The 57,671-nt window shown below is 53.0% G+C and carries 44 protein-coding genes and 2 tRNA genes (2 of these 46 running past the window's edge); 18 read left to right on the plus strand and 28 right to left on the minus strand.

Going from position 1 to position 57,671, the window contains the following annotated elements:
• Both cysI and cysJ read right to left on the minus strand, forming a co-directional pair.
• On the minus strand, positions 1–926 hold the 5' portion of the coding sequence (gene cysI / locus AC3G3F_RS06820) for an assimilatory sulfite reductase (NADPH) hemoprotein subunit (RefSeq protein ID WP_079813661.1). 787 nt of this gene lie to the left of the window's left edge; only the first 926 of its 1,713 coding nucleotides appear in the window; the start codon lies at positions 924–926; its stop codon lies beyond the left edge, outside the window.
• Positions 926–2,725 (minus strand): NADPH-dependent assimilatory sulfite reductase flavoprotein subunit, encoded by a 1,800-nt coding sequence (cysJ, locus tag AC3G3F_RS06825; protein WP_023249288.1) that lies wholly within the window; start codon positions 2,723–2,725, stop codon positions 926–928. The genes cysI and cysJ overlap by 1 nt, the downstream gene beginning before the upstream one ends.
• Before the next feature lie 426 nt (positions 2,726–3,151).
• Between cysJ and queD the strand changes: the two genes are divergently transcribed.
• The gene (queD, locus tag AC3G3F_RS06830; RefSeq protein WP_121768175.1) at positions 3,152–3,514 is read left to right on the plus strand and encodes a 6-carboxytetrahydropterin synthase QueD; all 363 of its coding nucleotides are present in this window, start codon (positions 3,152–3,154) and stop codon (positions 3,512–3,514) included.
• Between the two features lie 89 nt (positions 3,515–3,603).
• Here queD and AC3G3F_RS06835 read toward each other — a convergent pair whose 3' ends face one another.
• The 7 genes from AC3G3F_RS06835 to rlmD form a co-directional block, all read right to left on the minus strand.
• Positions 3,604–4,401 (minus strand): MBL fold metallo-hydrolase, encoded by a 798-nt coding sequence (locus AC3G3F_RS06835; protein WP_023249287.1) that lies wholly within the window; start codon positions 4,399–4,401, stop codon positions 3,604–3,606.
• A gap of 480 nt (positions 4,402–4,881) precedes the next feature.
• Entirely contained in the window at positions 4,882–5,553 is a 672-nt protein-coding gene (gene queE, locus AC3G3F_RS06840; protein ID WP_023249286.1) for a 7-carboxy-7-deazaguanine synthase QueE, read from the minus strand.
• Between the two features lie 135 nt (positions 5,554–5,688).
• A complete protein-coding gene (gene eno, locus AC3G3F_RS06845; RefSeq protein ID WP_000036734.1) occupies positions 5,689–6,987 on the minus strand; it encodes a phosphopyruvate hydratase in 1,299 nt (432 codons plus the stop codon).
• Positions 6,988–7,069: 82 nt separating this feature from the next.
• The gene (gene pyrG / locus AC3G3F_RS06850; protein WP_000210861.1) at positions 7,070–8,707 is read right to left on the minus strand and encodes a glutamine hydrolyzing CTP synthase; all 1,638 of its coding nucleotides are present in this window, start codon (positions 8,705–8,707) and stop codon (positions 7,070–7,072) included.
• Between the two features lie 227 nt (positions 8,708–8,934).
• Positions 8,935–9,726, minus strand: coding sequence for a nucleoside triphosphate pyrophosphohydrolase (gene mazG / locus AC3G3F_RS06855; protein ID WP_079796111.1), 792 nt, complete (start codon positions 9,724–9,726; stop codon positions 8,935–8,937).
• 74 nt (positions 9,727–9,800) lie between these two features.
• Entirely contained in the window at positions 9,801–12,035 is a 2,235-nt protein-coding gene (gene relA, locus AC3G3F_RS06860) for a GTP diphosphokinase (protein WP_488394704.1), read from the minus strand.
• Positions 12,036–12,086: 51 nt separating this feature from the next.
• Positions 12,087–13,382, minus strand: coding sequence for a 23S rRNA (uracil(1939)-C(5))-methyltransferase RlmD (gene rlmD / locus AC3G3F_RS06865; RefSeq protein ID WP_053509156.1), 1,296 nt, complete (start codon positions 13,380–13,382; stop codon positions 12,087–12,089).
• Positions 13,383–13,439: 57 nt separating this feature from the next.
• Between rlmD and barA the strand changes: the two genes are divergently transcribed.
• Complete coding sequence (gene barA, locus AC3G3F_RS06870; protein WP_023249282.1) at positions 13,440–16,196, plus strand: two-component sensor histidine kinase BarA; 2,757 nt, start codon at positions 13,440–13,442, stop codon at positions 16,194–16,196.
• Between the two features lie 72 nt (positions 16,197–16,268).
• On the opposite strand, the gene AC3G3F_RS06875 is transcribed toward barA, so the two are convergent.
• From AC3G3F_RS06875 to syd, 7 genes are all read right to left on the minus strand, one after another.
• Complete coding sequence (locus AC3G3F_RS06875) at positions 16,269–17,411, minus strand: glycerate kinase (protein WP_053509161.1); 1,143 nt, start codon at positions 17,409–17,411, stop codon at positions 16,269–16,271.
• 77 nt (positions 17,412–17,488) lie between these two features.
• Complete coding sequence (gene gudD, locus AC3G3F_RS06880; protein ID WP_001275833.1) at positions 17,489–18,829, minus strand: glucarate dehydratase; 1,341 nt, start codon at positions 18,827–18,829, stop codon at positions 17,489–17,491.
• 171 nt (positions 18,830–19,000) lie between these two features.
• The gene (gene gudP / locus AC3G3F_RS06885; RefSeq protein WP_121768173.1) at positions 19,001–20,359 is read right to left on the minus strand and encodes a galactarate/glucarate/glycerate transporter GudP; all 1,359 of its coding nucleotides are present in this window, start codon (positions 20,357–20,359) and stop codon (positions 19,001–19,003) included.
• A gap of 480 nt (positions 20,360–20,839) precedes the next feature.
• Positions 20,840–21,289, minus strand: a complete 450-nt coding sequence (locus AC3G3F_RS06890; protein ID WP_023249277.1) for a flavodoxin — start codon at positions 21,287–21,289, stop codon at positions 20,840–20,842.
• A gap of 18 nt (positions 21,290–21,307) precedes the next feature.
• On the minus strand, positions 21,308–22,090 hold the full coding sequence (gene truC / locus AC3G3F_RS06895; RefSeq protein ID WP_053509165.1) for a tRNA pseudouridine(65) synthase TruC: 783 nt from the start codon (positions 22,088–22,090) through the stop codon (positions 21,308–21,310).
• Positions 22,090–22,419 carry a YqcC family protein gene (locus AC3G3F_RS06900; RefSeq protein ID WP_088734643.1) on the minus strand — a complete coding sequence of 110 codons (330 nt, stop codon included), beginning with the start codon at positions 22,417–22,419 and terminating at the stop codon, positions 22,090–22,092. Before AC3G3F_RS06900 ends, truC begins: the two co-directional genes overlap by 1 nt.
• 613 nt (positions 22,420–23,032) lie before the next feature.
• The gene (gene syd / locus AC3G3F_RS06905) at positions 23,033–23,578 is read right to left on the minus strand and encodes a SecY-interacting protein (protein ID WP_023249273.1); all 546 of its coding nucleotides are present in this window, start codon (positions 23,576–23,578) and stop codon (positions 23,033–23,035) included.
• 68 nt (positions 23,579–23,646) lie between these two features.
• Here syd and queF point away from each other — a divergent pair, with 68 nt between their 5' ends.
• The 5 genes from queF (at position 23,647) to xni (ending at position 30,180) form a co-directional block, all read left to right on the plus strand.
• On the plus strand, positions 23,647–24,495 hold the full coding sequence (gene queF, locus AC3G3F_RS06910; RefSeq protein ID WP_023249272.1) for an NADPH-dependent 7-cyano-7-deazaguanine reductase QueF: 849 nt from the start codon (positions 23,647–23,649) through the stop codon (positions 24,493–24,495).
• A 113-nt stretch (positions 24,496–24,608) separates the two neighbouring features.
• Positions 24,609–25,973, plus strand: coding sequence for a nucleotide 5'-monophosphate nucleosidase PpnN (gene ppnN / locus AC3G3F_RS06915; RefSeq protein ID WP_023249271.1), 1,365 nt, complete (start codon positions 24,609–24,611; stop codon positions 25,971–25,973).
• Between the two features lie 564 nt (positions 25,974–26,537).
• Positions 26,538–27,827, plus strand: a complete 1,290-nt coding sequence (gene sdaC, locus AC3G3F_RS06920; RefSeq protein WP_023178908.1) for an HAAAP family serine/threonine permease SdaC — start codon at positions 26,538–26,540, stop codon at positions 27,825–27,827.
• A gap of 58 nt (positions 27,828–27,885) precedes the next feature.
• Positions 27,886–29,253, plus strand: a complete 1,368-nt coding sequence (gene sdaB, locus AC3G3F_RS06925) for an L-serine ammonia-lyase II (RefSeq protein ID WP_023249270.1) — start codon at positions 27,886–27,888, stop codon at positions 29,251–29,253.
• A gap of 171 nt (positions 29,254–29,424) precedes the next feature.
• Positions 29,425–30,180: a flap endonuclease Xni gene (gene xni, locus AC3G3F_RS06930; protein ID WP_023249269.1), complete on the plus strand. Its 756-nt coding sequence runs from the start codon at positions 29,425–29,427 to the stop codon at positions 30,178–30,180.
• A gap of 90 nt (positions 30,181–30,270) precedes the next feature.
• On the opposite strand, the gene fucO is transcribed toward xni, so the two are convergent.
• Complete coding sequence (gene fucO / locus AC3G3F_RS06935) at positions 30,271–31,419, minus strand: lactaldehyde reductase (RefSeq protein ID WP_070804275.1); 1,149 nt, start codon at positions 31,417–31,419, stop codon at positions 30,271–30,273.
• A gap of 16 nt (positions 31,420–31,435) precedes the next feature.
• Complete coding sequence (gene fucA / locus AC3G3F_RS06940; RefSeq protein WP_023249267.1) at positions 31,436–32,083, minus strand: L-fuculose-phosphate aldolase; 648 nt, start codon at positions 32,081–32,083, stop codon at positions 31,436–31,438.
• Positions 32,084–32,638: 555 nt separating this feature from the next.
• On the opposite strand from fucA, the gene fucP reads away from it, so the two are divergent.
• The 5 genes from fucP to fucR all read left to right on the plus strand — a co-directional run bounded on the left by fucP (position 32,639) and on the right by fucR (position 38,479).
• Positions 32,639–33,955: an L-fucose:H+ symporter permease gene (fucP, locus tag AC3G3F_RS06945; RefSeq protein ID WP_053529404.1), complete on the plus strand. Its 1,317-nt coding sequence runs from the start codon at positions 32,639–32,641 to the stop codon at positions 33,953–33,955.
• 31 nt (positions 33,956–33,986) lie between these two features.
• Positions 33,987–35,762 (plus strand): L-fucose isomerase, encoded by a 1,776-nt coding sequence (gene fucI, locus AC3G3F_RS06950; RefSeq protein ID WP_053509175.1) that lies wholly within the window; start codon positions 33,987–33,989, stop codon positions 35,760–35,762.
• A gap of 97 nt (positions 35,763–35,859) precedes the next feature.
• Positions 35,860–37,278: an L-fuculokinase gene (gene fucK / locus AC3G3F_RS06955; protein WP_023249265.1), complete on the plus strand. Its 1,419-nt coding sequence runs from the start codon at positions 35,860–35,862 to the stop codon at positions 37,276–37,278.
• Between the two features lies 1 nt (position 37,279).
• Entirely contained in the window at positions 37,280–37,702 is a 423-nt protein-coding gene (gene fucU / locus AC3G3F_RS06960; protein ID WP_023249264.1) for an L-fucose mutarotase, read from the plus strand.
• Between the two features lie 57 nt (positions 37,703–37,759).
• A complete protein-coding gene (fucR, locus tag AC3G3F_RS06965; protein ID WP_488394707.1) occupies positions 37,760–38,479 on the plus strand; it encodes an L-fucose operon activator in 720 nt (239 codons plus the stop codon).
• A gap of 49 nt (positions 38,480–38,528) precedes the next feature.
• Here fucR and rlmM read toward each other — a convergent pair whose 3' ends face one another.
• The 4 genes from rlmM to AC3G3F_RS06985 all read right to left on the minus strand — a co-directional run bounded on the left by rlmM (position 38,529) and on the right by AC3G3F_RS06985 (position 41,527).
• On the minus strand, positions 38,529–39,629 hold the full coding sequence (gene rlmM / locus AC3G3F_RS06970) for a 23S rRNA (cytidine(2498)-2'-O)-methyltransferase RlmM (protein ID WP_053529407.1): 1,101 nt from the start codon (positions 39,627–39,629) through the stop codon (positions 38,529–38,531).
• The gene (locus AC3G3F_RS06975) at positions 39,622–40,017 is read right to left on the minus strand and encodes a DUF423 domain-containing protein (RefSeq protein ID WP_000203913.1); all 396 of its coding nucleotides are present in this window, start codon (positions 40,015–40,017) and stop codon (positions 39,622–39,624) included. The genes rlmM and AC3G3F_RS06975 overlap by 8 nt, the downstream gene beginning before the upstream one ends.
• Before the next feature lie 18 nt (positions 40,018–40,035).
• Positions 40,036–40,953, minus strand: coding sequence for a glycine cleavage system transcriptional regulator GcvA (gene gcvA / locus AC3G3F_RS06980; RefSeq protein ID WP_000044409.1), 918 nt, complete (start codon positions 40,951–40,953; stop codon positions 40,036–40,038).
• A 346-nt stretch (positions 40,954–41,299) separates the two neighbouring features.
• Complete coding sequence (locus tag AC3G3F_RS06985; protein WP_000750392.1) at positions 41,300–41,527, minus strand: YgdI/YgdR family lipoprotein; 228 nt, start codon at positions 41,525–41,527, stop codon at positions 41,300–41,302.
• 192 nt (positions 41,528–41,719) lie between these two features.
• On the opposite strand from AC3G3F_RS06985, the gene csdA reads away from it, so the two are divergent.
• The 3 genes from csdA (at position 41,720) to rarD (ending at position 44,555) form a co-directional block, all read left to right on the plus strand.
• The gene (csdA, locus tag AC3G3F_RS06990; RefSeq protein ID WP_070804272.1) at positions 41,720–42,925 is read left to right on the plus strand and encodes a cysteine desulfurase CsdA; all 1,206 of its coding nucleotides are present in this window, start codon (positions 41,720–41,722) and stop codon (positions 42,923–42,925) included.
• Positions 42,925–43,368 carry a cysteine desulfurase sulfur acceptor subunit CsdE gene (csdE, locus tag AC3G3F_RS06995; RefSeq protein ID WP_070804271.1) on the plus strand — a complete coding sequence of 148 codons (444 nt, stop codon included), beginning with the start codon at positions 42,925–42,927 and terminating at the stop codon, positions 43,366–43,368. Before csdA ends, csdE begins: the two co-directional genes overlap by 1 nt.
• A 299-nt stretch (positions 43,369–43,667) precedes the next feature.
• A complete protein-coding gene (gene rarD, locus AC3G3F_RS07000) occupies positions 43,668–44,555 on the plus strand; it encodes an EamA family transporter RarD (protein ID WP_077944428.1) in 888 nt (295 codons plus the stop codon).
• A gap of 54 nt (positions 44,556–44,609) precedes the next feature.
• Here rarD and tcdA read toward each other — a convergent pair whose 3' ends face one another.
• Together tcdA and mltA are read right to left on the minus strand one after the other, a co-directional pair.
• Positions 44,610–45,416 carry a tRNA cyclic N6-threonylcarbamoyladenosine(37) synthase TcdA gene (gene tcdA, locus AC3G3F_RS07005; protein WP_063390779.1) on the minus strand — a complete coding sequence of 269 codons (807 nt, stop codon included), beginning with the start codon at positions 45,414–45,416 and terminating at the stop codon, positions 44,610–44,612.
• A 125-nt stretch (positions 45,417–45,541) separates the two neighbouring features.
• The gene (gene mltA / locus AC3G3F_RS07010; RefSeq protein WP_063390780.1) at positions 45,542–46,630 is read right to left on the minus strand and encodes a murein transglycosylase A; all 1,089 of its coding nucleotides are present in this window, start codon (positions 46,628–46,630) and stop codon (positions 45,542–45,544) included.
• 207 nt (positions 46,631–46,837) lie between these two features.
• On the opposite strand from mltA, the gene AC3G3F_RS07015 reads away from it, so the two are divergent.
• Both AC3G3F_RS07015 and AC3G3F_RS07020 read left to right on the plus strand, forming a co-directional pair.
• Positions 46,838–46,914: transfer RNA gene (locus AC3G3F_RS07015), tRNA-Met, on the plus strand.
• Positions 46,915–46,943: 29 nt separating this feature from the next.
• A tRNA-Met gene (locus AC3G3F_RS07020) sits at positions 46,944–47,020 on the plus strand.
• 109 nt (positions 47,021–47,129) lie between these two features.
• On the opposite strand, the gene amiC is transcribed toward AC3G3F_RS07020, so the two are convergent.
• Entirely contained in the window at positions 47,130–48,383 is a 1,254-nt protein-coding gene (gene amiC / locus AC3G3F_RS07025; protein ID WP_000011921.1) for an N-acetylmuramoyl-L-alanine amidase AmiC, read from the minus strand.
• Positions 48,384–48,615: 232 nt separating this feature from the next.
• On the opposite strand from amiC, the gene argA reads away from it, so the two are divergent.
• On the plus strand, positions 48,616–49,947 hold the full coding sequence (gene argA, locus AC3G3F_RS07030) for an amino-acid N-acetyltransferase (protein WP_023249256.1): 1,332 nt from the start codon (positions 48,616–48,618) through the stop codon (positions 49,945–49,947).
• Between the two features lie 102 nt (positions 49,948–50,049).
• Here argA and recD read toward each other — a convergent pair whose 3' ends face one another.
• The 3 genes in view from recD to ptrA are tightly spaced (each overlapping or abutting the next) and all read right to left on the minus strand, a layout consistent with a single transcriptional unit that may run on beyond the window.
• Positions 50,050–51,885 (minus strand): exodeoxyribonuclease V subunit alpha, encoded by a 1,836-nt coding sequence (gene recD / locus AC3G3F_RS07035; RefSeq protein ID WP_053510878.1) that lies wholly within the window; start codon positions 51,883–51,885, stop codon positions 50,050–50,052.
• Positions 51,882–55,427, minus strand: coding sequence for an exodeoxyribonuclease V subunit beta (gene recB, locus AC3G3F_RS07040; RefSeq protein ID WP_088733724.1), 3,546 nt, complete (start codon positions 55,425–55,427; stop codon positions 51,882–51,884). The genes recD and recB overlap by 4 nt, the downstream gene beginning before the upstream one ends.
• Positions 55,420–57,671, minus strand: the 3' portion of a protein-coding gene (gene ptrA / locus AC3G3F_RS07045; protein WP_088733723.1) for a pitrilysin. Its footprint extends 637 nt past the window's final position; only the last 2,252 of its 2,889 coding nucleotides appear in the window; the start codon falls outside the window, past its right edge; the stop codon is at positions 55,420–55,422. The genes recB and ptrA overlap by 8 nt, the downstream gene beginning before the upstream one ends.

A 57,671-nucleotide genomic window follows, 5' to 3' on the forward strand; every position in this document is an offset into this window, starting at 1 on the left:
TATTTGGTTTTGGCGTTTTTCCTGTCGGTACGGTTGCCCCAGTCGCGCTGCGTGGTCACCACAGCTTCCGCCACCGCCAGGGTGTGCTCCAGCGGCAGATAGCCAAATTCGCTCGCGGTATGGGCATACGTTTTCTTATTGCCATGCTCAATCGATAGTCCGCCGCCGACCAGCAGGTTAAAGCCGACCAGCTTGCCATTCTCGGCAATTGCCACAAAGTTCATGTCGTTGGCATGCAGATCGATATCGTTTTGCGGCGGGATCACCACCGTGGTCTTGAATTTACGCGGCAGATAGGTCTGACCGAGGATCGGCTCTTCGTCGGTGGTCGCCACTTTTTCCTGATCGAGCCAGATCTCCGCATAGGCGCGAGTACGCGGCAGCAGATGTTCAGAGATCTTCTTCGCCCATTCGTAGGCTTCGGCGTGCAACTGCGACTCGTAGGGATTGGAAGTGCACAGCACGTTACGATTCATGTCATTGGCGGTGGCCAGCGCGTCCAGCCCGACGGCGTGCAGCATCTGATGTACCGGCTTTACGTTCTTCTTCAGAATACCGTGAAACTGGAAGGTCTGGCGGTTGGTCAGACGGATACTGCCATAAATCGTGTTATCCGCCGCAAATTTGTCGATCGCTTGCCATTGCGCCGTAGTAATCACCCCGCCCGGCAGGCGGCAGCGCAGTAGCATGGCGTGGCGCGGTTCCAGTTTCTGTTCCGCACGCTCGGCGCGGATATCGCGGTCGTCCTGCTGATACATACCGTGAAAGCGGATCAGCAGAAAGTTGTCGCCTTTAAAACCGCCGGTGAGGCCGTCATTTAAATCTTCCGCAATGGTACCGCGCAAATAGTTGCTTTCCAGCTTCATGCGCTCGGCATCGGACAGTTTACCTTCGACCACCAGTGGGCCTGGATGTTTTTCGCTCATTAGTAGACATCTCGCTGATAACGGCGCTCTACGCGCAGCTCACTTAAATATTCGTCTGCCGATTCGAGGTCCATACCGCCGAATTCAGCTATCACTTCCAGCAAAGCCTGCTCAACGTCTTTCGCCATGCGATTGGCGTCGCCGCAGACATAAATATGCGCACCATCATTGATCCAGCTCCACAGCTCGGCGCCCTGCTCACGCAGCTTGTCTTGTACGTAAATTTTTTCTTTTTGATCGCGTGACCAGGCGAGATCGAGACGGCTTAACAGCCCCTCTTTCACGTAGCGCTGCCACTCCACCTGGTAGAGAAAATCTTCGGTAAAGTGCGGATTACCGAAGAACAGCCAGTTTTTGCCCGGCGCATCCTCCGCGGCACGCTGTTGCATAAAGGCGCGAAACGGCGCGATACCGGTGCCGGGGCCAATCATAATGACCGGCGTCTCCGGACTCGTCGGCAGACGGAAATTGTCGTTATGCTCGATGAACACGCGTACTTCGCCATCTTCTTCAATACGGTCGGCAAGGAAGCTGGAAGCACCGCCTGCTCGAGCACGTCCTTCGATATCGTAACGGACAACGCCGACGGTGAGATGGACTTCGTTCTCGACTTCCGCCTGTGACGATGCAATAGAGTACAGACGCGGCGTTAGCGGACGCAGCAGGCCAACTAACGCGTCGGCATCCAGTTGCGCCGGTGAGAAGCGCACCATATCAACAATGGGCGTGACGGCGGCGTAATGCTGTAACTGCGCTTTGTCGCCTACTAACGGCAACAGAGACTCACTGCGCGTCAGGGTCGCGTAGTTCTCGACAATATTGGCGGTATTCACCGTCAGTTCGAAATGCCACTGGAGCGCCTCCGCCAACGGCAGCAGTTTGCCATCAACGGTTACCGATTCGTCGCCTTTCAACCACAGCAGTTCCACGATCTCTTTAACCAGCACGGGATCGTTCTGATACCAGACGCCCAGTGCATCACCCGGCTGATAACGCAGACCGGAGTCGCCTAAATCAATCTCAATATGACGAACGTCTTTTTCCGAGTTGCGGCCAGTGATTTTCTGATTCAGCGAGAGCGAGGCGCACAGAGGCGCTTCTTTGGTATAGGGGCTGGTGTGGATTTCATTTACCGCGCCGCTGGCAACAGGCTGTGCAAACGTCGCCGTCGGCGTGCGGGATTTTAAGACATCAACCACCCGCGCGCGCCATTGTGCGGCGGCAGACTGATATTCCACATCGGCGTCCACGCGATCCAGCAGGCGTTCGCCACCGAGTTCCGCCAGCTTATTGTCAAAATCTTTACCGACCTGACAGAAAAATTCGTATGACGTATCACCCAGGCTAAAAACAGCGAAAGCGGTGTCGTTGAGCGTTGGCGCTTTTTTGGAGAACAGGAATTTATGCAGCGCGACGGCCTCTTCCGGCGGCTCGCCTTCTCCCTGAGTGGACGTCACCATCACCAGCAGTTTTTCACTGGCAATCTGTTTGAATTTGTAGTCGCCAGCGTTCACCAGAGTCACGTTAAGGTTGGCCGCCAGCAGATCATCACGCAGAGCTTCCGCCACACGACGCGCATTGCCGGTTTGCGAAGCGGAAATAAGCGTAATTCCCGGCATCTTCCCCTCAGGAGCAGGCGTTACGGCAACAGCGCCTGAGCGCGGGTTCAGTACACCCCAAAAATAGCCGGAGACCCAGGCAAGCTGTTCGGGAGTAAGGTCGGTTGTCGCGGCCTGGAGGCGCGCCAGTTGCTCCGGATTAAGCGGAAGCAACCCAGTCAGTGGAGCCGGTGTCGTCATGCGTCGTTATGTTCCAGTAAGCAAAGCGGATCTATACACAAAATCGCCTTAGCCCAGGCTGTAGGCTGAGCGCGCACCCCAGGAGCGTACATAAGTACGTGACTGGGGTGAGTAAACGCAGTCAACACAGATGCGGCTTGAAGGGTGAAGTGTATAAGCGATAAAACCCAAACTGAGGATAAGGGTAACGGTGAGAGTAATAACAATTAAAGAAGGGTTGGAAATAACAAATAACCAAATGAACTAACCTGTTTTAGTTATCGTTATTAACGCCAAAATCGATTTTATAATTTATTGATAATTATTAAATTTTCTGGACATTCTTAAATTAATTGCCCATCACAGGGCGGAGAATGGTTTTAGTTAATGATAAAAAATGCGCTTTCCGGTACCCTACGGCGGTTTTTTATTGCCTGAGAGTTCATCATGTCCACCACGTTGTATAAAGATTTCACCTTTGAAGCCGCTCACCGACTGCCTCACGTGCCTGAAGGGCATAAGTGCGGCCGCCTGCACGGACACTCGTTTACGGTGCGTCTCGAAATTACCGGTGAAGTCGATCCGCATACCGGTTGGATTATGGATTTCGCGGATCTCAAAGCGGCGTTTAAACCTACTTATGATCGTCTTGATCACTACTATCTGAATGATATTCCAGGGCTGTCCAATCCCACCAGTGAAGTGCTGGCAAAATGGATTTGGGATCAGGTTAAACCCGTCGTGCCGCTACTGAGCGCCGTGATGGTGAAAGAGACCTGTACAGCCGGCTGCGTCTATCGCGGCGAATAAGGTTTATTAACGCGTGGGCTGGATGCCGGATTGATTCCAGCCCATCCACCCGGCGCTTCATCAGAGAAAATATTGCCCAGCGCGCGGTATTAAAAGCGCAGCACATCACCGGTTGCAGGTGCGGTTATTTCCGGTAGCCACAGCCGACCCCAAGCCCCGGTACAGTGACAACCGCATAGTTTTTCCGTTTTTTGTTCTTGCAGAAAGCGTCTGACCCGCCACAGCGTGAGTGGTGATGCGCAGCGGAGATGAAATCCGCCGACAAGCGCGTAAATCCGTTTTATACCGGTAATGTTCTGACAGTGCCGAACAATATTTGCGATCCCCCGATGCCCGCATCCCGTAATGATGACTAATCCTTTTACCGATTGGTAAATCAGTACGCCCTCGTCCAAAATAGAGTCCGGCTCCGCATCGTGGCCGCCAACAATGCCGTAGGTTTCAGGCGCGACCACCGGTATTTCCCCTGACCAGATAAAGTTTTCGCCAATCGGCAGAGGGTCACGCGTGTACACCATTCGGTAGCGTGAATAGTCCACCTCACGCGACAATTTTTTTATTCTTCGGGTAATACCGAGAAAAGTCATTGCCGCATAGCGTTCGCGCGCAATATCTGGATGGCAGATGATTCGGCTGTTATCAGGAAGCCACGGCACGCCGCCGCAATGATCGTAGTGACCATGCGAAAGCACCACAGCAGACACATCGGATAGATCGATCCCCATTGCCAACACATTTTGCATAAAACTGCCATCAGGGCCGGTATCGAACAATATCGACGTAGATTCATCCTGGACCAACAGGCTTAATCCCGGTCTGGCCTTCAACGATTGATTCGCTCCCGCTCCCTTATGATTTTCGAGCAATACTCTGATCGTTAACGCCATGCCCCTCTCCTGTATAAAACCCAACCGGGAAGATGTTTTTTTTACTTTACAGGTTTGTATAAGCCATTACTGGTATACAGATTATGATTATGCAACGGCTATCCCCGCTGACGCGGGGAACACTCCAGGTCTTTTGGCGTTAAGCCCTGCTGTTCCGGTTTATCCCCGCGGGCGTGGGGAACACAGTAAATGTATCTCATTATTTATGAAGTGCTTTTTATAAGCACTACATTCTATCGACCTAATCACAACAAATTTAAATTATTAAAGAAAAGTTAATTTACTGATTTTGATGCAAAAAACTCATAGAATGTTTTTTTCTTTAAATTTACTAAAATAGCGTGATCCATGCATCGCTAAGGAAAAATTTATCAGTGCTTCTATACACTCATCAAAATTCACATAGAGAAAATAAAGAATGCAAGGTAATGGATGAGTCACAGACGGCAACGACAGGCCGTCCGTAAAATTGATAGCGCATCAGGCGATATTTAAATATTTATGCGTTTGCATAGACAGCCGCCAGTTACGCGCAATACAAGTTTCAATACACAGACGCGTCGCGTCTTCTTTCTGGCTAATGGGCTGCAAAGCAATCACACGCGGTTTATCATCGCTCAACGTGGCTAACAGTTCATCCAGCGCCTCAATATCACGAACTCGCCCAACGGGATGCTTGATTTCATTGGCGCGCTCCAGTGCCTGGGAAAGCACGTCATATCCCCCACGCATATTCACTTTTGGTGAAACCGTTACCCAGGTATTGGGCGTACAGCGCACTTCGTGCGTCCCGCTGGTCTCAATCTGACAACTAAAACCATTCTTTTCAAGCAGATCGGTGAGCGGCATGAGATCGTGAATACAGGGTTCGCCACCGGTGATGACAACGTGACGCGCGGTATAGCCCTGACGATTAATCACCGCCAGCAGATCTTCACTGCTCGCAGCACCCCATTTGTCGCTCTCTTTGGTTTTTGCAAGGATACTGTACAGGGAAACTTCCCGATCGCTAAGTTTATCCCAGGTGTGTTTGGTATCGCACCAGGCACAGCCAACCGGACATCCCTGTAAACGAATAAAAATAGCGGGGACGCCGGTAAAGTAACCCTCGCCTTGTAGGGTCTGGAACATCTCGTTAATCGGGTACTGCATAGCGTTCTCTGTTAAGGGGATAATCGTTAATTATTGCAGATTTCGTCTGCCCGGTCATGCGCAGCGGCTGCGCTATTGAACAGATACAAAAAAACCCGCCGAAGCGGGTTTATACGTTAAGAGGTAAAAGCAGGATTACGCCTGACCTTTGATCTCTTTACGACCGTTGTACGGTGCTTTTTCGCCCAGAGCTTCTTCGATACGAATCAGCTGGTTGTATTTAGCAACGCGGTCAGAACGGCTCATAGAACCGGTTTTGATCTGGCCTGCAGCGGTACCAACAGCCAGGTCAGCGATGGTAGCGTCTTCAGTTTCACCAGAACGGTGAGAGATGACAGCAGTGTAGCCAGCGTCTTTCGCCATCTTGATTGCAGCCAGAGTTTCGGTCAGAGAACCGATCTGGTTGAATTTGATCAGGATGGAGTTAGCGATGCCTTTCTCGATGCCTTCTTTCAGGATTTTGGTGTTGGTTACGAACAGGTCGTCACCAACCAGCTGGATTTTGTCGCCCAGTACTTTGGTCTGGTAGGCAAAACCGTCCCAGTCAGACTCGTCCAGACCATCTTCGATGGAAACGATCGGGTACTGTTTGGTCAGCTCTTCCAGGAAGTGGGTGAATTCTTCGGAGGTGAACGCTTTGTTGCCTTCGCCAGCCAGCACGTATTTACCGTCTTTGTAGAATTCAGATGCTGCGCAGTCCATCGCCAGGGTGATGTCTTTACCCAGCTCGTAACCAGCCGCTTTAACCGCTTCAGCGATAACAGCCAGTGCTTCAGCGTTGGAGCCCAGGTTCGGCGCGTAGCCGCCTTCGTCACCCACAGCGGTGTTCATGCCTTTGCCTTTCAGCACTTTTGCCAGATGATGGAAAACTTCAGAACCCATACGGATGGCTTCTTTAACCGTTTTCGCGCCAACCGGCTGGATCATGAATTCCTGGATGTCGACGTTGTTGTCAGCGTGCTCGCCGCCGTTGATGATGTTCATCATCGGAACCGGCATGGAGTATTTGCCCGGAGTGCCGTTCAGTTCAGCAATGTGCTCGTACAGCGGCATACCTTTAGCGGCAGCAGCAGCTTTGGCGTTAGCCAGAGAGACAGCCAGAATAGCGTTTGCACCGAAGTTAGATTTGTTTTCAGTACCGTCCAGGTCGATCATGATTTTGTCGATGCCAGCCTGGTCTTTAGCGTCTTTGCCAAGAATAGCCTGAGCGATCGGGCCGTTAACCGCGCCAACAGCTTTGGTTACGCCTTTACCCAGGAAACGGGATTTGTCGCCATCGCGCAGTTCCAGCGCTTCGCGGGAACCAGTAGAAGCACCTGACGGAGCCGCCGCCATACCTACGAAACCACCTTCCAGGTGTACTTCAGCTTCAACAGTCGGGTTACCACGGGAGTCGATGATTTCACGACCGATGACTTTAACGATTTTGGACATTAGGTTTTCCTCAAGTCACTAGTTAAACTAAAACTTCAGACAAACGGTGCACCGCTGAGGGTGCACCGCCGTTCTAACTTTTTTACTTCGCCTGACGTTTCTGATGCTCGTTGGCGGCTTTAACAAAGCCGGCGAACAACGGATGTCCATCACGCGGCGTGGAAGTAAATTCCGGATGGAACTGACAGGCCACGAACCACGGATGATTCGGTACCTCAATGATCTCGACTAACTGATCATCACCGGAACGGCCTGCGACACGCAGACCCGCTGCTTCAATTTGTTTCAACAACATATTGTTGACTTCGTAGCGATGGCGATGACGTTCAACAATCGTCGGCGCGCCATACAACTGACGTACCAGGCTGTCATCGCTAAGCTGGCACTGCTGCGCGCCCAGGCGCATAGTGCCGCCCAGATCGCTTTTCTCGCTACGGACTTCAACGTTGCCGTCTTCATCACGCCACTCGGTAATTAACGCCACAACCGGGTACTTACAGTCTGGCACAAATTCCGTTGAGTTGGCGTTGTCCATACCGGCCACGTTACGAGCGAACTCAATCAACGCAACCTGCATCCCCAGGCAAATGCCCAGATAAGGAATATTATTTTCACGCGCATAGCGCGCAGTGGCGATTTTACCTTCAACGCCACGATAGCCGAAACCGCCAGGGATCAGGATAGCGTCCAAATCTTTCAGAATTTCGACGCCGCGCGTTTCAACATCTTGCGAATCGATCAATTTGATGTTGACGGTAACACGGTTTTTCAGACCACCGTGCTTCAGCGCTTCGATCACCGACTTATAGGCATCCGGCAATTCAATGTACTTGCCTACCATGCCGATAGTCACTTCGCCTGCCGGGTTTGCTTCTTCGTAAATGACCTGTTCCCATTCAGACAGGTTTGCTTCCGGACAGTTCAAGCTGAATCGTTTACAAATATAATCATCAAGCCCCTGAGATTTCAACAGGCCTGGAATTTTATAAATGGAATCGACATCTTTCATTGAAATAACGGCTTTTTCCGGCACATTACAGAACAATGCAATTTTTGCACGCTCGTTGGCAGGAACCGCGCGATCGGAACGACAAATCAGAATATCGGGCTGAATACCGATAGACAGCAGCTCTTTCACGGAGTGCTGAGTCGGTTTAGTTTTCACTTCGCCCGCTGCCGCCAGGTAAGGCACCAGCGTCAGGTGCATAAACAGCGCGTGTTCACGACCGATATCCACCGCCAATTGACGAATCGCTTCAAGGAACGGCAGCGATTCGATATCGCCGACGGTACCGCCGATTTCCACCAGTACCACATCATGGCCTTCGCCGCCTTCCAGCACGCGCTCTTTAATCGCATTAGTGATGTGAGGGATCACCTGTACGGTTGCGCCCAGATAGTCGCCACGGCGTTCTTTACGCAGAACGTCGGAGTAGATACGGCCAGTCGTGAAGTTATTGCGGCGAGACATCTTGGTGCGGATGAAACGCTCGTAGTGCCCCAGGTCCAGGTCGGTTTCAGCGCCGTCTTCAGTAACGAACACTTCCCCGTGTTGGATTGGGCTCATAGTACCCGGATCGACGTTGATGTACGGATCCAGTTTCATGATGGTCACGTTGAGACCACGGGCTTCCAGAATGGCTGCGAGGGAGGCTGCGGCAATGCCTTTACCCAGAGAGGATACGACCCCGCCGGTCACAAAAATATAGTTCGTTGTCATGCGGAACCTGAGAAGTTAGGTTTAAAAGACGATGGAATAACCAGGACGGGAAAGCAGTATACCCGAACATGACCTACGCCACAAACTTTCATTATTCCTCCTCTTCGTCAGGCTGACATTCACATAGGGAGTGAGAAAATAGCCCCTTTGAGGTAAATGTTTTTGACGTAAATCAAGCGCTTGTTATTTAAAAAATCACACAAATCGCTCTTGACCGCCTAAAACCTTTAGAGATCAATTTCCTGGCGTTTTACCTCCTGCCAAACTTCTTCCATTGTTTCCAGGTCCACCCCGGTCATTTCCAGGCCTCTGGCTGCGACAATGCGTTCAACTTCTCGAAAACGACGTTCAAATTTATCGTTTGCTTTTTGCAATGCGAGCTCCGCTTTCGTACCTAAATGACGCGCCATGTTGACCGTGGCAAAGATCAAATCGCCCATTTCCTCTTCCAGTTTAGCCTGATCAACAACCGCCTGCCGCGCCTCAAACATGACTTCATCGATCTCTTCATAGACCTTATCGACGACCGGTCCCAACGTCGTCCAGTCAAAGCCCACGTTTGAACACCGTTTCTGTATTTTTTGTGCACGCATTAAGGCCGGTAAACTGCGTGGAATATCATCCAGCGCGGAATGCTGCGCTTTTTGCGCGCGTTCTTCCGTTTTGATTTGTTCCCAGCGAGCCAGGACTTCTTCACTATTATCCGCGGAAAGCTCGCCAAAAACATGGGGATGGCGGCGCTCCAGTTTGTCGCTGATGGCAGCGCAGATATCATTAAAATCGAAAAGGCCTTCTTCCTGCGCCATCTGTGCGTAAAACACCACCTGAAACAACAGGTCGCCCAGTTCGCCGCGCAAATCGTCAAAATCCTCACGCGCAATCGCATCCAGTACTTCATAAGTTTCTTCAAGCGTATAGGGCGCAATGCTGGCAAAGGTCTGCTCTTTATCCCACGGGCAGCCGCCTTCCGGGTCGCGCAGGCGCTGCATGATATTAAGCAGACGGTCAATTTGATTCATTAAAATATCCTGAAAACATAGGCCCGATGAGCAAAGCGCCATCGGGCGAAAAACGCCGGATGGCGTACACGTTATTAATTCCCGTGCAAACGACGGGCGTCAATGACATCCGGCACCTGGTTGAGCTTGCCGAGCACGCGGCCCAGCACTTGCAGGTTGTAGATCTCGATCGTCATATCGATGGTGGCGATCTGCTGTTTAATGTCGCTGCGGCTGGCGACGCCCAGCACGTTGACTTTTTCATTGGCCAGAATGGTGGTGATATCGCGCAGTAAGCCGCTGCGATCGTTGGCCGTTACGCGCACCACCAGCGAATATCCTGCCGAGTAGCTCTCGCCCCATACCGCCTCTACGATCCGCTCCGGCGCATGAGAGCGCAGCTCCGCCAGTTGTTCACAATCGGCCCGGTGCACGGAAATTCCCCGCCCCTGAGTGATAAATCCGACAATTTCATCCCCCGGAATCGGCTGGCAGCAGCGGGCGATGTGGTGCATCAAATTACCCACGCCTTCCACCACCACACGTCCGTCGTCTTTACGACGATTTTGCGGCGCGTACGTTTTTTGCTGAAGCTGCTTCAGCGCCGCAGCATCCTGCTCTTCCGCGCTCGGCTTATTGAACTGCGATTGCAGGAAATTCACCATCTGATTAAGACGGATATCGCCGCCGCCTATCGCCGCCAGCAACTCTTCCAGCTCATTAAAGTTGTAGCGCGGCAGCAGATGCTTTTCGGCCTCTCTCAGGCTAATCCCCAAATGCGCCAGCTCATCGTCGAGGATCTGCCGTCCAGCCAGAATATTTTTGTCACGATCCTGCTTGCGGAACCAGGCGTGAATTTTCGAACGCCCGCGGCTGGTCGTCACATAGCCCAGGTTTGGATTCAGCCAGTCGCGGCTGGGATTCGGCTGCTTCTGAGTGATAATTTCAACCTGATCGCCCATCTGCAACTGATAGGTGAATGGAACAATACGGCCGCCGATTTTAGCGCCGATGCAGCGGTGCCCGACATCGCTGTGGATGTGGTAAGCAAAATCGAGCGGCGTAGATCCGGCAGGCAAATCCACCACATCGCCTTTTGGCGTAAAGACGTAGACTCGATCGTCAAACACCTGGCTGCGCACTTCATCCAGCATTTCGCCGGAATCCGCCATCTCTTCCTGCCAGGCGATCAGCTTACGCAGCCACGCAATTCTGTCTTCATGGCCGGAACGCACGCCGCCGGACGCGGCGCCTTCTTTATACTTCCAGTGCGCCGCCACGCCCAGTTCGGCGTCTTCATGCATCTGTTTGGTACGGATCTGGATCTCAACGGTTTTACCGCCCGGCCCCAGTACCACGGTATGGATAGACTGGTAGCCGTTCGGCTTCGGGTTGGCGACATAGTCATCGAATTCATCCGGCAGGTGACGATAGTGAGTATGCACTATCCCCAGTGCGGCATAGCAGTCCTGGAGGCGCTCGGCGACGATACGCACAGCGCGGACGTCAAAGAGTTCATCAAACGCCAGATGCTTTTTCTGCATTTTGCGCCAGATACTGTAAATATGTTTTGGTCGTCCGTAGACTTCCGCCATAACGCCTTCGTTTTTCATTTCGGCGCGCAGATGCCCGACAAACTCTTCAATGTAATGCTCACGATCGATCCGCCGTTCATGCAACAGTTTAGCGATGCGTTTGTATTCTGCCGGATGCAGGTAGCGGAAACAGTAGTCTTCCAGCTCCCACTTCAGTTGCCCAATCCCCAAACGATTAGCGAGCGGCGCATAGATGTTGGTACATTCTTTAGCCGCCAGCACGCGCTCATCTTCCGGCGCATCTTTCACTTCGCGCAAATGAGCGATTCGCTCGGCCAGTTTGATCACCACGCAGCGGAAATCATCCACCATCGCCAACAGCATTCGACGGACGTTATCGACCTGCTCCGAAGAAACAGAGTCGTTATGAGTAGCGTTTAACTGGCGGATCGCCGCCATATCGCGCACGCCATGAATCAGGGTAACGATAGATTTGCCGACGCTTTCGCGCAGCACATCTTCGCTGACCACGTTGGCGTCGGCCAGAGGGAACAGTAGCGCCGCCCGCAGCGTGTCGATATCCATACTCAGCGTGGAAAGAATTTCTACCATCTCCACGCCACGCCACAGCAACAGATCCGCATCCGGATGTCCTTGTGTCTGTTGCAGGCAATACGCCCAGGTTTCGGCTAAGCGCTCACACGACTGCTGGCTGGAAATTCCCAGGCTTGCGATCCACTTCTTCGGATCAAATTCACCAGCTTTATTAATATGTGCACTTCTTACCGCGACCATCGTCCTCTCCTTAAGGGACCAGGCCTACCGAAGTCGGTAAGCCGGTAATCATTACATGTGCTCGAACAGAACCATTGATTCCAGATGTCCTGTGTGCGGGAACATGTCGAGCATCGCTAAACGCGTAACCTCATATCCCGCATTGACTAGCGCTTCACTATCGCGCGCCAGCGTCGCCGGATTACAGGATACATAAACAATGCGAATAGGTTTTAATTTTATAATATGTCGCATCACTCCTGTAGCCCCCGCACGCGCAGGATCGAGTAAGACTTTGTCAAAGCCGTTTTTCGCCCACGGCTGCTTCGTGACATCTTCCTCCAGGTTCTCATGGAAGAATGTCACATTATGTAACCCATTGCGGATGGCGTTTTCACGGCCTTTTTCTACCAGCGCCGGAACGCCCTCAACCCCTACCACGCTTGCTGCGCGCGTTGCCAGCGGCAGCGTAAAATTCCCCATTCCGCAGAACAGATCCAGGACACGATCCTCGGCGCGCACATCAAGCCACTCCAGCGCGCGGGCGACCATTTGCTGGTTTACCGCTTCATTAACCTGAATAAAGTCTCGCGGGCTGAAGGCTAAACGTAAGCCGTGCGAGTCATACCAGGGCGCTTCGCCGGAGACCGTTTCCAGTATCTCGCTAAACGGCGCCAGAAACAGAGACAATCCCTCAGAATGCGAAAAGCGTTCCAGTTTTTCTTTATCCGCCGCACTCAATGGCGCGGTATGGCGCAGAATCATCAGCGTACCGCTTCCCGCCTGTACCAGCTCGACATGCCCAAGGTGTCGGGTGCCGTGTAAACTCGCCAGACACGCTCTGATTCGGGGCAGCAATGCTTCAAGCTGGGGCACCAAAACAGGGCACTGTTCGACATTGACGATATCGCTGGAACCCGCTTTGCGAAATCCCATTTGCAGCGGTTTATCCGGCGGGCAATTCAGACTTAACCGCGCACGACGCCGATAGCCCCAGGGCGCGCCGGCAATGATGTCATTCACCTCGTGTTTCATCAAACGCGCCAGCGCCGCGCTTTTGCTGCGTTGTTGCAAGGCGATGCCGACATGTTGTTGCTGACAACCGCCGCAGACGCCAAAATGCGGACAGCGCGGCGCCTCTCGCTCCGGGCTATCATTCAAACGGCGCGAAACGCGTGCGCGGGCAAATTGCTTTTTATCTTCTGTGATAATGACTTCTGCGCTTTCCTCAGGCAATAAACCGGGGATAAACAGCGCCTTTCCGTTATGACGGGCTACGCCCTGACCAAATGGATCGAGGTCATTGACTTTAACGGTTATGATCTGACGCGTCGTCACGCGCCGTTTTGCAGAGTAGAATTGCGCCATCGACCAGCTTTTTCTCAATTTAACAGTGTGACCCTAATTGTCCCATAACGGAACTCCATGACCAACTACAGCCTGCGCGCACGCATGATGATTCTGATCCTGGCCCCGACCGTCCTGATAGGTTTGCTGCTCAGTATCTTTTTTGTGGTGCACCGCTATAACGACCTGCAGCGTCAACTGGAAGATGCCGGCGCCAGTATTATTGAACCGCTCGCCGTCTCCAGCGAATATGGTATGAACTTACAAAACCGGGAGTCTATCGGCCAACTTATCAGCGTTCTGCACCGCAGACATTCTGATATTGTGCGGGCGATTTCCGTTTATGACGATCATAACCGTCTGTTTGTAACATCTAATTTCCATCTGGACCCCTCACAGATGCAGCTTCCCGCCGGAGCGCCGTTTCCACGTCGTCTGAGCGTCGATCGCCACGGCGATATCATGATCCTGCGCACACCGATTATCTCGGAGAGCTATTCGCCGGACGAGTCCATTATTGCCGACGCGAAAAATACCAAAAATATGCTGGGGTATGTGGCGCTTGAACTGGATCTCAAGTCGGTAAGGCTACAGCAATACAAAGAGATTTTTATCTCCAGCGTGATGATGCTTTTTTGTATTGGTATTGCGCTGATCTTTGGCTGGCGGCTTATGCGCGATGTCACCGGGCCTATCCGTAATATGGTGAATACCGTTGACCGTATTCGGCGCGGACAACTGGATAGCCGTGTGGAAGGGTTTATGCTGGGCGAACTGGATATGCTGAAAAACGGCATTAATTCCATGGCGATGTCGCTTGCCGCCTATCACGAAGAGATGCAGCATAATATCGATCAGGCCACCTCGGACCTGCGTGAAACCCTTGAGCAGATGGAAATCCAAAACGTTGAGCTGGATCTGGCGAAAAAGCGCGCCCAGGAGGCGGCGCGTATTAAGTCGGAGTTCCTGGCGAACATGTCGCACGAACTGCGAACGCCGCTGAACGGCGTCATTGGCTTTACCCGCCTGACATTAAAAACAGAGTTGAATCCCACCCAGCGCGACCATCTGAACACCATTGAGCGTTCCGCGAATAATCTGCTGGCGATCATTAATGACGTGCTCGACTTCTCCAAGCTGGAAGCCGGTAAGCTCATTCTGGAAAGTATCCCTTTTCCACTGCGTAATACGCTGGATGAAGTGGTTACGCTGCTGGCCCACTCGTCGCATGATAAAGGGCTGGAGTTGACGTTAAATATTAAAAACGACGTCCCGGATAATGTGATTGGCGACCCGCTGCGCCTGCAACAGGTCATTACTAACCTGGTGGGTAATGCTATTAAGTTCACCGAGAGTGGCAATATCGATATTCTGGTAGAAAAGCGGGCGCTCAGTAACACCAAAGTACAGATTGAAGTGCAGATCCGTGATACGGGGATCGGCATTCCGGAACGCGACCAGTCGCGACTGTTTCAGGCGTTTCGCCAGGCCGATGCCAGTATTTCTCGTCGTCACGGCGGCACCGGGCTTGGGCTGGTGATTACGCAAAAGCTGGTCAACGAAATGGGCGGGGATATCTCTTTCCACAGCCAGCCTAATCGCGGTTCGACCTTTTGGTTTCACATTAATCTTGATCTTAACCCAAATGTCATTATTGACGGGCCGTCGACCGCGTGTCTGGCCGGAAAACGACTGGCTTATGTCGAACCGAATGCTACCGCCGCGCAATGTACCCTGGATCTGCTGAGCGACACGCCAGTGGAAGTGGTTTACAGTCCAACCTTCTCCGCGCTGCCGTTAACGCACTACGATATTATGATTTTGAGCGTTCCGGTGACCTTCCGCGAGCCGCTCACCATGCAGCATGAACGGCTGGCGAAAGCGGCGTCTATGACGGACTTCCTGCTGCTGGCGCTGCCTTGCCATGCGCAAATTAACGCAGAAAAGCTGAAACAAGGAGGCGCGGCGGCCTGTCTGTTAAAACCGTTGACGTCAACGCGCCTGTTGCCAGCGCTGACGGAATATTGCCAGTTGAATCACCATGCTGAACCGCTACTGATGGATGCCAGTAAAATCGCCATGACGGTCATGGCAGTTGATGATAATCCTGCCAATCTGAAGCTTATCGGCGCGTTACTGGAAGATAAAGTCCAACACGTAGAGCTTTGTGATAGCGGGCATCAGGCGGTAGATCGGGCGAAACAAATGCAGTTTGATCTGATTTTGATGGATATTCAGATGCCGGATATGGACGGCATACGCGCCTGTGAGTTGATTCACCAGCTTCCTCATCAGCAGCAAACACCGGTTATTGCCGTTACGGCACATGCGATGGCGGGGCAAAAAGAGAAGTTACTCAGCGCGGGCATGAACGACTATCTGGCTAAACCGATAGAAGAAGAGAAGTTACATAATCTGTTGCTGCGCTATAAACCCGGCGCCAACGTAGCGGCGCGTCTGATGGCGCCGGAACCGGCTGAATTTATCTTCAATCCGAATGCGACGCTCGACTGGCAGCTTGCGCTCCGCCAGGCTGCCGGTAAGCCCGATCTGGCGCGGGATATGCTGCAAATGCTGATTGATTTCCTGCCGGAAGTGCGCAACAAAATTGAAGAACAACTGGTGGGAGAAAATCCCAACGGTCTGGTCGATCTGGTCCATAAGCTACACGGGAGCTGCGGCTATAGCGGCGTACCGCGGATGAAGAACCTTTGCCAGCTTATTGAGCAACAGCTTCGCAGCGGCGTCCACGAAGAGGAGCTGGAGCCTGAGTTTCTGGAGCTGCTGGATGAGATGGATAATGTCGCGCGTGAAGCGAAGAAGATATTGGGATAAGCGTAGCGCTATCAGGCGGTAATGTGCCGGATGGCGGCTTCGCCTTATCCGGCCTACGAATCCACTTTGGCTTTAGCGTAAAAGCGGCCCTATCTTCAGCGTAGCGGCCACGTTTCGCGCAGTCATACGCACATTTTCGGCGGCATTCTCCAGAGCGTCCTCCAGCGTGCAGATGGTATAAATCACGCTGAAAACGGCATCAAGTCCATGTTCATGAACCACGCCAACATCCGCCGTCAGGCTACCCGCAATACCAATTACCGGTTTGTTATGCCGTTTGGCGATGTTTGCCACGCCAATGGGTACTTTACCGTGAATGGTCTGGCTGTCGATGCGTCCCTCGCCGGTGATGACTAAATCAGCATCCGCAAGGCATTCTTCCAGATGAAGTGCATCGGTGACAATCTCAATGCCACGCCGTAGCTGCGCGCCGCAAAACGCGTATAACGCCGCTCCCATGCCGCCAGCCGCTCCGCCGCCTGCCAGATCCAACACATCAACATGCAGATCGCGGGCAATCAAATGCGCATAGCGAATCAATGCCGTATCCAGACGTTCAATCATCTCCGGCGTCGCCCCTTTTTGCGGACCAAAAACCGCAGAAGCGCCCTCTTTGCCGGTCAGGGGGTTCGTCACATCGCAGGCGACGTCTATACGACACGCCGACAAACGCTTATCCAGACCGCTGATATCAATGTTGGCGAGTGTTTCCAGCCCAATGCCGCCTTGCGCAATATCATTGCCCTGCGCATCCCGTAGCCTGGCCCCCAGCGCCTGCACCATCCCCGCGCCACCGTCGTTGGTGGCGCTACCGCCGATACCGATAATGATATGCTCAACGCCCGCATCCAGCGCATGACGGATCAGCTCGCCGGTTCCCCATGACGTGGTTTTCAGCGGATCGCGCTGCGCGGGAGGTACCTGCTCCAGCCCGCTGGCGGCCGCCATTTCAATGAACGCGGAACGCGCATCGCCGGAAAGCCCATAAAACGCATTGACGCGATGCCCCAACGGCCCGGTGACATCAACATGCACGATTCGCCCCGCCGTCGCTTCGACCATCGCTTCGACAGTACCTTCCCCGCCATCCGCCAGCGGTAGTTTCAGGTAATCCGCGTCAGGCCAGATCTCGCGAAATCCTTGTTCAATGGCGGTCGCTACCTCAAGAGCACTCAAACTTTCTTTATACGAGTCTGGTGCGATCACTATTTTCATAAGTCGCCCTTATGCATGTTGCTCCTGTTAAGCATACACCCAGAGAAGTACCGGCCCCTTACGAAACCGACTCTGACTTAACGCACCATACAAGGGCGCTTATTATCAAACGTCCAGCCTGGAATTAAGTACTGCATTCCCATCGCGTCGTCACGCGCGCCTAAGCCATGCTTTTGATAGAGCTCATGCGCCTTCATCACCTGATCCATATCGAGCTCAACGCCCAGCCCCGGTTTGGTCGGTACTTGCACCATACCGCCTTTAATTTCAAACGGCTCTTTAGTCAGACGCTGATTACCTTCCTGCCAGATCCAGTGGGTATCGATCGCGGTGATCTTGCCCGGCGCCGCCGCCGCAACGTGGGTAAACATCGCCAACGAAATATCAAAGTGGTTATTAGAGTGGGAGCCCCAGGTCAGGCCGAACTCATGACACATTTGCGCCACGCGTACAGAGCCTTGCATAGTCCAGAAGTGCGGGTCCGCCAGCGGGATATCTACAGATTGTAGCGATAGCGTATGCCCCATCTGACGCCAGTCGGTAGCAATCATATTGGTCGCCGTCGGCAGGCCGGTGGCGCGACGGAACTCCGCCATCACTTCGCGTCCGGAGAAGCCCTGTTCCGCGCCGCAAGGATCTTCCGCATAGGCCAGCGATCCTTTCAGATAACGACCGATGTTGATCGCTTCATTGAGAGACCACGCGCCATTCGGATCAAGCGTCACGCGCGCGTTCGGGAAGCGTTTCGCCAGCGCCACGATTGACTCGGCCTCTTCTTCGCCCGCCAGCACGCCGCCTTTCAGTTTAAAGTCGTTGAAGCCATATTTTTCATAGGCGGCTTCTGCCAGACGCACTACCGTTTCCGGCGTCATCGCTTCTTCATGACGCAGGCGATACCAGTCGCATTGCTCATCCGGCTGGCTCTGATACGGTAGCGGCGTGGCCTTGCGATTGCCGACAAAGAACAGATAACCCAGCATTTCGACTTCGCTGCGCTGCTGACCGTCGCCTAACAGCGAAGCGACGTTGACGCCAAGGTGTTGGCCCAGAAGGTCAAGCATTGCCGCTTCAATGCCAGTCACCACATGGATAGTGGTACGGAGATCGAATGTTTGTAAACCGCGTCCGCCCGCATCGCGATCGGCAAACTGGTTACGAACGGCGGTCAGGACATTTTTATATTCACCCAGCGTTTTTCCCACCACCAGTGGGATCGCATCTTCCAGCGTTTTGCGAATTTTTTCGCCGCCCGGGATCTCGCCGACCCCGGTGTGCCCGGAGTTATCTTTAATAATGACAATATTTCGCGTAAAGAAGGGAGCGTGCGCGCCGCTCAGGTTCATCAGCATACTGTCATGGCCTGCGACCGGGATAACCTGCATTGAAGTAACCACAGGCGTCGTAAATTGTGCGCTCATAATCAAGTCCTTATTCAGAATTAGTGACGACCAAAAACAGGGCGTTTGCGATCAAAAGTCCAGCCAGGGATCAGGTACTGCATACTGCGTTGAGCATCACCGCGTGTCCCATTTCACGCCATGTTGAGTAGCATACTGTCATGTCCGTAATAACGGGACTGGATTGCGTTGTCATGATAATTGTCCTGCGACAAATTTCAGTTCAATACGCTTAATATCGCCGACCAGCACCAGATAGCTGATGATGGCTACCAGGGCATGAACGCCGACATAGATCAAAGCGCCGTTGAAGGAACCGGTGGTGCCAACGATGTAACCAATCGCGATTGGCGTCACAATACCGGAAATATTGCCGAACATATTAAACAAGCCGCCGGAAAGACCGCTGATCTCTTTCGGCGCGGTATCCGCCATCACGGCCCAGCCCAACGCACCGATACCTTTACCGAAGAAAGCCAGCGCCATAAAGCCGATGATCATCCATTCCACGTTCACATAGTTACAGAACACCATAACCATTGACAGCAACATCCCCAGTACAATCGGCGTCTTGCGCGCGATATTCAGGGAGCCAGTACGACGCATCAGCCAGTCGGAAATAATGCCGCCCAGCACGCCGCCGACAAAGCCGCAGACCGCAGGAACCGAGGCGACAAAGCCCGCTTTGAGAATCGACATGCCGCGCGCCTGGACCAAATAGACCGGGAACCAGGTAATAAAGAAGTAAGTCAGGGCGTTAATACAGTACTGACCGATGTAGACGCCAATCATCATACGAGAGCCCAGCAACTGTTTGATCTGGCCCCATTTGACGCTAAACGGTACTTTCGCTTTCGTATCTTTCTGATCCATGTTGATCAGCGCGCCACCTTCTGCGATGTACTCCAGCTCTTTCTTGTTTACGCCCGGATGGTTATTCGGTTCATGGATAACTTTCATCCAGATAAAGCTAATGATGATTCCTAACCCGCCCATAAAGAAGAAGACATGCGACCAGCCCACTTCGTGCGTCAGCCAACCCATAATTGGCGCGAAAATAACCGTGGCGAAGTATTGCGCGGAGTTAAAGATGGCCACCGCCGTTCCCCTCTCCTGCGCCGGGAACCAGGCTGCAACGATGCGACTGTTGCCCGGGAAAGAAGGCGATTCCGCCAGACCGACCATGAAACGAAGCGTAAAGAGGGCGACAACAATGCCGAAACCGCTAAAGATATCGACAAAACCCTGCAACAGGGTGAAGACTGACCAGATGAAAATAGACCAGAAATAGACGCGTTTGGAACCAAAGCGGTCCAGCAGCCAGCCGCCCGGGATCTGCCCGATAACATAGGCCCATGAAAACGCAGAGAAAACGTAGCCCATGCCTACCGGGTCAAGACCGATATCTTTAGCCATTTCTGAGCCGGCAATGGACAATGTGGCGCGGTCGCCGTAGTTGAAGGATGTGACGATAAACAGCATCACCACTATCCAGTAGCGGGCGTTCGTGCGTTTCTCCGCACCGCTCGCCGCGTGGCTTAATGAACTCATTGTTGCACTCCTGAAATTTCGCGTTAGCTACGCTCACTCTGAATTGCACAACCGGTAGGGAATCAGAGATAACGTTTCCTTGTTGCAGCCTTTATTAGGTCGTTTGCTTTGCACGCTGCATGCTTTTATTCACTGGCAGGAGAAGTATAAAAAGCGCGCCACACACACTCACCGTGCAACAACACAGTATTTTGGCGATGAATTACGCCTGTTTATGGCAAAAGCCCAGGACAGTGGAAGCCACTTCACGGAAATGAAATCAGAAGGCGTCAGGCGCCAACGCAGGAGGGATAAAAAGAGAAGAATGTGAAACAGGTCGCTTGATTACATGAAAACGCCCGTAAAAAACTGCCGCTTTTGCGGGTATATGCACAAAGCTAACACGATTCAGTTTCTTTACACTGTGTACAGGTCGTTATTTTGCTTACTGGCAACGCAAGCAAACAAAAAGGTACCCTCCCGTAGGGGGAGGGATTTACCTCAGGAAAGTAAGGTTCCCCAGTGTTCAACCCAGGGATTGGATTGGCTCTCCGGCTCCGGATGTTCGCTGGCATCAATTAATAACATCTCCCCCACCCGTCGCGCGCTTTGCTCCTGCAGCAGGGCATCAAACTGTTTGCCGCCATTACAGAAATTGGGGTAGCTGCTATCACCTAACGCAATCACCCCGTAACGCAGGTTTGGTTGAAAACCTAACGTATCTTTAATGCCGTGAAAGAGCGGCGCAATGCTGTCCGGTAGATCGCCCTGCCCGGTCGTCGAGGTGACCACCAGCGCAACCTTGTCCTGATATTGCTGCCAGTCGGACAGTTCAGGATCTTCAAACACGGTCGCGCTGTGGCCCTGTCTGGCGAGGATCGCTTCCGCTTCTTCCGCCACCAGCAGTGAGTTGCCATACATGGTCCCGACAAAAATACCAATTTCCGCCATTATGCGTATCTCCCTGAATTATGCCTGATGAGACTCATCCTGCCGGGACGCCGCCGTAAACTCAACCCTTTCATTGTCAGGGAGAAGTCCCCGCCAGCCAAACTGTGTCAGCGCCTGCATCCAGGTTTCATCCAACCCGGCCTGAATCATCAACGGCTGCCCGGTGAAGGGATGCGTCAGTTCAAGTCGGCTGGCATGAAGCATCAGGCGACGACAGGCAAAATGTTCCGCCGCGCTGCGGTTTTGTCGCAAATCACCGTGTTTACTGTCGCCGATGATAGGATGGCGCAGATGCGCCAGATGACGACGGAGCTGGTGTTTGCGTCCCGTTTTCGGCTCCAGTTCAACCAGACCATAACGCGTGGTGGGATAACGTCCGGTCGGCACCGCCATTTCGACCGTCGCCAGTCCGCGATACTGCGTTACAGCCGGCTGGGGCGCTTTATCCTCCCGGGCGAATTTATCGGCAATTTTATCGCGCTCTTCCACCAGCGGATAATCCAGTACCGCGTCATCCATCAGCCAGCCGCGCACAATGGCATGGTAGCGTTTACGGATGTGGTGCTGTTCGAACTGCTGCGCCAGGCGGCGTCCCGCTTCGCTGGACAGCCCCATCAACAGTACGCCCGACGTGGGTCTGTCGAGACGATGAGCGGTAAAAACATGCTGGCCAATTTGGTCGCGTACCGTTTGCATAACCACAACTTTTTCGTCGCGATCCAGCCAGCTCCGGTGAACAAGCCAGCCTGCAGGTTTATTCACGGCAACCAGCCACGGGTCTTGATAGAGGATCTCCAGCATCAGGATTTATCGCGGGTGAATAGCGCATCCAGATCCTGCAAAACCGCCAGGATCGCCTCCCGCTGCGGATGATCCGCCGCCAGCGCCATTTCGTAATAAGGGGCGATGGCAAACGCCTCGGGCAGCGGCTGCGCATTATCAAGTAGGGTATGCATACGCGGGATCAATACCCATTGCAACCATTCCAGCGGTGCCATGGTATCCATATAAAATGGCTGCGTGCTGGTAAACAGGTGCGCCTGCGGCGCATCCAGCCGCCAGTGGTGATGCTCGCGCAGCAGCGTTTCAAGCGCATGTAACTGCTGACGCACACGGTCATGAGTCGTCATGTTAAAAACCTCAATGATGAAAATCTGGCGCGAAGAATAACAAAAAAAAGGGAGCACTGTGTAAACAGTGCTCCCGGTTCGTTTCGCAGCATTCCAGCTACTTTTCGTGCTCCCTGCTCATCCGTGACAACTTTTCCTGTGACCTTACGGCCTGCTCATCCTGAACGTTTGCATCCTGCGCACATCGCCCCGATGTGATAGCTTCATCCTGAAGCGTCCCTGGTCATCCATACCCGCCGAACATCCTCATCGGCTCTCGTTCTCCGTCCTGGAGGTGTCCTTTAACGCATCCTGCGCTTTCCACTTTGCTTCATCCTGAAGCCTTTCCTTGTAACACCATCCTGGCGTGTCCTGCTGAAGCGTCATCATCCTGACGTTCACTTCGGTGTACGACTCCCTGTCGACGAAGATAGAATCGCCTGTTTCACCTTGTCTTACAAGACGCTTACAGACAATACCTTAAGTAAATTTTCATATGAAAGCGCTCAATAACATTTTAATATATTGATTTATATAGACTTACATAAGAAAGAGGAGGCCATGTATTCGCTGATATCCTGGCGATCTCCTACAGACCTTGTAAGAGATCTCTCACACTTGTTAGGGCAAACGATTACAGAAGAGGATTAAGTTGCGTAAGAAATTCCGCAAGCGTTGCGGCAAGGACGGTACGATTGCGGGTGCCCAGCGTTTCTTTAATCACCTCGCCGGACAGATTACAGACCGAGATAACCTCAAGCTCATTTTCCTGCGTCGCAATAAAAAGCGTGGGAGAAAGCTTGAGCCGCTTTTGCGTGACCAGATGGCCTATCAGATTTTCCTGTACGCGCCGAAAGTCATCCTGACTCCAGGTTTGCAGTAGCGTGAGCTTTTCATCCGCAAACTGCGCGGGCATGTCGCCAGCAAACTGCGTGGTGTAAAATGCGTGGAGCGCAGGTTGTACCACAATATCAAAGGCGCGTTCAACCGCGTTTACATTTTCTTCGCCTTCAAAAGGTTGCGGCTGCCAGTAAACGGCATCGCGGGTTGAAGAAATAATGCACGGGGAAGGTACGCCATACAGTTCTTCGCTCAACGGCCAGCTATCGTGTTTTTCTTGCCACGCGTCGCAGTAACGCGTCGTAAAGGCTTTCAACGCCTGCGCTGTCAGTTCGTCCACCAGTTTCTCTCTTCATAAAAGCCAGGATACACTTGGCGTATAGTGTATCTGGTTTATGACGGTGAAACATGTCTTCTTATGAAAATCATCAGGCTCTCGATGGCCTGACTCTCGGAAAATCAACGGATTATCGGGACAATTACGACGCCAGCCTGCTGCAGGGCGTGCCGCGCAGTTTAAATCGCGACCCGCTCGGATTAAAAGCCGATAATCTGCCGTTCCACGGCGCGGATATCTGGACGTTATATGAACTTTCCTGGCTTAACAGCCATGGTCTTCCTCAGGTCGCAGTCGGGCATGTCGAACTGGATTACACCAGCGTTAATTTAATTGAATCCAAAAGCTTTAAACTGTATCTGAACAGCTTTAACCAGACGCGCTTTGACACCTGGGAGACGGTGCGCCAGACGCTGGAACGCGATCTGCGTGCCTGCGCGCAGGGCAACGTTAGCGTGAGGCTTCATCGTCTTAATGAGCTGGAAGGACAGCCTGTCGCCCATTTCCACGGCGCCTGTATTGACGATCAGGATATCAGTATCGACAACTACCAGTTTACTACCGACTATCTGCAACATGCGGTCAGCGGCGAGAAGAGAGTGGAAGAGACGCTGGTCAGTCATCTGTTAAAATCTAACTGCCTGATCACCCACCAACCGGACTGGGGCTCGATACAAATTCAGTACCGCGGACGCAAAATCGACAGGGAAAAACTGCTGCGCTATCTGGTCTCATTCCGTCACCATAATGAATTTCACGAGCAGTGCGTAGAACGCATTTTCAATGACATTCTGCACTTCTGCCAGCCGGAAACGCTAAGCGTTTATGCGCGCTATACCCGCCGCGGCGGGCTGGACATTAATCCATGGCGCAGCAATACCGATTTTGTGCCCGCCACGGGCAGGCTGGCGCGTCAGTAATCTTTTTTGTCAATTTTGCGTGCCGGATTGCGCATGTAAGGTTGTGAAAGATCATCAGCCAGGGCTATTGTAATCAACGGGGAATGGCGTGTTGCGTCCCATAAGGAGTTTACTTGATTACACATATTAGCCCGCTTGGCTCAATGGATATGCTGTCGCAACTGGAAGTGGACATGCTGAAACGCACGGCCAGTAGCGACCTGTATCAACTGTTTCGTAACTGTTCACTTGCCGTTCTTAACTCCGGCAGCCTGACTGACAACAGCAAAGAGCTGCTGTCCCGCTTTGAAAGTTTCGATATCAACGTACTGCGCCGCGAGCGCGGCGTGAAGCTGGAATTGATTAATCCGCCTGAAGACGCCTTTGTTGACGGACGGATTATTCGTGCGCTACAGGCTAACCTGTTCGCGGTGCTGCGCGACATTCTCTTTGTGAATGGGCAGATCCATAATGCCGGGCGTTTCCAGCATCTGGATCTTGAAAGCTCAGCACATATCACCAATCTGGTGTTCTCCATTCTGCGCAACGCCCGGGCGCTGCACGTCGGCGAAGCGCCAAACATGGTGGTATGCTGGGGCGGCCACTCAATTAACGAAAACGAGTACCTGTATGCCCGTCGCGTCGGCACGCAGTTGGGATTACGCGAGCTGAACATCTGTACCGGCTGCGGCCCGGGCGCGATGGAAGCCCCCATGAAGGGCGCGGCGGTCGGTCACGCGCAACAACGTTATAAAGACAGCCGCTTTATCGGCATGACTGAACCTTCCATTATTGCGGCTGAACCGCCTAACCCGCTGGTGAACGAACTGATTATCATGCCGGATATCGAAAAACGCCTGGAAGCGTTCGTCCGTATCGCACACGGTATCATCATCTTCCCGGGCGGCGTAGGTACGGCGGAAGAACTGCTCTATTTGCTGGGTATTTTGATGAATCCGGCCAATAAAAATCAGGTGCTGCCGCTGATCCTGACTGGACCAAAAGAGAGCGCCGATTACTTCCGCGTTCTGGATGAGTTTATTACCCATACGCTGGGCGAAGCGGCCCGCCGTCATTACCGCATCATCATTGACGATGCGGCGGAGGTGGCGCGGCTGATGAAGAAAGCGATGCCGCTGGTGAAAGAAAATCGCCGCGATACCGGCGACGCCTATAGCTTTAACTGGTCGATTCGTATTTCACCGGATCTTCAGGTGCCGTTTGAGCCGTCACATGACAATATGGCCAACCTGAAACTGTACCCGGATCAGCCGGTTGAGATTCTGGCGGCCGATCTGCGGCGCGCCTTCTCCGGCATTGTCGCGGGGAACGTGAAGGAGGTGGGGATACGCGCCATTGAAGCTAATGGTCCGTATAAAATCCACGGCGATCGAGAGATGATGCGTCGCATGGACGATCTGCTTCAGGGATTCGTCGCGCAGCATCGTATGAAATTGCCGGGTTCCGCCTACATCCCCTGTTACGAGATCTGCGCTTAATGCTTATGCCCGGTTGCTGACAACAGCCGGGCGTTTCTCCCATTCCTTTCATTGCGGTATGGCGACCGACGTATGCCTTCATTTTTTATGATTGTCATCAGAGGCATAGCCCGCATTATTTTATAAACACCATTTATGATTCGCCATAAATAGATTGCCAGGCAAACGTTTTCCTCACTCCTCTTACCGTGATTTATCGGTCTAAACGCTTATTCGCCACCAGAATCCACTAAAAACATTGATTTTTATAGCGGAACCTCCGTATCTTGCGCCCCAATCTTTCCGGCCTTATATCGTTAATGGTAGCCTTCGCGCCCGGAAATTCGTTATGACGTTTTTTTAATAGATTAATGGTCCAAATTTATCCACATAAAAAGCGGATTATTGCATTTGAGATCGCGATCACTGATACATTCATCACTTAAATGTATCTTTCCGCCCGAAAATTATTACGGCGAAAAATTATATAAAAAGCGTCCCTAAGCAGATTTCATTTTACGATCAGGTCTTTTTTCATTGGATTAGACCAGCAACCTGATTTTTAGCATCCTCCAGGAGAAATAGATGGAAACCACTCAGACCAGCACTATTGCTTCGATTGACTCTCGAAGCGCATGGCGCAAAACAGATACCATGTGGATGCTGGGCCTTTACGGCACGGCTATCGGCGCGGGCGTTCTGTTCCTGCCAATCAACGCAGGCGTCGGCGGCATGATTCCGCTCATCATCATGGCGATTCTCGCTTTCCCGATGACCTTTTTCGCACACCGTGGTTTAACCCGCTTCGTGCTGTCCGGTAAAAATCCGGGCGAAGACATCACTGAAGTCGTTGAGGAACACTTCGGCATCGGCGCAGGTAAACTGATTACCCTGCTCTACTTCTTCGCGATTTACCCTATCCTGCTGGTTTACAGCGTGGCTATTACTAATACCGTGGAAAGCTTCCTGACCCATCAGTTAGCGATTAATCCGCCGCCGCGTGCGATTCTTTCCCTGATCCTGATTGTCGGCATGATGACCATCGTGCGCTTCGGCGAGCAGATGATCGTTAAGGCGATGAGTATCCTGGTATTCCCGTTCGTTGCCGCGCTGATGCTGCTGGCCTTGTACCTGATCCCGCAGTGGAGCGGCGCGGCGCTGGAAACGCTGTCCTTTGATTCTGCCGCGTCTACCGGCAACGGTCTGTGGATGACGCTGTGGCTGGCGATTCCAGTGATGGTCTTCTCTTTCAACCACTCCCCGATCATCTCCTCCTTCGCGGTGGCGAAGCGTGAAGAGTACGGTGAAGGCGCTGAGAAGAAATGTTCTAAAATTCTGGCCTTCGCCCACATCATGATGGTGCTGACCGTGATGTTCTTCGTCTTCAGCTGCGTGCTGAGCCTGACGCCGGCAGATCTGGCGGCGGCAAAAGAGCAGAACATTTCTATTCTGTCTTACCTGGCGAACCACTTTAACGCGCCGATCATCGCCTGGATGGCGCCGATTATTGCGATGATTGCTATCACCAAATCCTTCCTCGGCCACTACCTGGGCGCGCGTGAAGGCTTTAACGGGATGGTGATTAAATCGCTGCGTGGTAAAGGTAAATCCATCGAAATCAACAAACTGAACAAAATTACCGCACTGTTTATGCTGGTCACCACCTGGATTGTGGCTACGCTGAACCCCAGCATCCTGGGCATGATTGAAACCCTGGGCGGCCCGATCATCGCGATGATTCTGTTCCTGATGCCGATGTATGCCATCCAGAAAGTACCGGCAATGCGTAAGTACAGCGGTCATATCAGCAACGTATTCGTTGTGATTATGGGCCTGATTGCCATCTCCGCTATTTTCTACTCGCTGTTCAGCTAAGTCCTTTAGCGCCGCTTACCGCGGCGCTTCTCTATGATACAACCGCAATGGATGCCCTATGATTAGCGTATTCGATATTTTTAAAATCGGCATTGGCCCTTCCAGTTCTCACACCGTCGGACCAATGAAAGCTGGCAAGCAGTTCACGGACGATCTGATTGCCCGCCATATTCTTACGGATATCACCCGCGTAGTGGTGGATGTCTACGGCTCTCTGTCATTGACGGGTAAAGGCCACCACACCGATATCGCCATTATCATGGGCCTGGCGGGGAATCTGCCGGACACCGTCGATATCGACGCCATTCCGTCCTTTATCCAGGATGTGAACACCCACGGGCGTTTACTACTGGCCAATGGGCAGCATGAAGTCGAATTTCCGGTCGATAAGTGCATGAATTTCCACGCCGACAACCTGTCTCTGCATGAGAACGGGATGCGTATTACCGCGCTGGCGGGCGATAAGGTTCTCTACAGCCAAACCTACTACTCCATTGGCGGGGGCTTTATCGTCGATGAAGAACACTTTGGTTTGTCGAATAGCGAACCCGTCAACGTACCGTACCCTTACAAAACCGCCGCAGATTTACAGCGTCACTGTCAGGAGACGGGCCTGTCGCTCTCTGGTCTGATGATGCAAAACGAACTGGCCCTGCACAGTAAAGAAGCGCTGGAGCAGCACTTCGCCAGGGTCTGGGAGGTAATGCGCAGCGGTATTGAGCGCGGTATCACCACCGAGGGCGTATTGCCGGGTAAACTGCGCGTTCCGCGTCGCGCGGCGGCGCTGCGTCGAATGCTGGTCAGTCAGGATAAGACCACCACTGATCCGATGGCGGTCGTTGACTGGATCAATATGTTCGCGCTGGCGGTGAACGAAGAGAATGCCGCAGGCGGACGAGTGGTCACCGCGCCGACTAACGGCGCATGTGGTATTGTTCCGGCGGTGCTGGCGTACTATGACAAGTTTATCCGCGAAGTAAATGCTAACTCGCTTGCTCGCTATATGCTGGTCGCCAGCGCGATTGGCTCGCTGTATAAGATGAACGCCTCTATTTCCGGCGCCGAAGTGGGTTGTCAGGGAGAGGTCGGCGTAGCCTGTTCCATGGCGGCAGCGGGTCTGGCCGAGCTGCTGGGCGGTAGTCCGGCCCAGGTGTGTATCGCCGCAGAAATCGCTATGGAGCATAATCTGGGGTTAACTTGCGATCCGGTTGCCGGTCAGGTACAGGTTCCCTGCATTGAGCGTAACGCGATTGCCTCAGTCAAAGCGGTCAACGCCGCGCGTATGGCGCTGCGCCGTACCAGCGAACCGCGCGTATGCCTCGATAAAGTGATTGAGACCATGTACGAAACCGGTAAAGACATGAACGCTAAGTACCGCGAAACTTCGCGCGGCGGCCTGGCGATGAAGATCGTTACCTGCGATTAGTCGTTTCTCATTGCCCGGTGGCGCTGACGCTTACCGGGCCTACACTACGGGTGTCATTTGTAGACCGGATAAGCCGCAGCGCGGTGCCATCCGGTAAAATGTTGATGCCTGACATTAGCCTCGTCTCTCCGCCAGTGTTACCCTACGCGCAGGTTTGTAAGGGAGAACACCGTGGCTGCTCATCTGCTTATCGTCGACGCACTCAATTTGATTCGCCGTATTCACGCCGTTCAGGGATCGCCCTGTGTGGAAACCTGCCAACACGCGCTCGATCAATTGATTATCCACAGCCAGCCAACCCATGCCGTAGCGGTCTTTGATGACGACGCGCGCAGCAGCGGCTGGCGTCATCAGCGTTTGCCGGACTACAAAGCAGGACGTCCGCCGATGCCTGACGATTTACATAATGAAATGCCCGCCCTACGCGCCGCGTTTGAACAGCGCGGCGTGCGCTGTTGGGCATCAGACGGTAACGAAGCGGACGATCTGGCGGCGACGCTGGCGCTAAAAGTTACCGAAGCCGGACACCAGGCAACCATTGTGTCAACTGATAAAGGCTATTGCCAGTTACTCTCTCCGGGATTGCGCATTCGCGACTACTTCCAGAAACGCTGGCTGGACGCGCCGTTTATTGAAAAAGAGTTTGGCGTACTTCCCCGGCAGTTGCCGGATTACTGGGGTCTGGCAGGAATCAGCAGTTCGAAAGTCCCCGGCGTTGCCGGTATCGGCCCCAAAAGCGCGACCCAGTTGTTGATTCAGTTTCAAAATCTGGAGGGAATTTACGCCCACCTGGATGAGATGCCGGAAAAGTGGCGCAAAAAGCTTGAGACGCATAAAGAAATGGCATTTCTCTGCCGCGATATTGCACGTCTGCAAACCGATTTACATATTGACGGAAACTTACAGCAGCTACGGCTGGTGCGGTAACAATGTTGCCGGATGGCGCTGTGCTTATCCGGCTTACATTTCGTGCCATTCTGTAGGCTGGATAAGGCGTCACGCCACCATCCGGCAAAATTACCAGGCGATATGGTACAGTTCGACAATGTCCGCCAGACTCGCTTCACGCGGATTGCCGCCAGTACAGACATCATCGAACGCCGCCTGCGCCAGCGCCGGGATATCCTCTTTTCGAACGCCGACATCACGCAAATGCAGCGGAATTCCCACATCGCGATTTAGCGTAAATACGGCTTCCACGGCGGCATTGCGTGCCTCTTCAAGGCTCAATCCTTCTACCTTCACCCCCATCGCCCGGGCAATATCACGGAATTTCTCGTTGGTATGTCCGGCATTGAAACGCATCACATGCGGAAGCAAAATAGCATTCGCAACGCCGTGCGGCGTGTTGTAAAACGCCCCCAGCGGATGCGCCATCCCATGCACCAGCCCCAGCCCCACATTGGAAAACCCCATCCCGGCAACGTATTGCCCCAGCGCCATCGCCTCACCGGCCTCTTTTTCTCCGGCAACAGCGCCGCGCAGCGCGCCAGCAATCATTTCAATAGCTTTGATATGCAATGCATCCGTCAGCGCCCATGCGGCCCGGGTAATATAGCCTTCAATAGCATGGGTCAGGGCATCCACGCCCGTTGCCGCTTTCAGCGCGGGCGGCATACCGTCCATCATATCAGCATCGATAAATGCCGCCTGCGGAATATCATGCGGATCGACACAAACGAATTTGCGCCGTTTCTCTTCATCGGTAATCACATAATTGATAGTGACTTCCGCCGCGGTTCCCGCCGTTGTCGGAATCGCCATAATCGGCACGCTGGGTTTACGGGTCGGTGATAGCCCTTCCAGACTGCGCACATCGGCAAATTCTGGATTGTTACTGATAATACCGATCGCTTTGCAGGTATCCTGCGGAGAACCGCCGCCAATGGCGATGAGATAGTCCGCGCCGCTTTGGGTAAAGAACTTAAGCCCTTCCTGGACAACAGAAATCGTAGGATTAGGGATCACGCCTGCATAGATCTCCCACGCCAGCCCTGCGGCATCCATTCTGCTTGTCACCTTATCGACCACACCGCATTTTACCAGCGTTTTATCCGTAACAATCAGTGCCTTATGATAACCGCGGCGCGTCACCTCATCGGTTAATGCGTCCACCGCTCCCCGGCCAAACCATGCCGTTTCATTCAGAATCATTCTGTTCGCCATAGCCTGTCTCCTGACATCACTCTTCAATACGTAACCCGTAAGTTTTAAATTTCTCCAGCACGATAGCGATCGCCTCGTCATCCAGTACCGGTACCGGATCGACAATTGCCAGCGTACTTAAATAGAGCTGCGCCAGCACTTCCACTTCATGCGCCAGCCACAACGCTTTGTCTAAATTTTCTTCACAAGCGATAAGCCCGTGATGCTGTAGCAGCGTCGCTTTACGATTTTTAAGCGCCACGGCAACATGGTCAGAAAGTTCGCGGGTGCCAAAGGTGGCGTAGGGCGCGCAGGGAATAGAGTTCCCACCCGCGGCGGCAATCATGTAGTGAATCGCCGGAATCGGGCGATTCAGGATCGAGACTGCCGTACAATGAACAGCGTGGTTATGTACCACAGCATTGGCGTCAGGGCGAGTCTGGTATGCCGCCATATGAAAACGCCACTCGCTGGAAGGCAGTTTGCCCTGCTCATGCTGACCGTCAGCATCAATAAAGACAATGTGCGACTCTGTCAGCTTCTCGTAGGGGAGCCCCGTCGGCGTAATCAGCATTCCGCCCTGATAACGTACGCTCACGTTACCCGCCGTCCCCTGGTTTAACCCTAACCGCGTCATTTCCAGACAGGTATCAATAATCTGCCGCGCCAGTCTATTTCGTTCCATTATTTACCTCTCTCTGTGATTCAAAATGAGACAACAAAACCGCCTTCTGCATCACGCTGCTGTCCAGTTGAAATAATCGAATAGTTAGCAACTATCATCATACTGAATAAAGAGAAGGGAATTTAAATGACGATATTTTGTGATACACATCAATTAATCCGCCACGATAAACCAGACGACTACCGTTTCAATCGTCAATAAATGCCCGCTATTAATAATATTTTTTAAAACGGGCAAATATGAAGAATAAGTTACACCTGCCCGTTTTCGTAGCAATAATTTAATTCGGGCATTCAGCCTGTGGTTTTTTAAATTAAACATCTCAAACGGTCATTTTTTTATGGAAATTAAAGTGATGATAATCACAGAACGCTATGCTCTCAGGTATAAATGTGACCACCATCATATTAAAAGGCCTTTTTTATTTGAAAATGAATCCATGAGTTCATTCCGGACGCCAATTTATTACCGGTAAGAAAAGCGAACTCACCTAATTTTACGGTCTGGTGAGTAGAGCCGACCGCACGCAAAAGCTTCTGAACCAATGAGGATGCTATGGGAAACACAACAATACAAACGCAGAGTTTTCGTGCTGTGGATGCAGAGCAAAGCAAGAGCAAGCGCTACATTATTCCATTCGCCTTACTTTGCTCGCTATTTTTTCTATGGGCTGTCGCCAATAATCTGAATGACATTTTACTACCGCAATTTCAACAGGCTTTTACGCTAACCAACTTTCAGGCCGGACTGATTCAATCAGCCTTTTATTTCGGTTATTTCGTCATTCCAATTCCCGCCGGGATTTTGATGAAAAAACTCAGTTATAAAGCTGGGATTATCACCGGGCTTTTTTTGTATGCTGTTGGCGCCGCATTATTCTGGCCTGCCGCCGAAATAATGAATTATACATTATTTTTAATTGGCCTGTTTATCATCGCTGCCGGTTTAGGCTGTCTTGAAACTGCGGCCAACCCTTTTGTTACAGTATTGGGTCCAGAAAGCGGTGGCCATTTTCGGCTTAATCTGGCGCAAACTTTTAACTCCTTTGGCGCTATTATCGCCGTTGTGTTTGGGCAAAGTCTTATTTTGTCTAACGTGCCGCATCAATCACAGGAAGCGCTTGATAAAATGACGCCGGATCAGCTTAGCGCCTATAAACACAGTCTGGTGTTATCGGTACAAGCGCCATACATGATTATCGTCGCCATCGTATTAGTAGTTGCGCTGCTGATTATGCTGACCAAATTTCCGGCCCTGCAAAGTGACGATCACAGCGATGCTAAACAAAGCTCTTTCTTATCTTCTCTCTCCCGACTCATCCGTATCCGCCACTGGCGCTGGGCGGTGCTGGCGCAGTTCTGCTACGTGGGGGCGCAAACCGCCTGCTGGAGCTATCTGATCCGCTACGCCATTGAGGAGATCCCAGGAATGACGCCCGGCTTCGCCGCCAATTACCTGACCGGCACGATGGTGTGCTTCTTTATCGGCCGTTTCACCGGTACCTGGCTTATCAGCCGCTTCGCGCCGCATAAAGTGCTGGCCGCCTACGCCCTGTTTGCCATGCTCCTGTGTCTGATTTCCGCCTTTAGCGGCGGACATATCGGCCTGCTGGCGCTGACGTTGTGTAGCGCATTTATGTCAATCCAGTACCCGACCATCTTCTCGCTGGGTATCAAAAATCTGGGACAGGACACTAAGTACGGCTCGTCTTTTATCGTCATGACCATCATTGGCGGCGGTATTGTCACGCCAGTAATGGGCTTCGTTAGCGACGCCGCAGGCAAAATCCCGACCGCTGAACTGGTTCCGGCATTGTGCTTTGCCATCATCTTCATCTTTGCCCGTTTCCGTTCACAAGCGGCGACAAACTGAACATTTATCCGAATAACGTGAGGAATCTGTCATGAAAAAAATCAGCTTACCGAAAATCGGTATCCGCCCGGTGATTGATGGACGTCGTATGGGCGTACGCGAGTCGCTCGAAGAGCAGACCATGAATATGGCGAAAGCGACGGCGGCACTCATCACCGAGAAAATCCGCCACGCCTGCGGGGCACAGGTGGAGTGCGTCATTGCAGATACCTGTATTGCCGGTATGGCGGAATCCGCCGCCTGTGAAGAAAAATTCAGCAGCCAGAACGTGGGCGTGACCATTACCGTTACGCCGTGCTGGTGCTATGGCAGCGAAACCATTGATATGGACCCGATGCGTCCGAAAGCCATCTGGGGCTTTAACGGCACAGAGCGTCCCGGGGCGGTTTACCTTGCCGCGGCGCTGGCGGCGCACAGCCAGAAAGGCATTCCGGCGTTCTCCATTTATGGCCATGACGTGCAGGATGCCGACGATACCTCCATTCCCGCCGACGTCGAAGAAAAACTGCTGCGTTTTACGCGGGCAGGGTTAGCGGTAGCCAGTATGAAAGGCAAAAGCTACCTCTCCGTCGGCGGCGTGTCGATGGGGATCGCTGGTTCCATTGTCGATCATAACTTCTTTGAATCCTGGCTGGGCATGAAGGTACAAGCGGTAGATATGACCGAACTGCGTCGCCGTATCGATCAGAAAATTTATGATGAGGCCGAACTGGAGATGGCGCTGGCGTGGGCGGATAAAAACTTCCGCTACGGCGAAGATCAGAACGCCCCGCAGTATAAGCGCAATGAAGCCCAGAACCGCGCGGTGCTAAAAGAAAGCCTGCTGATGGCGATGTGTATTCGCGACATGATGCAGGGCAACAAGACGCTGGCGGACAAAGGGTTAGTTGAAGAATCGCTGGGCTACAACGCCATTGCCGCCGGCTTCCAGGGCCAGCGCCACTGGACCGATCAATACCCGAACGGCGATACCGCCGAAGCGCTGCTCAACAGCTCTTTTGACTGGAACGGCGTACGCGAACCGTTTGTCGTCGCCACCGAAAATGACAGTCTGAACGGCGTAGCGATGCTATTTGGCCATCAACTCACCGGTACCGCGCAGATTTTCGCCGACGTACGAACCTACTGGTCGCCGGAAGCTGTAGAACGCGTCACCGGCCAGGCGCTCAGCGGACTGGCGGAGCACGGCATTATTCACCTGATTAACTCCGGTTCTGCAGCTCTGGACGGTGCCTGTAAACAGCGCGACAGCGAAGGCAAGCCGACCATGAAGCCACACTGGGAAATCAGCCAACAAGAGGCGGATGCATGTCTGGCGGCCACCGAATGGTGCCCGGCGATTCACGAATACTTCCGCGGCGGCGGCTACTCATCCCGTTTCCTGACCGAAGGTGGCGTGCCGTTCACTATGACCCGCGTGAATATCATCAAAGGCCTGGGGCCAGTACTGCAAATCGCCGAGGGCTGGAGCGTCGAACTGCCGAAAGCGATGCACGATCAGCTTGATGCCCGCACCAACTCTACCTGGCCTACCACCTGGTTTGCGCCGCGTCTTACCGGCAAAGGCCCGTTTACCGATGTCTATTCGGTGATGGCGAACTGGGGCGCTAACCACGGCGTACTCACCATCGGCCATGTAGGGGCGGACTTTATTACTCTCGCCGCGATGCTGCGTATCCCGGTATGTATGCACAACGTAGAGGAGGCGAAGATCTACCGTCCTTCCGCCTGGGCGGCTCACGGTATGGATATTGAAGGCCAGGATTATCGCGCCTGCCAGAATTATGGCCCGCTGTATAAGCGTTAAGACACCGGATGCCGGATGGCGTTGCGCTTATCCGGCCTACAGCACCACGTAGGCCCGACAAGCGTAGCGCCATCCGGCGGCGTTTATGGAGTTATCTATGAAACAAGACGTCATCCTGGTTCTCGACTGCGGCGCGACTAACGTTCGGGCGATCGCCGTTGATCGCCAGGGAAAAATTGTCGCCCGCGCCTCAATCGCTAATGCCAGCGACATTACCGTAGAAAATAGCGCCTGGCATCAGTGGTCGCTGGACGCCATTCTACAACGTTTCGCCGACTGCTGCAGGTCACTCTCCGGCGCCCTGTCAGAGTGTGTTGTTCGCGGTATTACGGTGACTACTTTCGGCGTCGATGGCGCGCTGGTCGATGCACAGGGCAAGCTGCTCTATCCGGTCATTAGTTGGAAATGCCCGCGGACCGCCGCCGTGATGGAAACGATCGAGCGCTATATCTCACCCCGGCAATTGCAGACGCTCTCCGGCGTCGGCGCGTTCAGCTTCAACACGCTGTATAAGCTGGTCTGGCTTAAAGAAAATCATCCGCGCTTGCTGGAGCAAGCTCACTGCTGGCTGTTTATCTCGTCGCTGATTAACCACCGTCTGACCGGCGAGTTTACGACCGATATCACTATGGCTGGCACCAGTCAGCTACTGGATATCCATCAGCGCGACTTTAGTCCGGAAATCTTGCAGGCGACAGGCCTGGCGCGCCGCCTGTTCCCACGTATCGTGGAAGCGGGCGCACCGATAGGCACGCTACAGACAGACGCGGCCAGGCTACTTGGGCTACCAGCGGGTGTCCCGGTGATCTCTGCCGGACACGATACTCAGTTCGCGTTATTCGGCGCTGGCGCGCAGCAAGGTGAACCGGTACTCTCCTCCGGAACGTGGGAGATTCTGATGGTTCGCAGCGGTCAGGTGGATACCTCGCTGCTCAGCCAGTATCCGGGCTCAACCTGTGAACTGGACAGTCAGTCGGGGCTTTATAACCCCGGAATGCAGTGGCTGGCCTCCGGAGTACTCGAATGGGTACGAAAACTGCTGTGGACGCCGGAAACGCCATGGCAAACGCTGATCGACGAAGCGCGCGCTATTCCCGCTGGCACGGAAGGCGTGCGGATGCAGTGCGATCTGCTCGCCTGTCAAAATGCAGGCTGGCAGGGCGTGACGCTCAATACCACCCGCGGCCATTTCTATCGCGCCGCGCTGGAAGGCCTGACGGCGCAACTTCAGCGTAATCTGCGCACGCTGGAGAAAATCGGTCATTTTAACGCCACAGAACTGTTACTGGTTGGCGGCGGCAGTCGCAACACTTTGTGGAATCAAATGAAAGCTAATCATCTTGATATCCCTATCAAAGTGCTGGACGACGCAGAAACCACCGTTGCCGGCGCCGCCATGTTCGGCTGGTACGGCGTAGGCGAATTTAGTAGCCCGGAGCAGGCGCGCGCGCAGGTCAATTATCAGTATCGCTATTTCTGGCCGCAAACCGAACCCGAAATTATTGAGGGAGTATGAAATGTTAAAAACCATTTCACCATTAATTTCCCCGACACTGCTCAAAGTGCTGGCCGAGATGGGCCACGGGGATGAAATCATTTTTTCCGACGCTCACTTTCCCGCGCAGAGTCTGGGCCCACAGGTGATTCGTGCCGATGGTCTTAGCGTCAGCGATCTACTGCGGGCAATTATTCCGCTATTTGAACTGGATAGCTACGCTCCACCGCTGGTGATGATGGCTGCCGTGGAAGGCGACACGCTCGACCCCAGCGTTGAAGCGCGCTATCGGAACGCCTTGTCATTAGAAGCGCCGTGCCCGGATATTGTTCGTCTCAACCGCTATGCGTTTTATGAACGGGCGCAAAAAGCGTTTGCGATCGTTATCACAGGTGAGTGCGCGAAGTACGGAAATATTCTTTTAAAAAAAGGGGTAACGCCGTAATCTCTTGTCGGTGCGCCCGCATGGCGCGGGCGTTCATCGAATGATGGGGTGAGAAAAATGAAAGCGGCACGCCAACAAGCGATAGTCGATCTGCTGATCAATCATAAAAGTCTGACCACCGAAGCGCTGGCCACCCGGCTTAACGTCAGTAAAGAGACCATCCGCCGCGATCTCAGTGAACTACAGACACAGGGAAAAGTGCTGCGTAATCACGGACGAGCTAAATATATTCATCGTGAAAATCAGGACAGCGGCGATCCATTCCATATCCGTCTGAAAAGTCATTATGCGCATAAAGCCGATATTGCCCGTGAAGCGTTAGCGTGGATAGAAGAAGGAATGACGATTGCGCTGGATGCCAGTTCAACCTGCTGGTATCTGGCCCGCCAGTTGCCGGATATTCATGTTCAGGTTTTTACCAATAGCCATCCTATCTGTCAGGAACTGGGAAAACGCGAACACATTGCGCTGATAAGCTCCGGCGGTCAGCTTGAACGCAAATATGGCTGTTACGTTAATCCATCTCTTATCTCACAGTTAAAATCGCTTGATATCGATCTGTTCATCTTTTCCTGTGAGGGGATCGACGGCGGCGGCGATCTGTGGGACTCCAATGCGATCAACGCCGATTTTAAATCTATCCTGCTCAGGCGCGCATCGCAGTCTTTATTATTGATTGATAAAAGTAAATTTAATCGTTCGGGAGAGGCGCGCATCGGGCATCTGGATAACGTGACGCATATTGTTTCAGATGCGCCGCAGTCGTTGGCCGGATAAGCGTGCGCCATCCAGTACTGATTACACGCTGGATGGCGACTGCGCGTTTTTATCGCTCGTCGCGACGCCCGCCGACGGCCGCCCACAAACGACGCACGTGCACCGTCACCTCTTCGCGATCGTGATAAAGCTGACGCGCCTGGATCTGCGCATTAACGCCATGCTCATCCAACTGCGCCTGAAGATACGCCAGGTTATGCGACACCTCTTCATAGCGTTTTTTCATCGGCAGTTTAAGATTAAAAATCGTCTCCCGACACCAGCCGTTCACCAGCCACTGCGCCATCAACGCGGTGACTTTGGCCGGCTTCTCCACCATATCGCAGACCATCCACGAAATATTATTCCGGTTCGGACGATACCTGAAGCCATCCTCGCGCAGCCAGGTCACCTGTCCGGTATCCATCAGGCTTTGCGCCATTGGGCCGTTATCTACGGAGTAGACCCACATGTTGCGCTTCACTAACTGGTAAGTCCATCCGCCTGGACAGGCGCCCAAATCCACCGCATACATGCCGTTCGCCAGACGTTCATCCCACTCATCTTCCGGGATGAAAACGTGGAGCGCCTCTTCCAGTTTCAGCGTTGAGCGGCTCGGCGCATCGGACGGAAACTTCAAACGCGGGATGCCCATATAAAACGGTGAATTGTTATGCGCGAACGAATAACCGGTATAACAGCATCCTGGCGCGATAAAAAAGACATGGACTACCGGACGCTTCGGCGTTTCATAATTCGTCAATACTCCCGTATCCCGCAAAGCCGCACGCAGCGGCACCGTAAATTTGCGGCAGAACTTCATCAGTTCTTTACTTTCATTCGTGTCGGCGACTTCAACCCGTAGCTCGCCGCCCTTTTCCACTACGCCCTGCAACATTCCGACAATCGGCGTAATTCTGTCTTCCGGTGGTAAATGTTGCAGCAGTTCGCCCACCACAAACCACTGGCGGGCGAAAATCAGCGAACTGAACGGCAGTTCGGAAATCAGCTTTTCGCCATCTTCCGGCTGGTAGCATTCATAAATGACATAGCCTGCGTTCTCTTTTACGCGCGCAAAACCAAATATTTCCCGTTTTCCTGCTTTATCGGTAATTTCTGCGGCGCACTCTTTTTCAAACCCCGGACGGCAGAGCAATACAACTTTATTCATGGCTCGCGCCCTTACGTTTCATACGAATAGCGCCAATCAGCAATAGCGCCCAGCCTACCAGGAAACTGACGCCGCCGACAGGCGTGATATACGCCCACAGGCGCAAATGCGAAAGCGCAAGACAGTACAGGCTGCCGCTAAACAGCACCGTACCCAGCGCCAGAAAAACGCTGCTCCAGTAAAACCAGATGCTGATACGGCGCTGCATCGCCACCGCCAGACCAAAGATCGCCAGCGTATGGAACGCCTGATATTGCAGGCCGGTCTGAATCCAGCCCATTTCAACCACGCCCAGGGTTTTACTCAAAACATGCGCCCCAAACGCGCCCAGAGCAACGTAAATAAAACCGCTGATAGCGGCGACAATCAGCATAAAACGGCTGGTCATGGTCATACCCTAAGTTAATTATTGTTCGTAACGAAAACGGAATTTTTCTTGTTCCGTCGCCGCCTTCGCCAAAATCCACTGACGGAAGGCGGCTATTTTACCCAGTTCTGCCTGGCTGTCATGACAAACCAGATAAAAAGCATTTTTACTCACCAGAACATCATTGAATGGGCACACCAGTCGCCCGGCTTCAATTTCAGACTGCGCCATGACATTATTCGCCAGCGCGATCCCCTGTCCGTGAATAGCGGCCTGTAGCACCATCGCGCTGTGGCTAAATATCGGCCCTTGCTGGACATTAATATGGTTGAGCCCTAACTGACGAGTATAGGCCTGCCAGTCACGCCGGGAGGCATCGTGCAATAGCGTATGTTTCGCCAGATCTTCCGGCGTCTTTAATGGTTTTTCGCCTGTGAGTAATAAAGGGGAACAGACGGGCAGTAAATATTCTGCGTATAATTTTTCGACGCGCAAGCCCGGCCAGTTTCCGCGGCCATAAAAAATCGCGACATCGACATCGTCTGCCAGTTTATCCTCCTGACGGTCAACGGCTTGTATCCTGACGTCAATTCCCGGATAAGCTGAGTTAAAGCTAGAGAGTCTGGGCACCAGCCACTGGATAGCAAAACTGGGCGGTAAACTCACCGTCAGCGCCCCTTTGGCGCTACGCGCCTGGAGCTTACGCGTTGCTTCCGTTAGCTGGGAAAATATCTCTTTAATGTCGAGAAAATAGCTTTGGCCTTCTTCCGTCAGCAGCAGCGAACGATTGCGGCGGCGAAACAGTTTTAGCCCCAAAAAATCCTCAAGTGACTTGATTTGGTGGCTTACTGCGGCCTGCGTCACAAAAAGTTCTTCCGCTGCCCGCGTAAAACTTAAGTGGCGCGCGGCAGCATCAAAAACGCGTAAAGCATTTAAAGGAGGTAATCGTTTTGACATGGCCTCTGGACTTAATGTCGAATGAATTTAACAAATAGGTAACACTATGTAACCTATTAGTTTTTTTAATCTGAGACATTATAAATTGTCCGTTGAGGTTCTACCAGCAAATACCTATAGTGGCGGCACTTCCTGAGCCGGAACGAAAAGTTTTATCGGAATGCGTGTTCTGATGGGCTTTTGGCTTACGGTTGTGATGTTGTGTTGTTGTGTTTGCAATTGGTCTGCTATTCAGACCACGGTAGCAAAGCTACCCTTTTTCACTTCCTGTACATTTACCCTGTCTGTCCATAGTGATTAATGTAGCACCGCCATATTGCGGTGCTTTTTTTTGCATAACAAACGGTTAGTCTTCCAGAGCCACCATCTCTTTCACGTCAGTACGATTGATCTGCTGTTTGTTGCCATTAGCGTCTTTATACGAAATCATACCGGTATCGTTATCGGTCTGGGGTTTACCGTCGGTCACAATGCTACGTCCGTCATTGGTGTGCATAACGTAATTAGGACCGGAACAGGCGCTCAGGGCAAAAGTCAGCATACATGCAGAGATAATTGCGGCAGTCTTTTTCATCTTCTTCTCCTTAAAGCTGTTTGTGCTATTTAAAGCGGACTCCGTAACAGGCTTAAACATTCGCCTAACATTATTCAGCATAACCTCCTTTACATAATTCGCCAGGATATACAGACGATTCCGATGGTTAGGACAAACCTTGTATCAGCCGCACTTTTACGCCACGATCGGTAAACTGAACCGAGGAATATCATGAACGCTTTTAATCCCACGCAGTTTCGCGCGCAGTTTCCCGCGCTAACCGATGCGGGTGTTTATCTCGATAGCGCCGCCACGGCATTAAAGCCGCAGGCGGTGATTGACGCCACGCACCAGTTTTATCGTTTGAGCGCCGGTAACGTTCATCGTAGCCAGTTCGCACAGGCGCAGCGCCTGACGGCGCAATATGAAGCGGCCAGAGCAAAAGCAGCGCGGCTGTTAAACGCGCCCGATGAAAAAAGTATCGTCTGGACACGCGGTACCACCGAAGCGATCAACATGGTGGCGCAGTGTTACGCTCGTTCCCGTCTGCGCCCCGGCGATGAAATTATCGTTAGCGTCGCCGAGCATCACGCCAACCTTGTGCCCTGGCTGATGGTAGCGCAACAAACCGGCGCGCACGTCATAAAACTGCCGCTTAATGACCGACGTCTTCCTGATGTTGAGCGTCTGCCGGAGCTGATCACGTCGCGCAGCCGGATTCTGGCACTAGGGCAAATGTCGAACGTAACGGGCGGCTGCCCGGATCTCGCGCACGCTATCAGCGCCGCTCACGCGGTGGGAATGGTAGTGATGGTGGATGGCGCGCAAGGCGCGGTACACTTCCCGGCGGATGTCCAGCAGCTTGATATCGATTTTTATGCTTTTTCCGCTCACAAACTGTATGGTCCAACCGGTATCGGCGTGCTGTACGGTAAGCCGGATTTCCTTGAGGCGATGTCGCCCTGGCTTGGCGGCGGCAAGATGATCCGTGACGTTAGCTTTGAAGGTTTCACCACGCAAAGCGCTCCCTGGAAGCTGGAAGCGGGAACGCCTAACGTCGCCGGTGTCATTGGCCTGAGCGCTGCGCTGGAATGGCTGTCCGACGTCGATATTGAACAAGCCGAAAACTGGAGCCGGGGGCTGGCGACGCTGGCGGAAGACGCATTGGCGAAACGGCCGGGCTTTCGCTCGTTCCGCTGCCAGGACTCCAGTCTGTTGGCCTTTGATTTTGTCGGCGTACACCACGGCGATATGGTGACGCTGCTGGCGGAATACGGTATTGCGCTCCGGGCCGGGCAACATTGCGCCCAGCCATTGCTGGCGGAACTTGGCGTAACAGGGACTCTGCGCGCCTCTTTTGCCCCGTATAATACCCAACATGATGTGGATGCGTTGGTTAACGCCGTTGACCGCGCACTGGAACTGCTGGTGGATTAATGACAAACCCTCTTTATACCGGACACCCGTTCGGCACAACGATAACGGAAGAGACGTTACGCGCTATCTTTATCCCGCTGACCCAGTGGGAAGATAAATATCGTCAGCTAATTCTGTTAGGAAAACAGCTCCCCGCTCTGCCGGATGAATGCAAAGCGCAGGCGAAAGAGATAGCCGGTTGCGAGAACCGCGTCTGGCTGGGCTTTACCCGGTCAGATAACGGCACTATGCACTTTTTCGGCGACAGCGAGGGGCGGATTGTCCGCGGCCTGCTGGCGGTATTGCTCACCGCGGTGGAAGGAAAAAACGCCGCCGAACTGCAGGCTCGTTCCCCGCTGGCGCTGTTTGATGAGCTGGGCTTACGCACCCAGCTTAGCGCCTCACGTAGTCAGGGGCTGAACGCGCTGAGTGAAGCGATTGTTGCCGCGACGCATGAGCATTGAAATAGCGTAAATATTCTGTTGCCTGACAGTACCGCCTGACGCTATCAGGTGGTACTGATAGAATAATCCAGTGACTTTATTATTTTCGGTATCAGATTTCCCTGATAAACATTCTTTTGATTTTTATCAGCTATCACAATGAAATGACAATGTTAGAATTCATGTTAAAACGGCGTGAAGATTTTATAGTAAATAAAACCACCCGATTTAGCGTAGCAGGAGAGCTGGAAAATTCATACGCATCGGGTGATGATATAACAGGATATGGATAAGTGGAAAAATATCTGCGTAACGGCCCCATGCTTGTGGTACTGGCATTTATATTATGGGGGTTAACACCTTTATACTATCAATATTTATCAGGGGGTAATCTCGCACAAATATTGATATACCGGGTTTTCTGGTCGATTCCATTATTACTGGCGGTAAGGTTGTTATTTCGGCAGCGAACGCGTTTTCATGATGCCTGGAAAGATAAAAAATCCTTTTTCTTCTGCATGATCGCCGGACTCTTGATGATCGTCTCATGGTCATCCTTTATTTATGCGCTAACTAATCATCTGGTACTTGATGCCAGCCTCGGCTATTTTATCAACCCGCTATTTGTTATTGCGCTGGGATGCATTTTTCTTAAAGAAAAACTTTCGTTGTTTCAGGCCATCGCGGTTTTCTCCGGCGTCTGTGGCCTGACGTTTCAAATTATCATGCTACGGCATTTTCCGGCACTGGCGCTAACAATGGGATTATCATTTGCGTTATATGGCCTGGCGCGAAAGTTTATACATTATGATGTGATGACCTCTATAACGATTGAAACATTATGGGCGTTGCCTGTCTCACTATTAATTTTTCTCTTTAGCGATGCCGGACCGATTATATCTGCTAATACTCCTTTCTTTTTATATGTCATGACGGCGCCAGTGACGATTATTCCGCTGGTATTATTTGCCATCGCGTTAAATCACACTTCACTGATTGTCACCGGTCTGGCGCAATATATAGAGCCATCTTTACAGTTCTTACTTGCCATTATGATATTTGGCGAGCACATTAATTATGCGGAACTGCTCTGCTTTTCTGCGGTATGGTTCGGGTTGTTTCTATGCATATCTGAAAATTTATATTCTCATTATCTTCGCTCCCGTCTGAAACCGGTGCTTGGCAGGGTACATCGCTTCTTTCGCTAACAAAGGGGGCAGGGCTGGATAACACGCGTCTGCGTGACTCTCCGCCCCGTCCTTTTACCCCTGTCGCGCCGCTTTAGCCATGATCTTCTTCAGCGCATGGGAAACAGCGACAAAACCGAACGTTGCCGTCACCATCGTCGCCGCACCGAAGCCGGAGGCGCAATCCATCCGTTTTGGCCCTTCTGCGGTGGCTTTCATCGCGCATACAGAACCGTCCGACTGTGGGTAAACCAGCGCTTCGGTGGAAAAAACGCAGTCTACACCCAGCTTACCTTTGCTGTTCTTCACTACGCCAAAATCATGTTTCAATCGCTCGCGCAATTTTGCCGCCAGCGGGTCCTGGATGGTTTTCGCCAAATCAACGACCTGGATTTGCGTTGGATCGATCTGCCCGCCCGCGCCGCCAGTGGTCACTAAAGGAATCTTATATCGGCGACAGTACGCAATCAGCGCGGCTTTCGGGCGAACGCTGTCAATGGCGTCAATGACATAGGTAAAACCCGCGTTCATATAACCCGCCACATTATCCGGCGTGATAAAATCATCGATAACCGTTACCCGGCACTCCGGGTTAATTTGACGAATCCGTTCGGCCATCACTTCCGCTTTCGCCAACCCGACGTTATCGCGCAACGCATGGATCTGGCGGTTCGTATTGGTCACACAGACATCATCCATATCAATCAGCGTAATCGCGCCGATGCCAGTACGCGCCAGCGCCTCTGCCGCCCATGATCCCACCCCGCCGATTCCCACGACGCAGATATGCGCCTCGGCAAACCGCTGCAGCGCTTTTTCACCGTACAGACGCGCGGTGCCGCCAAATCGTTGACGCCAGGCATCACTTATCACCACAGACATATGACCTCAGAATAAAAAAAGGTGAGGTTATCCCTCACCCCTGCTCAATGTTTTCAGGTCCGATAACGCTCTCGTTATCGGACAATACAGTTATTGCAGAATACCACAATCAGCCGCTAAACACGTTACAGGTGCCCGGTGCCCGGCGCCGTTTTTAACACCCAAACGCGACCATAGTGATTATACCATCCGGCACGATGCCCAGCGTCCGGGCCAATACCCTGGTAAATATCAAAATGCTGGCCTTTAATCGCTCCGCCGACGTCCAGCGCGACCATTAAACGTAGCTCATATTGACCACTAAATTTACCGTTGTTATCCAGCAACGGCACTTCCGCCAGCAAAGTAGTGCCGGGCGGAATAATACTGCTGTCGGAGGCGACGGACGCGCGTCCAATCAGCGGTACGGCGCTGGCGCCTTTCACCGGCGCAAAAGATTGCGGCTTAAAGAAGACGAACGACGGGTTCTGCTCCAACAATTCACGCACTTCCGCTTCGCTGTGCTTTTCTCCCCATTCGCGTATAGCCTGCATCGACATATCTTCTTTTTTCACTTCACCGCGATCGATAAGCACTTTACCAATACTGCGATAGGGCCAACCGTTTTTACCCGCATAACTAAAGAAGTTCAGCGGACTACCGTCGCCGAAATCAATATAGCCGCTGCCCTGAACATCCATAATAAAGTTATCCATCAGCGAATTACTGTAGGCCAGGATGTACTTATCGCTCAGCGCGCCTGCGTAGATCTGGGCGCGGGACGGTAAGCGTCCGCGTTTTGGCGGCATACTATAGATAGGGTACTGGAACGCGCCCTGGCGCGTATGGCGAGCCTGAACGACGGGTGTATAGTAGCCCGTGAACTGGACGTTACCGTAGTTGTCGGTGCCCTCCATCTGCCAGGCATCGATACCAAACTGACGCATAGTGCGCGTATCGCCTCCGGAACGTAACCAGTTCTGGACAGCGTTATAGACGTTGCTTTGATTAGTGTATAAACGCGGCGACGCGGAACGGATCTGGTCGACCTGCTCGGCAAAGTCACCGGCATTAATCGGCGCGCCCACCGCGTCCGGCTGGTTTACCAGGGAGAAGGGCTGGGTAAATTTCCCGTCCTTATATTGCTGACCGCGATCGGTCGGTTTTGATGAACAGGCAGCCAGCATTGCCAGCATTACGCCTGTCGCCACATATTTTGCCCAACGTCCTTTCATGGTGTCTCATCTTCTGCATAATCGTAAGTGCCCGGTGAAGATAACAAACCGTCCAGGGTAATGAAATGCGATCGCTATCTCATTATGTAAATTCGTTTAAAAATCGCGCTATCTGCGGCGTATTTGCGCAATCCATGAGAAATTAGCGATTTATATTAAAAAAGGGTTGCAACAAAAGCTCAGCGGAGTATAGTGCGCATCCACGGACGCGGGGTGGAGCAGCCTGGTAGCTCGTCGGGCTCATAACCCGAAGGTCGTCGGTTCAAATCCGGCCCCCGCAACCAATTACAATGAGAATGAAAGTTTAGACGGACGCGGGGTGGAGCAGCCTGGTAGCTCGTCGGGCTCATAACCCGAAGGTCGTCGGTTCAAATCCGGCCCCCGCAACCAACTTAATTAACACCCTTACGGGTGTTTTTTTGTTTCTGTCGTCCGGTCCGCAACGACAGTGCGGGCAGTATCCTACTTACCCGCGCAATAAGCTCTCCGTCATATCAGGTTAACTTCTTCTCGCCAGCGTCGCCCCATCGGCAAAATACGCTTTAATGCCCGCCAGAATTGACTCTGCGACTTGTTGCTGGAACGTGGCGGTCTTGAGCTTGCGTTCTTCTTCAATGTTACTGATAAACGCTGTCTCGACCAGAATAGACGGAATATCGGGCGCTTTTAACACCGCGAACCCCGCCTGCTCGACCTTGTTTTTATGCAGGTCATTAACTTTACCAAGCTGCTTCAGCACCGCTTTACCGAATTTCAAACTATCGGCAATGGTCAGTGATTGCACCATATCGAACATCGTATGGTCGACATAACGGTCGCCGCTTTTGCTCACGCCGCCAATTAAGTCCGAGGCGTTCTGCGTTTGCGCCAGATATTTCGCCGCGGTACTGGTGGCGCCTTTGGTCGATAGCGCGAATACGGATGAACCGCTAGGCTGCCGGCTGGTGAAGGCATCCGCATGAATAGAGACAAACAGGTCGGCGCGCTGTTTCTGCGCTTTCGCCACCCGGACTTTTAACGGAATGAAGATGTCTTCATTGCGCGTCATATAGACCTTCATGTTGCCTTCTTTTTCGATCAACGCTCGCAGGCGGCGGGCTATCTGGAGCACCACGTCTTTTTCACGCGTTTTGTATTTGCCTATCGCGCCCGGATCTTCGCCGCCGTGTCCCGGATCAAGCATAATGACAATGGGACGATCGCGCCCCGCTTTACCGGGCTGCGGCCCGCTTTGCGAAGGCGGCACCTGCTTATCCAGATCGCCTTTATTGTAGTCTTCCAGCAGCGCCAGCAGCGGATCCTGCATATCCTGCGCATTGGCAGGATAAAGATCCATCACCAGGCGTTCTTTAAAGCCTGCCACAGGCGCCAGCGCAAATAGCTGCGGCTTCACGTTTTGTTTTAGCTCAAAGACCATACGCACAGTCTTAGGATCAAACTGCCCTACTCTTGCGGATTTAATATACGGATCGTCGCTGCGAATCTGCGCGCCAATACCTTTAAGCACCGAGTTCAGATTCACATCCTCAATATCCACAACCACGCGATCCGGGTTACTTAAGGCAAATTGTTTATATTTCAGCAGACGATTCGACTCTACCGTGACGCGGGTATAGCTGGACGCAGGCCAGATACGCACCGCAACGACCTGGCTTACGGCAGCCAGCCCGACCTGGCTCACGCTTAATAGCCACATGGCGCCCGCGCCTTGTAGTAAACGGCGACGGCTGATTGCTGAATTGGCTCCCGACATGCTTCTCCCGAGCAAAAACTAAATAGAGATCATACAAAGTTCATCCAAATTGACCGGAAACTTTAGCGAATGACGCATAATCTGTCATCTATAAAAGGGTAAACATTCTTTTTATATTCACGGCATTACTAAGAAAAGCGATCGGTCCGCATAAAATTTACGCTTGCACACAAGACAAAAACAGAATAAAAATACGATAATTTCGAATAATAATTCACTACTGGGGCGCACAATGATAAAGGAACGTAGAACCGAACTGGTAGAGGGGTTTCGCCATTCGGTTCCCTATATCAATACCCATCGCGGAAAAACCTTTGTCATTATGCTCGGCGGCGAAGCCATTGAGCACGACAATTTTTCCAGTATTGTTAACGATATCGGACTGTTACATAGTCTCGGTATTCGCCTGGTCGTGGTGTATGGCGCACGACCACAAATCGACGCCAATCTGGCCGCGCATCAGCATGAACCGATTTACCACAAAAACACGCGGGTGACGGACGCCAAAGCGCTGGAGCTGGTGAAACAGGCCGCCGGTTTACTCCAGCTTGATATTACCGCCCGTCTGTCGATGAGTCTGAACAATACGCCGTTGCAGGGCGCGCACATTAATGTCGTCAGCGGCAATTTCACCATTGCGCAACCGCTGGGCGTTGATGATGGCGTGGACTACTGCCATAGCGGTCGTATCCGTCGAATTGATGAAGATGCCATCAACCGCCAGTTGGATAACGGCGCGATTGTTCTAATGGGGCCTGTCGCTGTCTCAGTGACCGGCGAAAGTTTTAATCTGACTTCAGAAGAGATTGCCACTCAACTCGCCGTTAAACTGAAAGCGGAAAAAATGATCGGTTTCTGTTCTTCTCAGGGCGTTACCAATAGTGAGGGCGGCATCATTTCTGAACTCTTCCCGAATGAAGCGCAGGCGCGGGTGGAAGAGTTGGAAGCGCAGGGCGATTACAACTCCGGCACCGTACGTTTTTTGCGCGGCGCGGTAAAAGCCTGTCGTAGCGGCGTCCGTCGTTGCCATCTGATCAGCTATCAGGAAGATGGCGCGCTATTACAGGAATTGTTCTCGCGTGACGGTATCGGCACACAGATCGTCATGGAGAGCGCCGAGCAGATTCGCCGCGCCACCATCAACGATATTGGCGGTATTCTGGAGCTTATCCGCCCACTGGAACAGCAGGGCATTCTGGTACGCCGTTCCCGCGAACAACTGGAGATGGAAATCGATAAATTTACCATTATTCAGCGCGATAATATGACTATCGCCTGCGCGGCGCTGTATCCTTTTGTGGAAGAGAAGATAGGCGAAATGGCCTGCGTAGCAGTGCATCCGGATTATCGCAGCTCATCGCGTGGAGAAATGCTTCTGGAGCGGGTTGCCGCCCAGGCGCGGCAAATGGGGCTGAGTAAATTGTTTGTGCTGACGACGCGCAGTATTCACTGGTTCCAGGAGCGCGGTTTCACGCCTGTCGATATTGAGTTACTGCCAGAGAGCAAGAAAAAAATGTATAACTATCAGCGGCGTTCAAAGGTGCTGATGGCTGATTTAGGGTAACAAGGGTTGCCTGAGGGCGCTGCGCCTATCAGGTCTACGCTCGAAAGCATCGTTTGTAGGCCGGACAAGACGCTATGCGTCGCCGTCCGGCGAGAACTCGTCTTATCCGGTACGACTGACTTCATCAAATAAGGTGGCTAACCCGCTGCGCCGTTCCGTACGCGTCACAATCGCGCCTGCCAGGATCCGTTCATCGGCATACAGCGATAAACGCCGCCGTGCCCGTGTAACGGCAGTATACACCAGCTCCCGCGTCACGACCGGCGAACGCTGGCTGGGTAAAATCAGCGCGGCGTGATCAAATTCAGACCCCTGTGATTTATGTACCGTCATCGCCCAGGTTGTGTCATGTTCCGGCAGGCGGCTGGGCTGAACGGACTTGATCGCGCCGTCCGGCATCGCAAACCAGACGCGTAGCCCCTGTCCGCGATCGAGCGCAATACCAATATCGCCGTTAAATAACCCCAACGCGCTATCGTTGCGCGCAATCATTACCGGACGCCCTTCATACCAGCGAGAATGCGGATGCCGGTGAATTTTTCGCTGCTGAACCATCGCCTGCTCAATACGGTCATTCAGTCCCCCCACGCCAAATGGGCCTTCGCGCAGCGCGCAAAGCAATTGATACTCATTGAAAGCCTGAAGGATTGCCTCCGGCGTCGCTTTCTCATGCAGCAACCGCAGGTAGCGACCATAGCCCGCCAGCGCTTCATCCAGCATCCCGGCATAATCGTCGCTGCTTTGTAATGTACGCTTCTCTATATCACTAAAGCCCTGCTGAAAAACAGCCTGGATTGCCGACCTGTCGCCGCAGTTAATCGCCGCCGCCAGCTTGCCGATACCGGAATCGCTGCCGAAACGGTAGCTCTTTTGCAACAAACAGAGGCTATCGCGCAAAGAGGCGGCTTGCGTTCCGGCCCCAGCCGGAATGGCGCACCCTGTTAGCCGACTTAGCTGCCGGGCGCGTTCCGCCGTAAACCCTGCGTTGACATAGGCGCAAATATCGCCCAACACAGCGCCCGCCTCAACGGATGCCAACTGATCGCGATCGCCAAGAAAAATGACCCGCCCGTGCGGCGGCAGAGCGTCAATCAAACGTGACATCATCGGCAAATCAATCATTGATGCTTCATCGACCACCAGCACGTCCAGATGCAGCGGGTTACCCGCATGATGGCGTAATCGCTGGCTACCGGGCTGTGCGCCTAACAGTCGGTGCAGCGTACTGGCGTCCTCCGGTATACGTTTTTTCTGCGCATCAGTAAGAGGAAGCTGACGCAACGCCGCGCCGAGCGACTCCGTCAGGCGTGCAGCCGCTTTCCCCGTCGGCGCCGCCAGTCGGATACGGCAACGTTCGCCATCCGCCATTTGAATTAATGCCGCCAGCAGCTTCGCGACGGTGGTGGTTTTACCGGTGCCGGGACCGCCTGAAATTACGGAGATACGACGAGTTAGCGCTACGGCGGCGGCCACTTTTTGCCAGTTCACTTCGTCAGTCGTAGGGAAAAGCGCGTCCAGAATACGGGACAACTGCGCTTCATCTACGTCGATGGCCTGGTTAACCTCGTTAAAAAAGCGCGCAACCGTACGCTCGTTACACCACATTCGATTCAAGTAGAGACGATCGCCACACAAAATTAACGGCGCGGGGCTATCGCCACAGCTCACCGCCGCCGACGCCAGTAACCGTTTTTTCCAGTCGATTGGCGTAGCCGTTTCGCTTATCCACGCGACCAGTAAGGGATGCGCCTCCTCCGTTAACATTAAACGCGATAACGGCAGACACACGTGACCTTCGCCCGCGTCATGGCTAAGCAGCGCCGCCGCCAGCGTCACGGCGGGATCGTCGTTACCGGCGACGGTTAAAGCAAACTGGGCATCAATGGGCCGTAATAGTTTTTGTCCAACGGCCTCCAGTAACCGCTCCTGGATTGTCATTGCGCCTCCTCACTCATTTCACCTGCAAACATGTCATCCAGTTGGTTAATTAACGCCGCCGCAGGGCGAGTGGTAAAAATACCCTGCTGTGGACGTTCGCTATCCACCCCGCGTAAAAAGAGATAGATGACGCCGCCGAAATGGCGTTCATAGTCGTAATTCGCCATTCGATGACGAAGGTAACGGTGCAATGCCAGCGTATAAAGCTGGTACTGCAAATCATAGCGATGCGCCTGCATCGCCGTAGCCATCGCCGTCTGGGTATAAGCGGCGCTATCCTCGCCCAGCCAGTTGGATTTATAGTCGAGCAGGTAATAGCGCCCCTCATAACGGAACACCAGGTCGATAAAGCCCTTTAACATGCCGCGAACCTGCATGAAATCCAGCGCCGGGCAGCTTGCTGAAAGCGGGTCGTATCGACGAATCAACGCATCCAACTCTCTGGCAGTAAGCGGCTGGACGATCGGGAGATAAAACTCCATTTCGACCTGTTTTTCACGCTCGGTCAGCACGCTCAGACTGACGCCCGTCTCGTTAAGGGGAACGTGCAACACGGTGTCCAGCCAGCGGGTAAGCACGGGTTCCCATCGCGTCTCAAAACCGCTCAGCTCCAGTTTTTCCTGTACCCAATGGGGATCTATAGGCTGAGTAAAATCAAGATCTTCAAACAGGCTGTGCAAAAATGTTCCCGGTGATGCCCCGCGAGGAAAGTGATGTGGCGTCATTGCCGACGCTTCCGCCGCTTCGCCAACGCCTGCGGCGTCAATGTCGAGGCGAGGAATAAGATCTTGCGCCACGCTATGCCCCCGCTGTTGCAAACCGGAATAACTGGTGACGCGCCAGCTATCATAAGGCAGGCGTTGCAGTATTCTGGCGCTGAGTTCCGCGTGCGATGCAGCGGCAATTTGCCAGCGGTCGTTATCCGTATTGCCCGGCGTGCGCCACACGATATCCTCGTCACATAGCGCCTCAATACAGCCGCGAAGGCCTGCGGCATCCATCGGTTCGCCTTTTTGCAGGAGCCGCCCAAGCGCACTTTGGTGCACATCCGTCTCGCCTTTCTTATCACTGCGACGCCGCACCAGCGGCGCGACGCCGAGGCTGCAGTGCCACACTGCCCGGGTCAGCGCGACATAAAGTAGGCGCAGATCTTCCGCCAGGCGTTCGGCTTCCGCCAGTTCTATGCTCTCTTCAGCGTGGCTAAGGTCCAGCACCGCTTCGTAAGAGTGCCTGTCGTGATAAAAAGCCTGATCCTGCACGCGGAAATGGGTGATAAAAGGTAGCCAGACCAGCGGATATTCCAGACCTTTCGATTTATGGATGGTGACGATTTGCACCAGATGCTTATCGCTTTCCAGACGTAGTTGCTGGCTGGAAGCATTGCTATCGGGTTCAAGGATATGTTGCGCCAGCCAACGCACCAGCGCATGTTCGCTTTCCAGTTGCGAACCGGCTTCCTGTAACAGTTCGCTAATATGCAGAATATCCGTCAGCCGACGTTCGCCTCCCGCCGTCGCCAGCAGGTTTTCAGCAATATTGCGCGCCGACATTAGCGCGCGCAGCATAGGCATCACGCCGCGTTTATGCCAAATCTGCCGGTAGCCATCAAACTCTTCGACAACCGCATCCCACGCATTTTCATCATTGTTAAGCGTTTCGATATCCAGCGCGGTAAGGCCCATCATCGATGTCGCCAGAGCGCTACGCAGCGTATTCTCACGTTCGGGCGCCATCACCGCCTGCAATACCCATAGCATTTCCTGCGCTTCGAGCGTTTCGAATACGCTGTCGCGGTTAGAAAGATAGACGGAGGGAATCGCCAGTAAGGTCAGAGCATCCCGTATCAGCGCGGCTTCCCGCCTGCTGCGTACCAACACGCTGATATCCGAGGCGCGAACCGGCCGCGACACATCGCCGTTCATCAGCAGCGCGTCGCCCGTTTGTCCGGCGCGCAGCCAGTCGCGAATTTGCGTGGCGCACACCTGAGCCATACAGCTTTGGTAATCGCCCGAGCCGCAGCTTTCCCCCTCCATTAGCCACAGGGTCATCGCCGGTTGAGGAGTGTCATTCACTTTAAATTGCAGCGACTGGTTTCTGTGCGCAAACTTTACCGGACTGAAGGGAATATCGCGGAACATAAAGGCATCGTTCATCTGACTGAACAGCTTGTTAACGCTATTCACCATCCCCGGCGCGGAACGCCAGTTAGTGTCAAGCGTATAGTGCGCGCTCACTTCGCTGCGGGCCTTCATGTAGGTAAAGATATCCGCGCCGCGAAACGCATAAATCGCCTGTTTAGGATCGCCTATCAGTAATAGCGCCGTATCGGGTTGATGTCGCCAGATACGGCGAAAAATACGGTACTGTTGTGGATCGGTATCCTGAAATTCATCGATCATCGCCACCGGGAAGCGGGTACGAATCGCCGCAGCCAGCGCCTCGCCGCTTTCACTACGCAGCGCTGTATCTAAACGGCTGAGCATATCGTCAAATCCCAGCTCACCGCGCCGTCGTTTTTCCTGAGCCACTGTTTCACGGATCTCTGAGAGCGCCCGGGTAAGGACCAGATCTTTAATCGATAGCGGTTCGCCCAACAGGTTATCAATGGCGACAAACAATGGGTGCTGGGGCGTCACGCCGCCAGCCTTGGTGCGCTCAGCTAAAAAACGCTGTGAAAATTTCCCCAGCGCCTCGGGTAATTGATAATTTTTCGTCTCTTCTTGCGCCCACGCGGTGATCTTTTCGATCCATTTCGCCTGATTGCCGCGGTTGAATTTTCTGCGATCGATGCCGGATGATTCGATCAGCGCGTCCAGCTCGCTAACCGCCTCACGCCACTGCTGCTTCACCTGGTTGATGCGCCCCAGGATCTGTTCATGACGCGATGCCAGCGTCTCCTCCTGCAATGGCGGCGCTTTAATGACCGGCGCTTCGCCCTGCAGATAACGATCGATATCTTTTAAAAGCGCCTTCGGCCCCTTCCACACGTCAAACACCACCTGCGCGATGTCGCGCGGCAGCGGATAGCAATGACGCCGCCAGAAATCGGCGCAAGCCTGATAACGCAACAGAGATTCGTCTTCAATAAGCTGTTGTTCAAACAACATGCCGGATTCGAAAGCGTTCAGGCTGAGCATACGCTGGCAAAAACCGTGGATGGTAAAGACCGCGGCCTCGTCCATTTGTCGTTCAGCCAGTAATAACCACTGCGCGGCCTGCTTTTTGTCGCCAATTTCTTCCAGCAAACGGGCGTACAGCGGATTATCCGTGCTTTCCCGCAGACAGGCGATGCGCAACTCATGGATATTACTGCGGATTCGCCCACGCAACTCTTCAGTGGCAGCCTCCGTAAACGTTACCACCAGCAGTTCTTCAACGGTCAGCGGGCGGGGAAATGCGGCGCCGCCGCCTAAGCCGAGCAGTAGCCGCAAATACAGCGCCGCGATAGTAAACGTTTTGCCTGTACCCGCTGACGCTTCAATCAGACGCTCGCCTGTAAGGGGTAAGCGCAGAGGATCAAGAGTCTCGGCGACATCATTCATTCTTTTCGCTCATCAAGGGTAAAGTTTGCTGCAATGCGCTGACGTTATCCCACACTTTCCAGCCTGTCGGATGCACGTATTCTGCTTTCCCATTCTGGCTACCGGCAATCTGTGACAATATTGCCATGCCTTGCGGCTCCACCACAGCCTGATGGAAGAAGTCAGCAAGTTTTTGCGGCGTCAGCAATTTTATCTGAGCGATGATTTTATCACGCGAGTCGAAGCGCATATTACCCCGATCGAAATCCTTGCTTAACCGGGATGCTTCTTCGCCCAGCGTCTGCGGCGCCTGGCGCATTTGCGTAATAATCGCCTGCTGAATTTGTGCGAACTCTTCCGGCTTCATCGCCCTCAGCTTCGTCTCGGCGTCAGGGAAAAATGCCTGATAGCGTTGCCACAGGTAAGAAGGCTGTTTATCGTTGCTCTGTAGCAGGAATCCCATTCCCCACTGACGGCCAACGCTCATCGGAAAGGCGAAAACGGCGTATCCCAGTTGCTCTTCGGTTCGTAACTGATTGTAAAACCACGGTTGAACAATCTGACCTAACATCGCGCTGTAGGCGGCGCTGACGTACTCGTCGTAGCCGACCGGGACAAAGACCGCAGCTAACGCGGAGTCGGTGCTACTGCCCGCTTTTTCAAATACTACGGACTGCTTTTTCTCAACCACCACTTCTTTGTTGCGACACCACGCCGATCCGTTCGCCGCGAGCTGTTTTTGAACATCTTGTGCCAGAGTGGTCGCCTGGGCTTCGCTCATATTCCCTATAACCAGAAATTCCGGACGAGCGCCCGTTTTTAACGCATTACGATAGGCTATCACCTCTTTCAACGTAATGGACGGCAGCAAAGCGCGACGTTCATCACGGGAAAAATAAGGCACCTGCGAAATCATCTGCACCGGCATAATCGCCTGTTCGTAGGCTTTTCCCTTCTCCGCAGAATCCATCATCTGCGTATACCAGGACTTCGCCTGCGCCAGCTGTTCTTCCGTGGCGTCGTAGCTAAAATATCCTTCCAGCAACGCCAGGAAAAGCTGCGGCAAACGCTGGGTATAACCGTCCGCATTGACCATCAGACCATTGTTGGCGTTAGTGGAAAAGCTAATGCCGCCCACTGCCGCCTGGTTGCTGAGCTGATCGAGCGCCACTCCCGCCAGATAATCATTAAGGGCGAACAATACCTGATTGCGGGCGCTGTCCATCGCCTGCGGGTTACGCAATACCACGCTCACGTCAGCTTTTGGCTCGCTGGCGAAATAACGACTCGGCGCATAAACCACGCGCAAATCCGCTTTATCGACAATCAGTTCTGGCCGCACGTAGTTTTTGTCATTCTTAACAAGCGTAAAATCATTAGGAATATAGGGGTTTAACTCCGGCAGGGACAACGCAATGCCCTGTGCTTTTTGCTGCCAGTTTTTAAACGTCTGTTCGCTAATCTTATCGACCTGATAGGGCGCATCCACAAAATACGCAGTCTTATTATGTGGTTCCTCGGGACTGATATACCAGATGCGCGCATTCTGCGGCGTCATCATCGCCAGGCGATTTTTGATAGCGGCAGGATCGTAACGATCGGCGATATTCACCGCATCCAGCGTATGCGCTACCGGGACGCGGATCATGGTGTCCGCCAGCCACTCTACATAATCCATATCGCGGGTAATCGACGGATAGCGGAAGTCGAGATCCAGCACATGCGCCAGCTCGTCAAAGTAACGTTTATCTATCCCTTTTTCGCGTAACATATTGAGATAGCTGAAGATAGCCGCGACGACTTCATCACGATTGGCCAAACCTTTATCGGTCAGCGTTGCCGAAATGGCAAATACGCCGCTGTTACCATTAACAATCGGATCGGAATCCGCGCTAATACCTTCGACCAGACCTTGTTTTTGCAGCCAGTCAGAGAGCGTCCCCGGGCTACGATTGCCAATCAGATAAGAGACCAGTTCATCAGTCTTGCTACGGAACTGCGCGCTATTGTTATCAATACGAAACTCCACGCGCAGTACTTTACGCGGTAGCGCCGGCACGTAATGAATAATGATGCCCTTCTGCGCGTCGGTGACGACAGGTACGGTAATTTCCGGTTTTTTAATCTGTTTATTCGGCACGCGGCCATAGGTTGCTGCGGCAATACGCGCCAGCTCCGGCAAGGGTTTATTACTGTAAATCACCGCCTTCATCAGATTAGCTGAATAGTATTTTTCATGAAAAGCGATCAACGCCTGTTGCACCG

The organism is Salmonella sp. FC25216 (assembly GCF_057751355.1).

Coding starts and splice junctions, on each gene's coding strand:
- fucA (WP_023249267.1), bottom strand. CDS start 32,083: ATGGAACGAAATAGACTGGCGCGGCAGATTATTGATACCTGTCTGGAA.
- eno (WP_000036734.1), bottom strand. CDS start 6,987: ATGTCCAAAATCGTTAAAGTCATCGGTCGTGAAATCATCGACTCCCGT.
- gcvA (WP_000044409.1), bottom strand. CDS start 40,953: ATGTCAAAACGATTACCTCCTTTAAATGCTTTACGCGTTTTTGATGCT.
- barA (WP_023249282.1), top strand. CDS start 13,440: ATGACCAACTACAGCCTGCGCGCACGCATGATGATTCTGATCCTGGCC.
- rarD (WP_077944428.1), top strand. CDS start 43,668: ATGCTTGTGGTACTGGCATTTATATTATGGGGGTTAACACCTTTATAC.
- truC (WP_053509165.1), bottom strand. CDS start 22,090: ATGCTGGAGATCCTCTATCAAGACCCGTGGCTGGTTGCCGTGAATAAA.
- amiC (WP_000011921.1), bottom strand. CDS start 48,383: ATGTCGGGAGCCAATTCAGCAATCAGCCGTCGCCGTTTACTACAAGGC.
- gudP (WP_121768173.1), bottom strand. CDS start 20,359: ATGAGTTCATTAAGCCACGCGGCGAGCGGTGCGGAGAAACGCACGAAC.
- recB (WP_088733724.1), bottom strand. CDS start 55,427: ATGAATGATGTCGCCGAGACTCTTGATCCTCTGCGCTTACCCCTTACA.
- fucO (WP_070804275.1), bottom strand. CDS start 31,419: ATGGCGAACAGAATGATTCTGAATGAAACGGCATGGTTTGGCCGGGGA.
- csdA (WP_070804272.1), top strand. CDS start 41,720: ATGAACGCTTTTAATCCCACGCAGTTTCGCGCGCAGTTTCCCGCGCTA.
- queF (WP_023249272.1), top strand. CDS start 23,647: ATGTCTTCTTATGAAAATCATCAGGCTCTCGATGGCCTGACTCTCGGA.
- queD (WP_121768175.1), top strand. CDS start 3,152: ATGTCCACCACGTTGTATAAAGATTTCACCTTTGAAGCCGCTCACCGA.
- recD (WP_053510878.1), bottom strand. CDS start 51,885: ATGACAATCCAGGAGCGGTTACTGGAGGCCGTTGGACAAAAACTATTA.
- AC3G3F_RS06900 (WP_088734643.1), bottom strand. CDS start 22,419: ATGACGACTCATGACCGTGTGCGTCAGCAGTTACATGCGCTTGAAACG.
- AC3G3F_RS06985 (WP_000750392.1), bottom strand. CDS start 41,527: ATGAAAAAGACTGCCGCAATTATCTCTGCATGTATGCTGACTTTTGCC.
- gudD (WP_001275833.1), bottom strand. CDS start 18,829: ATGAGCGCACAATTTACGACGCCTGTGGTTACTTCAATGCAGGTTATC.
- cysJ (WP_023249288.1), bottom strand. CDS start 2,725: ATGACGACACCGGCTCCACTGACTGGGTTGCTTCCGCTTAATCCGGAG.
- AC3G3F_RS06835 (WP_023249287.1), bottom strand. CDS start 4,401: ATGGCGTTAACGATCAGAGTATTGCTCGAAAATCATAAGGGAGCGGGA.
- tcdA (WP_063390779.1), bottom strand. CDS start 45,416: ATGTCTGTGGTGATAAGTGATGCCTGGCGTCAACGATTTGGCGGCACC.
- rlmM (WP_053529407.1), bottom strand. CDS start 39,629: ATGAATAAAGTTGTATTGCTCTGCCGTCCGGGGTTTGAAAAAGAGTGC.
- pyrG (WP_000210861.1), bottom strand. CDS start 8,707: ATGACAACGAACTATATTTTTGTGACCGGCGGGGTCGTATCCTCTCTG.
- sdaC (WP_023178908.1), top strand. CDS start 26,538: ATGGAAACCACTCAGACCAGCACTATTGCTTCGATTGACTCTCGAAGC.
- argA (WP_023249256.1), top strand. CDS start 48,616: ATGATAAAGGAACGTAGAACCGAACTGGTAGAGGGGTTTCGCCATTCG.
- relA (WP_488394704.1), bottom strand. CDS start 12,035: ATGGTCGCGGTAAGAAGTGCACATATTAATAAAGCTGGTGAATTTGAT.
- rlmD (WP_053509156.1), bottom strand. CDS start 13,382: ATGGCGCAATTCTACTCTGCAAAACGGCGCGTGACGACGCGTCAGATC.
- AC3G3F_RS06875 (WP_053509161.1), bottom strand. CDS start 17,411: ATGAAAATAGTGATCGCACCAGACTCGTATAAAGAAAGTTTGAGTGCT.
- csdE (WP_070804271.1), top strand. CDS start 42,925: ATGACAAACCCTCTTTATACCGGACACCCGTTCGGCACAACGATAACG.
- AC3G3F_RS06975 (WP_000203913.1), bottom strand. CDS start 40,017: ATGACCAGCCGTTTTATGCTGATTGTCGCCGCTATCAGCGGTTTTATT.
- fucU (WP_023249264.1), top strand. CDS start 37,280: ATGTTAAAAACCATTTCACCATTAATTTCCCCGACACTGCTCAAAGTG.
- AC3G3F_RS06890 (WP_023249277.1), bottom strand. CDS start 21,289: ATGGCGGAAATTGGTATTTTTGTCGGGACCATGTATGGCAACTCACTG.
- fucP (WP_053529404.1), top strand. CDS start 32,639: ATGGGAAACACAACAATACAAACGCAGAGTTTTCGTGCTGTGGATGCA.
- queE (WP_023249286.1), bottom strand. CDS start 5,553: ATGCAGTACCCGATTAACGAGATGTTCCAGACCCTACAAGGCGAGGGT.
- fucR (WP_488394707.1), top strand. CDS start 37,760: ATGAAAGCGGCACGCCAACAAGCGATAGTCGATCTGCTGATCAATCAT.
- mazG (WP_079796111.1), bottom strand. CDS start 9,726: ATGAATCAAATTGACCGTCTGCTTAATATCATGCAGCGCCTGCGCGAC.
- fucI (WP_053509175.1), top strand. CDS start 33,987: ATGAAAAAAATCAGCTTACCGAAAATCGGTATCCGCCCGGTGATTGAT.
- mltA (WP_063390780.1), bottom strand. CDS start 46,630: ATGAAAGGACGTTGGGCAAAATATGTGGCGACAGGCGTAATGCTGGCA.
- fucK (WP_023249265.1), top strand. CDS start 35,860: ATGAAACAAGACGTCATCCTGGTTCTCGACTGCGGCGCGACTAACGTT.
- sdaB (WP_023249270.1), top strand. CDS start 27,886: ATGATTAGCGTATTCGATATTTTTAAAATCGGCATTGGCCCTTCCAGT.